At 62.6% G+C, this 57,671-nt stretch carries 47 protein-coding genes and 1 pseudogene (2 of these 48 only partly in view); 22 read left to right on the top strand and 26 right to left on the bottom strand.

Going from position 1 to position 57,671, the window contains the following annotated elements; translation table 11 throughout:
• On the bottom strand, positions 1–935 hold the 5' portion of the coding sequence (locus ACVNHC_RS03635) for an MFS transporter (protein WP_050472225.1). Its footprint begins 328 nt before the window's first position; 935 of the gene's 1,263 nt are visible here — the first part of the coding sequence; its start codon is at positions 933–935; the stop codon falls past the left edge of the window.
• A 255-nt stretch (positions 936–1,190) separates the two neighbouring features.
• Here ACVNHC_RS03635 and ACVNHC_RS03640 point away from each other — a divergent pair, with 255 nt between their 5' ends.
• From ACVNHC_RS03640 to ACVNHC_RS03670, 7 genes are all read left to right on the top strand, one after another.
• Positions 1,191–2,414 (top strand): DUF1688 family protein, encoded by a 1,224-nt coding sequence (locus ACVNHC_RS03640; protein ID WP_058898041.1) that lies wholly within the window; start codon positions 1,191–1,193, stop codon positions 2,412–2,414.
• A gap of 81 nt (positions 2,415–2,495) precedes the next feature.
• The gene (upp, locus tag ACVNHC_RS03645; RefSeq protein ID WP_050472227.1) at positions 2,496–3,125 is read left to right on the top strand and encodes a uracil phosphoribosyltransferase; all 630 of its coding nucleotides are present in this window, start codon (positions 2,496–2,498) and stop codon (positions 3,123–3,125) included.
• 27 nt (positions 3,126–3,152) lie between these two features.
• Positions 3,153–4,127, top strand: a complete 975-nt coding sequence (locus ACVNHC_RS03650) for a ribokinase (protein ID WP_058898042.1) — start codon at positions 3,153–3,155, stop codon at positions 4,125–4,127.
• Positions 4,128–4,494: 367 nt separating this feature from the next.
• Positions 4,495–4,992, top strand: coding sequence for a retropepsin-like aspartic protease family protein (locus tag ACVNHC_RS03655; RefSeq protein WP_208997438.1), 498 nt, complete (start codon positions 4,495–4,497; stop codon positions 4,990–4,992).
• Positions 4,993–5,059: 67 nt separating this feature from the next.
• Positions 5,060–6,559: a phosphomannomutase/phosphoglucomutase gene (locus tag ACVNHC_RS03660; RefSeq protein WP_050475493.1), complete on the top strand. Its 1,500-nt coding sequence runs from the start codon at positions 5,060–5,062 to the stop codon at positions 6,557–6,559.
• Positions 6,560–6,585: 26 nt separating this feature from the next.
• Entirely contained in the window at positions 6,586–7,590 is a 1,005-nt protein-coding gene (locus ACVNHC_RS03665) for an aldose epimerase family protein (protein WP_457166443.1), read from the top strand.
• A gap of 10 nt (positions 7,591–7,600) precedes the next feature.
• Positions 7,601–8,632, top strand: coding sequence for a histone deacetylase family protein (locus ACVNHC_RS03670; protein WP_457166444.1), 1,032 nt, complete (start codon positions 7,601–7,603; stop codon positions 8,630–8,632).
• A 486-nt stretch (positions 8,633–9,118) separates the two neighbouring features.
• Here the strand turns inward: ACVNHC_RS03670 and ACVNHC_RS03675 are convergent, their stop codons facing one another.
• The 3 genes from ACVNHC_RS03675 to putA all read right to left on the bottom strand — a co-directional run bounded on the left by ACVNHC_RS03675 (position 9,119) and on the right by putA (position 13,015).
• Positions 9,119–9,382: a type II toxin-antitoxin system ParD family antitoxin gene (locus ACVNHC_RS03675; protein WP_123193508.1), complete on the bottom strand. Its 264-nt coding sequence runs from the start codon at positions 9,380–9,382 to the stop codon at positions 9,119–9,121.
• A gap of 87 nt (positions 9,383–9,469) precedes the next feature.
• Entirely contained in the window at positions 9,470–9,733 is a 264-nt protein-coding gene (locus ACVNHC_RS03680; RefSeq protein WP_186392207.1) for a type II toxin-antitoxin system RelB/DinJ family antitoxin, read from the bottom strand.
• A gap of 150 nt (positions 9,734–9,883) precedes the next feature.
• On the bottom strand, positions 9,884–13,015 hold the full coding sequence (putA, locus tag ACVNHC_RS03685) for a bifunctional proline dehydrogenase/L-glutamate gamma-semialdehyde dehydrogenase PutA (protein ID WP_457166445.1): 3,132 nt from the start codon (positions 13,013–13,015) through the stop codon (positions 9,884–9,886).
• 123 nt (positions 13,016–13,138) lie between these two features.
• Between putA and ACVNHC_RS03690 the strand changes: the two genes are divergently transcribed.
• Complete coding sequence (locus ACVNHC_RS03690) at positions 13,139–13,609, top strand: Lrp/AsnC ligand binding domain-containing protein (RefSeq protein WP_019963446.1); 471 nt, start codon at positions 13,139–13,141, stop codon at positions 13,607–13,609.
• A gap of 180 nt (positions 13,610–13,789) precedes the next feature.
• Here ACVNHC_RS03690 and ACVNHC_RS03695 read toward each other — a convergent pair whose 3' ends face one another.
• The 13 genes from ACVNHC_RS03695 to ACVNHC_RS03755 all read right to left on the bottom strand — a co-directional run bounded on the left by ACVNHC_RS03695 (position 13,790) and on the right by ACVNHC_RS03755 (position 27,906).
• The gene (locus tag ACVNHC_RS03695; RefSeq protein WP_019963447.1) at positions 13,790–13,990 is read right to left on the bottom strand and encodes a cold-shock protein; all 201 of its coding nucleotides are present in this window, start codon (positions 13,988–13,990) and stop codon (positions 13,790–13,792) included.
• A 243-nt stretch (positions 13,991–14,233) separates the two neighbouring features.
• Positions 14,234–15,439, bottom strand: coding sequence for a putative bifunctional diguanylate cyclase/phosphodiesterase (locus ACVNHC_RS03700; RefSeq protein ID WP_457166446.1), 1,206 nt, complete (start codon positions 15,437–15,439; stop codon positions 14,234–14,236).
• A gap of 406 nt (positions 15,440–15,845) precedes the next feature.
• Positions 15,846–17,531, bottom strand: coding sequence for a methyl-accepting chemotaxis protein (locus tag ACVNHC_RS03705; RefSeq protein ID WP_457166447.1), 1,686 nt, complete (start codon positions 17,529–17,531; stop codon positions 15,846–15,848).
• A gap of 13 nt (positions 17,532–17,544) precedes the next feature.
• Positions 17,545–18,117, bottom strand: a complete 573-nt coding sequence (locus ACVNHC_RS03710) for a hypothetical protein (protein WP_457166448.1) — start codon at positions 18,115–18,117, stop codon at positions 17,545–17,547.
• Between the two features lie 230 nt (positions 18,118–18,347).
• A complete protein-coding gene (locus ACVNHC_RS03715; protein WP_457166449.1) occupies positions 18,348–19,202 on the bottom strand; it encodes an SDR family oxidoreductase in 855 nt (284 codons plus the stop codon).
• Positions 19,203–19,219: 17 nt separating this feature from the next.
• The gene (locus tag ACVNHC_RS03720; RefSeq protein ID WP_457166450.1) at positions 19,220–20,053 is read right to left on the bottom strand and encodes a TrmH family RNA methyltransferase; all 834 of its coding nucleotides are present in this window, start codon (positions 20,051–20,053) and stop codon (positions 19,220–19,222) included.
• A complete protein-coding gene (locus tag ACVNHC_RS03725) occupies positions 20,050–21,069 on the bottom strand; it encodes a class I SAM-dependent methyltransferase (RefSeq protein ID WP_457166451.1) in 1,020 nt (339 codons plus the stop codon). The genes ACVNHC_RS03720 and ACVNHC_RS03725 overlap by 4 nt, the downstream gene beginning before the upstream one ends.
• A gap of 349 nt (positions 21,070–21,418) precedes the next feature.
• Complete coding sequence (locus ACVNHC_RS03730; protein ID WP_457166452.1) at positions 21,419–22,156, bottom strand: copper homeostasis protein CutC; 738 nt, start codon at positions 22,154–22,156, stop codon at positions 21,419–21,421.
• A 260-nt stretch (positions 22,157–22,416) separates the two neighbouring features.
• Positions 22,417–23,859, bottom strand: coding sequence for a M81 family metallopeptidase (locus tag ACVNHC_RS03735; protein ID WP_457166453.1), 1,443 nt, complete (start codon positions 23,857–23,859; stop codon positions 22,417–22,419).
• A 12-nt stretch (positions 23,860–23,871) separates the two neighbouring features.
• Entirely contained in the window at positions 23,872–25,803 is a 1,932-nt protein-coding gene (locus ACVNHC_RS03740; protein ID WP_457166454.1) for a beta-N-acetylhexosaminidase, read from the bottom strand.
• Positions 25,804–25,828: 25 nt separating this feature from the next.
• Positions 25,829–26,605 (bottom strand): SDR family oxidoreductase, encoded by a 777-nt coding sequence (locus tag ACVNHC_RS03745; RefSeq protein ID WP_457166455.1) that lies wholly within the window; start codon positions 26,603–26,605, stop codon positions 25,829–25,831.
• A 31-nt stretch (positions 26,606–26,636) separates the two neighbouring features.
• Positions 26,637–27,503 carry a MurR/RpiR family transcriptional regulator gene (locus ACVNHC_RS03750; RefSeq protein WP_457166456.1) on the bottom strand — a complete coding sequence of 289 codons (867 nt, stop codon included), beginning with the start codon at positions 27,501–27,503 and terminating at the stop codon, positions 26,637–26,639.
• A 16-nt stretch (positions 27,504–27,519) separates the two neighbouring features.
• Positions 27,520–27,906 (bottom strand): RidA family protein, encoded by a 387-nt coding sequence (locus ACVNHC_RS03755; RefSeq protein ID WP_054147861.1) that lies wholly within the window; start codon positions 27,904–27,906, stop codon positions 27,520–27,522.
• A gap of 111 nt (positions 27,907–28,017) precedes the next feature.
• Here ACVNHC_RS03755 and ACVNHC_RS03760 point away from each other — a divergent pair, with 111 nt between their 5' ends.
• The 3 genes from ACVNHC_RS03760 to ACVNHC_RS03770 are packed head-to-tail and all read left to right on the top strand — an operon-like array spanning position 28,018 to position 31,114.
• The gene (locus ACVNHC_RS03760; protein WP_457166457.1) at positions 28,018–28,509 is read left to right on the top strand and encodes a hypothetical protein; all 492 of its coding nucleotides are present in this window, start codon (positions 28,018–28,020) and stop codon (positions 28,507–28,509) included.
• A 35-nt stretch (positions 28,510–28,544) separates the two neighbouring features.
• Positions 28,545–30,026, top strand: a complete 1,482-nt coding sequence (locus ACVNHC_RS03765) for a M81 family metallopeptidase (protein ID WP_457166458.1) — start codon at positions 28,545–28,547, stop codon at positions 30,024–30,026.
• Positions 30,023–31,114 (top strand): D-TA family PLP-dependent enzyme, encoded by a 1,092-nt coding sequence (locus ACVNHC_RS03770; protein ID WP_457166459.1) that lies wholly within the window; start codon positions 30,023–30,025, stop codon positions 31,112–31,114. Before ACVNHC_RS03765 ends, ACVNHC_RS03770 begins: the two co-directional genes overlap by 4 nt.
• A 128-nt stretch (positions 31,115–31,242) precedes the next feature.
• Here ACVNHC_RS03770 and ACVNHC_RS03775 read toward each other — a convergent pair whose 3' ends face one another.
• The 5 genes from ACVNHC_RS03775 to ACVNHC_RS03795 all read right to left on the bottom strand — a co-directional run bounded on the left by ACVNHC_RS03775 (position 31,243) and on the right by ACVNHC_RS03795 (position 36,695).
• A complete protein-coding gene (locus ACVNHC_RS03775; RefSeq protein WP_457166460.1) occupies positions 31,243–32,373 on the bottom strand; it encodes an ABC transporter ATP-binding protein in 1,131 nt (376 codons plus the stop codon).
• A gap of 99 nt (positions 32,374–32,472) precedes the next feature.
• Complete coding sequence (locus ACVNHC_RS03780; RefSeq protein ID WP_457166461.1) at positions 32,473–33,696, bottom strand: ABC transporter substrate-binding protein; 1,224 nt, start codon at positions 33,694–33,696, stop codon at positions 32,473–32,475.
• 62 nt (positions 33,697–33,758) lie between these two features.
• A complete protein-coding gene (locus ACVNHC_RS03785) occupies positions 33,759–34,619 on the bottom strand; it encodes a carbohydrate ABC transporter permease (RefSeq protein WP_457166462.1) in 861 nt (286 codons plus the stop codon).
• On the bottom strand, positions 34,616–35,500 hold the full coding sequence (locus ACVNHC_RS03790) for a carbohydrate ABC transporter permease (RefSeq protein ID WP_457166463.1): 885 nt from the start codon (positions 35,498–35,500) through the stop codon (positions 34,616–34,618). Before ACVNHC_RS03790 ends, ACVNHC_RS03785 begins: the two co-directional genes overlap by 4 nt.
• 10 nt (positions 35,501–35,510) lie before the next feature.
• Positions 35,511–36,695: a Gfo/Idh/MocA family protein gene (locus ACVNHC_RS03795; protein WP_457166464.1), complete on the bottom strand. Its 1,185-nt coding sequence runs from the start codon at positions 36,693–36,695 to the stop codon at positions 35,511–35,513.
• A gap of 474 nt (positions 36,696–37,169) precedes the next feature.
• Between ACVNHC_RS03795 and ACVNHC_RS03800 the strand changes: the two genes are divergently transcribed.
• The 9 genes and pseudogenes from ACVNHC_RS03800 (at position 37,170) to ACVNHC_RS03840 (ending at position 47,620) form a co-directional block, all read left to right on the top strand.
• A complete protein-coding gene (locus tag ACVNHC_RS03800) occupies positions 37,170–37,937 on the top strand; it encodes a GntR family transcriptional regulator (protein ID WP_457166465.1) in 768 nt (255 codons plus the stop codon).
• A 10-nt stretch (positions 37,938–37,947) separates the two neighbouring features.
• Positions 37,948–38,970: an SIS domain-containing protein gene (locus ACVNHC_RS03805; protein ID WP_457166466.1), complete on the top strand. Its 1,023-nt coding sequence runs from the start codon at positions 37,948–37,950 to the stop codon at positions 38,968–38,970.
• A complete protein-coding gene (gene nagA / locus ACVNHC_RS03810) occupies positions 38,967–40,151 on the top strand; it encodes an N-acetylglucosamine-6-phosphate deacetylase (RefSeq protein ID WP_457166467.1) in 1,185 nt (394 codons plus the stop codon). The genes ACVNHC_RS03805 and nagA overlap by 4 nt, the downstream gene beginning before the upstream one ends.
• A pseudogene (locus ACVNHC_RS03815) lies at positions 40,148–41,446 on the top strand (ROK family protein). The gene nagA and the pseudogene ACVNHC_RS03815 overlap by 4 nt, the downstream one beginning before the upstream one ends.
• 128 nt (positions 41,447–41,574) lie before the next feature.
• Entirely contained in the window at positions 41,575–42,543 is a 969-nt protein-coding gene (locus tag ACVNHC_RS03820; RefSeq protein ID WP_208977324.1) for a GAF domain-containing protein, read from the top strand.
• A gap of 373 nt (positions 42,544–42,916) precedes the next feature.
• Entirely contained in the window at positions 42,917–43,618 is a 702-nt protein-coding gene (locus tag ACVNHC_RS03825) for an SRPBCC family protein (RefSeq protein WP_058898053.1), read from the top strand.
• 67 nt (positions 43,619–43,685) lie between these two features.
• Entirely contained in the window at positions 43,686–44,174 is a 489-nt protein-coding gene (locus tag ACVNHC_RS03830) for a (2Fe-2S)-binding protein (protein ID WP_050474565.1), read from the top strand.
• A 198-nt stretch (positions 44,175–44,372) separates the two neighbouring features.
• Entirely contained in the window at positions 44,373–46,736 is a 2,364-nt protein-coding gene (locus ACVNHC_RS03835; RefSeq protein WP_457166468.1) for a xanthine dehydrogenase family protein molybdopterin-binding subunit, read from the top strand.
• A gap of 86 nt (positions 46,737–46,822) precedes the next feature.
• Entirely contained in the window at positions 46,823–47,620 is a 798-nt protein-coding gene (locus ACVNHC_RS03840; protein WP_457166469.1) for an FAD binding domain-containing protein, read from the top strand.
• A gap of 298 nt (positions 47,621–47,918) precedes the next feature.
• Here the strand turns inward: ACVNHC_RS03840 and ACVNHC_RS03845 are convergent, their stop codons facing one another.
• The 3 genes from ACVNHC_RS03845 to ACVNHC_RS03855 all read right to left on the bottom strand — a co-directional run bounded on the left by ACVNHC_RS03845 (position 47,919) and on the right by ACVNHC_RS03855 (position 52,555).
• On the bottom strand, positions 47,919–50,354 hold the full coding sequence (locus tag ACVNHC_RS03845) for a methyl-accepting chemotaxis protein (RefSeq protein ID WP_457166470.1): 2,436 nt from the start codon (positions 50,352–50,354) through the stop codon (positions 47,919–47,921).
• 427 nt (positions 50,355–50,781) lie between these two features.
• Entirely contained in the window at positions 50,782–51,867 is a 1,086-nt protein-coding gene (locus tag ACVNHC_RS03850) for an ATP-binding protein (RefSeq protein WP_457166471.1), read from the bottom strand.
• Positions 51,868–51,871: 4 nt separating this feature from the next.
• Complete coding sequence (locus ACVNHC_RS03855; RefSeq protein WP_050474560.1) at positions 51,872–52,555, bottom strand: response regulator; 684 nt, start codon at positions 52,553–52,555, stop codon at positions 51,872–51,874.
• A 167-nt stretch (positions 52,556–52,722) separates the two neighbouring features.
• Between ACVNHC_RS03855 and ACVNHC_RS03860 the strand changes: the two genes are divergently transcribed.
• Together ACVNHC_RS03860 and ACVNHC_RS03865 are read left to right on the top strand one after the other, a co-directional pair.
• On the top strand, positions 52,723–53,910 hold the full coding sequence (locus ACVNHC_RS03860) for an efflux RND transporter periplasmic adaptor subunit (RefSeq protein ID WP_457166472.1): 1,188 nt from the start codon (positions 52,723–52,725) through the stop codon (positions 53,908–53,910).
• 11 nt (positions 53,911–53,921) lie between these two features.
• On the top strand, positions 53,922–57,020 hold the full coding sequence (locus ACVNHC_RS03865) for a multidrug efflux RND transporter permease subunit (protein ID WP_457166473.1): 3,099 nt from the start codon (positions 53,922–53,924) through the stop codon (positions 57,018–57,020).
• A 57-nt stretch (positions 57,021–57,077) separates the two neighbouring features.
• Here the strand turns inward: ACVNHC_RS03865 and ACVNHC_RS03870 are convergent, their stop codons facing one another.
• Positions 57,078–57,671, bottom strand: the final stretch of a protein-coding gene (locus tag ACVNHC_RS03870; protein WP_457166474.1) for a methyl-accepting chemotaxis protein. The gene runs 1,122 nt beyond the window's last position; only the last 594 of its 1,716 coding nucleotides appear in the window; its start codon lies off the right edge, out of view; it ends in the stop codon at positions 57,078–57,080.

Raw genomic sequence — 57,671 nt, forward strand, 5'->3', positions numbered from 1 at the left:
GCATGGGCGACGATGACCGGATACATGGAATAGATCATGCCGCCGAAGAGCGAGACAAAGATGATCACCGTGGTGCTGCCGGGCGCGGAGAGCAGCGACAGGACAATTTCCACGACCATGGCGACCAGACCCATGCCAATCAGCACGAGGCGGCGGTCGATGCGGTCGGAAACCATGCCCACCGGCACCTGAATGAGGGCGCCGATCAGAAGCGACAGCGACATCATGATGGCGACATCGCCCACCTCAAGGCCAATGCGCCGCCCGTAGACCGCTCCCAGCGTGCCGAAGGCGCCGTTGGAAATGCCGGTCAGGACCACGGCGACCACGGCAACCGGCGAGTTTTTCCAGAGCTGGCGCGGGTCCAGCCTTGCCTGCGTCAGCGGCGTGGGGGTTGCGGCGGTGGAAAGGGCCGTGGGCAGCAGCGACAGGGAATAGATGATGGAGCCCACCACGAAGAAGACAAAGCCGGTGGGATCGCCCAGCGTCAGCAGCATCTGGCCGATCGTGGTCGAGCCCAGGTTGATCATGGTGTAGATGCCGAAGACCCGCCCGCGCGTCTTGTTGTTGGCGCGCTCGTTGAGCCAGCTTTCCACGATCATGGCGCCGCCTGCGAAGCAGAAGCCGGTGAGCGCGCGCAGTGGAATCCAGACTTCCGGCATCATGAACAACAGGTTCAGAAGCATGGAGATGGCGGCAATGGAAGCCATCACGCCAAAGGTGCGGATATGCCCGACGCGCTTCACGATCATCGGCACCAGCAGGCAGCCGGCGATATAGCCCGCCGCCCAGCCCGCGCCCAGCATGCCCAGAGACGTGTCGGAGAAGCCTTCGGCAAGACCGCGCACGGGCAGCAGCAGGCCGTGCAGCCCGCCCGCCATCAGCAAGAGGCCGGAACCGAGAAGGAGGGCGGCGATGGAGAACACGGTCGACATGAAGAAATCCGGACAGCAGCAGTGGTCTTTTTGTGGCCTCAGCAGCGCATTTGGCGTGAGGAGCGTGGCTCATGCTGCCCGAGACAGAGGTCAGACGACAAGACAAGCTTGTCCCGGATCGTGCATGAGGCTGGTTTATCAACCGTTCATGATTTCACGGCAGCAACATGGCAGCCCCCTCCCCTGTAATCTGGCATGACCTGAAGGCCCAACGTCTGTAAGACCAGAGCGTTCCATCGAAAGGACGCAAAGCCGATGACAACGCCCGCCGCCACCGAAACACCCTCCGAGGCCATAAGCCTGCTTACCGCGGAAGCCTTGCGCGAAGGTGCCGCCCGCCTGCTGGATCTCGCCAGGCAGACTGCGCTTGCCGGCATCCGTCTGGATGATTGCAAGCTGGAGCCACTGGCTCAGCAGGTGGCTTCGATCCTGCGCGCTGCGGCGCCGGAAGCCGGGCTGGCCCCGCACACCCTGTGGCGGCTGGCGGAGGCAGGCGGTGAAGACCGCTGGGGCATGATTGCCGGTGCGCGTGCCTTTCCCGATGTGCGGATGATGGGCCGCGCCGCCTTTGATGCGGCCATCACCGCGGTGCTGATGACCCCGCCTGCGGATCCGGGCTGGCGGTTCGATGACCCTTTCACCGGGGAGAGACTTGCAGGCGCCGAAGGCATGACGGCAGCCACCCTCTCCGCTTTCGCCAGCGGGTTTTTCTCCGCCGTGCCTGCCGATCCCATCCGCGCCGATGCGCATGCGCTGATCCGGGTGGAAACGGAAGAGCTCGCCCGGGCCCTGCTGGTGGATGAGGACCATGCGGCCACTCTCGCCGCCCGCCTGCACCGGCTGGGGGAACTTGCAGGCATGCGGCCTGATCTCTTTGCCCGCGATGACGAACCAAGGCCGGGCGGGCTGTTCGACGTACTGTTCGATGAAGGGCAGGAAGACGGCAGCCTGAGCCTTGCGCGGATTTTCGCGCTTGTGCTGGAAGGGCTGGTGCCGCTGTGGGAAGGCACGGAAAGCCTCAACGGGGTGCCGCTGGGCGATACCGTGCGCGTGCCGGCGCTCGAAGGCCGCATGGCTGGCGAGCCTCTGCTGCCACTGCATGAGCGGGCAAGGTTTCTGGCGCTCTCTCTCGTCGAGCCGCTGGCCTGGGCCGGCATTGCCCCGCTGGACCTTGATGCCCCCGGCGGGCCCACGGACACCGCGCATGTGCAGCTGATGCTGGCAAGCGGCGTTATTTCCTTCGCCCTGCAGGACGGCGATGCCCGGGTGCAGGCGGCCATGCTGCGCGGCCTTGCCGGAGCGCTGACCCTTGAGCTGGCAAACAAGGTCCGGGACATTCTGGAAACGGGAGCCGAAGAGCTGCCGCTGACCTGCATCGAGGAGGCGGGCACCTTGCCGCTTGCTGCCATGCTTTTGCGGGAAAACCCGGCAGCTGTTGAGGACTTCGGCAAAATTGCCGCCGCCGGGACTGTTTTTTGAGCGCTCTTCGGTGCATAGGAAAAGACAGAGACATCAGAAGACACACCGGCGGAAAGCCGCAAGAACAGGAGACAGGCAGACATGTCCGGAGCCATCGTAGTTGATCATCCGCTGGTCCAGCACAAGCTCACGATCATGCGCAACAAGGCCACCTCCACCCAGGGCTTCCGCCGCCTGCTGCGCGAAATCTCGACCCTGCTGTGCTATGAGGTGACCCGCGACCTGCCGCTGACGCAGATCACCATCGAAACCCCGATCTGCGAGATGCAGGCCCCGACGCTGGCAGGCAAGAAGCTCGTCTTTGCCTCGATCCTGCGCGCCGGCAACGGCCTGCTGGAAGGCATGCTGGATCTGGTGCCCTCCGCCCGCGTTGCCCATGTCGGCCTCTACCGCGACCCGGAAACCCTGACGCCGGTGGAATACTACTTCAAGGCCCCGGAAGATCTGGGCGAGCGCCTTGTGATCGTCGTCGACCCGATGCTGGCCACCGCCAATTCGGCCATTGCCGCCGTCGAGAAGCTGAAGGCCCGCGGCGCCAACAACATCCGCTTCCTCTGCCTGCTGGCAGCTCCGGAAGGCGTTGCCAAGTTCATCGCCGCCCATCCGGACGTGCCGGTCTACACCGCCTCCATCGATGCCAAGCTGAACGACCACGGCTACATCGTCCCCGGCCTTGGCGATGCGGGCGACCGCATGTACGGCACGAAGTAAGACAGACACCGGCAGGAGCAGCCCCGCATGATCACCGTCTTCGGGTCCATCAATCTTGATCTCGTGGCGGTGGTCGAGCGCCTGCCCCTGCCGGGTGAAACGGCAGCCGGGCCGGACCATCAGAACTTTCCCGGCGGCAAGGGCGCCAACCAGGCGCTGGCCGCCCGCCGCGCCGGAGCGGACGTGGCCATGACCGCAGCGGTGGGAACGGATGTTTTCGCCGCCCCGGCTCTTGCCAATCTGGAAGCCGCCGGTGTCGATCTGTCCGGCGTGCGCCGTCTCGATGGGGCGACCGGCATTGCCATGATCGGCGTCGAGGCCAGCGGCGAGAACCTCATCATCGTCGCCAGCGGCGTCAACGCTCGCGTGTCCGCCAGCTGGCTCAAGGGCAAGCTGCCTCAAGGCTCCCTCCTGCTGATGCAGATGGAAACACCTGCCGCTGAAATCCGCGCCGCCATCGCCGCCGCACGCGAGGCTGGCGCAACGGTGATCCTCAACACCGCCCCCGCCGGAGATCCGGCCGTCAGCGAGCTGGCCAGCCTCAGCGATATCGTCATCGCCAATGAGAGCGAGGCGATGGAAATCGCCGCAAAGCTCGGCCTGCCGGGCGAGCCGGAAGCCTTCGTGCGCACCGTCGCCGAAGGCCGGCTTGGCTCTGCGCGGCTCGCAGTGGTGACGCTGGGCGCCAAGGGCGTCATCGCCCACGACGGCACGGCGCTTTACAGCGTGCCCACGCCGAAGGTGCGTGTCGTGGATACAACAGGTGCGGGCGATGCCTTCTGCGGCGCATTTGCTGCGGCGCTTGACCGGGGCGATGAACTGGGGGCGGCGCTCGCCTTCGGCGTTGCTGCCGGAAGCCTTGCCTGCACGGCCAATGGCGCGCAGGGCAGCGCCCCCGATGCCGCCGCGATCCGCCAGCTCGCCGCAACGCTCCCCATCTCTCGCAGCCTACTGCATGCAAACACTGCACCTGAAGCCGAAAACAGCTTGGGAAAAGCCTGAAGTCCGGTCACTCTGGCACTGTCTTTCAGCCCCCCTCCCCCTCGTGGGGAGGGGTGAGGGGTGGGGGGAAAGGTCTTTCCATCTGGCAGAGTGTCCATTGATAACAGACAGCTGCTCCTCGTAAGGTCTTTTCAGGTATCTATCTGTCTTTCATATAGTTTTCGGCTCAGAGCCCCCCACCCCTTACCCCTCCCCACCAGGGGGAGGGGGGCGGCAGGCGTCCTCCCGAAATGCAAACGCCTCACTGCGGGCGATGTCCGGACCTGATGTGTGAATCCGGTAGCTCCCGCAGCTGATCCCGTTCACCGGATGCTAAGCCGGATGTGACAAGGATCACCCGTCCGTCCTCCGTGTGTCCGGCAAGGTCATGCTGCGTTATCTCGTCATCCTCGTTCTGCTTGCAGCTCTGGTGCCTTTCGTGCCGGGGCTGGTGGAGCGCTGGACGCAAGCGCAAGACCCCTCCCCCGCAGCAGGGCAAGCCGCTCAAGCCACAGGCGGCAGCCTGAAACTGCGGGCGGAGCCCAACGGGCATTTCATCGCGGGAACCCGCATCAACGGCCGAACGTTGAAGATGATGGTGGACACGGGCGCAACGCTCGTCGCCTTGCCCCAGTCTGACGCCCGCCGCGCCGGGATAAGACCGGAGGACAAGGACTTCACCGCCCGGGTCAACACCGCCAACGGCATCATCGCCGCTGCGCCGGTGAAGATCGAAACCCTGGAGCTGGGCCCTCTTTATCTTCGGGATGTGGATGCAGTGGTCATTCCCGATGCCTCATTGTCGACACCACTGCTTGGCATGTCAGCGCTGCGCCGGTTCAAACGATTTGACATTTCTGGTGACACGATGCTTCTGGTTCAATAATGTCCAGCCGCTCGGACATCCCTCATTTCGTTAGTCTTTTCCGGCACAAGCTTTTGCGAGGTTCATCATGTTTCCCAAACCCGAAGCATTTCTGAAGTCGAATACCTACGCCTACGAATCCAAGCCGATGGTCAAGCCCACCGGCTTCCGCGAATACGACGCGCGCTGGCTGTTCGAGAAAGAAATCAACCTGATGGGCATGCAGGCCCTCGGCATGGGGATCGGCACCCTGATGCATGAGCGCGGCATCCGTCCGGATATCGTCGTCGGCCATGACTTCCGCGGCTATTCCGCTTCCATCAAGATGGCGGTCATCAACGGCCTGATGGCTGTGGGCATCAACGTGCACGACATCGGCCTTGCCCTGTCGCCGATGGCCTATTTCGCCCAGTTCGCGCTGGACGTGCCGGCCGTTGCCATGATCACCGCCTCGCACAATGACAATGGCTGGACCGGCGTGAAGATGGGCGTCAACCGTCCGCTGACCTTCGGCCCGGAAGAAATGGGCCGCCTGAAGGACATCGTGCTGAACTCCGCCTTTGTCGCCAAGGGCTCCGGCTCCTACCGCTATGTCGACAATTTCGCGGACGTCTACATCAAGGACCTGACGGACCGCGCCAAGCTGAAGCGCCCGATCAAGGTCGTGGCGGCCTGCGGCAACGGCACGGCTGGTGCCTTCGCCCCGCGTGTTCTGGAAATGCTGGGCGCGGAAGTCATTCCGCTGGACGCCGAACTCGACCACACCTTCCCGAACTACAATCCGAACCCGGAGGACATGAAGATGCTTCATGCCCTGCGCGACAAGGTTCTGGAAACTGGTGCGGACGTTGGCCTCGGCTTTGACGGCGACGGCGACCGCTGCGGCGTGGTGGACAACGAGGGTGAAGAGATCTTCGCCGACAAGGTGGGCGTGATGCTCGCCCGCGACATTTCCTCGCTCTACCCGAACTCCAAGTTCGTGGTGGACGTGAAGTCCACCGGCCTGTTCCACACCGACCCGGTGCTGAAGGCCAATGGCGCGGTGACCGACTACTTCAAGACCGGCCATTCCTACATCAAGCGCCGCGTGACGGAACTGGGGGCCATCGTCGGCTTTGAAAAGTCTGGCCACTACTTCTTCAACGCGCCGATCGGCCGCGGCTATGACGACGGCCTCGTCTCGGCCATCGCCATCCTCGACATGATGGACCGCAACCCGGACAAGTCCATGGCCGACCTGCGCCGCGCCCTGCCGAAGACCTGGGGCTCGCCCACCATGGCGCCGCATTGCGAAGACGAGATCAAGTACGGCATCGTCGACAAGGTGGTTGCCCGCTTCCAGGCCATGCAGGCCGCCGGTGAGAAGGTGGCCGGACAGGCGATCACCGATCTCATCACCGTCAACGGCGTGCGCGTCGTCACGGAAGATGGCACCTGGGGCCTCGTCCGCGCCTCCTCCAACAAGCCCGAGCTTGTCGTGGTGGTTGAAAGCCCGGCCTCCGAAGCCCGCCTGCACGAGATGTTCAAGGCCGTGGATGCGGTGCTGCGCGAGAACCCGGAAGTAGGCGCCTACAACCAGACCCTCTGATCCTGATCTGAACGGACGGCAACAACATGATCCGGCCCTTTGGCACCCTTCCCGGCGGTGAAACCGTCAATGAAGTCACGCTGAGGGCCGGTTCCCTCGAAGCCGCCGTTCTGACCTATGGCGCAACCCTCCGGGATCTGCGCCTCCATGGCCGCCCGCTGGTCCTCGGGCTCAACACGCTTGAGGACTATCAGGCCCACGGCGCCTATTTCGGCGGCACCTGCGGGCGTTATGCCAACCGCATCGCCGCTGGCCGCTTCACGCTGGATGGGGTGTCCCATCAGGTCACCTGCAACGAGAAAGGCCGCAATCATCTGCATGGCGGCCAGTGCGGCTATGACAAGAAGCTGTGGCAGATTGCGGAACTCTCCGCCTCCAGCCTGCTTCTGACGCTGACCTCACCCGATGGCGAGGAAGGCTATCCGGGCAACGTGGACCTGCGCTGCCGCTACACGCTGCTGGAAACCGGCACGCTGCGCCTTGAGATGAGCGCGGTGACCGACCAGCCGACGCTGGTCAACCTCGCCCATCACAGCTATTTCAATCTCGACAGTTCCGGCGATATCAGCGGCCACCGGCTGCAGATCCTTGCCGACCGCTATCTGCCGGTCGATGCAGACTGCATCCCCACCGGCGGGATCCTGCCCGTCGCAGGCACCGTCTTTGACTTCCGCACCAAGCGGCCGATCCGCCAGACCGGCGCGGACCATGCGCGGGTGCTCTACGACCACAATTTCTGCGTGGCGGACATACCCTCGGAAACCTTGCGCCTTGCTGCCGTGCTGGAAGGCGAGACCTCGGGCGTTTCCATGGAACTCTGGACCACCGAACCGGGCGTCCAGTTCTATGATGCCTCCGGCCTTGGCCTGCCTTACGAGGGGCTGGAGGGGCGGCGCTATGGCCAGCATGCCGGGCTGTGCCTCGAGCCGCAGCGCTGGCCGGACAGCCCTAACCATACGGAGTTTGCGGGGGCTGTGCTGCGGCCCGGAACAACCTATAGTCAGGTGACCGAGTTCCGCTTCCAGCCGTGAGCCGCACCGCATGAAGACCGTATTTTCGCCCGTCCAGCTGACCCATGACCCGAAGATGGAAGTCTCGGACGGGAAGCTGAAACCCGCCGTGGAAATTCCCAGCCGGGCGGAGATGGTGCGCAGCGAAATCCTTGCCCGCAAGATCGGCCCCCTGTGGACGCCGCAGGACTTTGGCCGCGCCCCGCTGGAACGGGTGCACACAGGCGAATATCTCGACTTCCTTGAAAGCTTCTGGAGCCGCTGGACCGGTGCCGGGCGGCAGGGCGAGGCCTTCCCCTTCGTCTGGCCCGTGCGCCAGCTGCGCGCCGCCCCCACGCCCGCCCACATCGACGGGCTGCTCGGCCGCTTCTCCTTTGATGCGGGCACGCCGCTGGGCGAGCACACATGGGCAGCGGCCACGGCCAGCGCCAATTCGGCGCTGACCGCCGCCCGCTTCCTGCGCGAAGGCGACCGCTCCGCCTTCGCCCTCTGCCGCCCGCCGGGGCACCACGCGGCAGCCGATTACTTCGGCGGCTATTGTTTCCTCAACAATGCCGCCATCGCCGCCCAGTGGCTGCGCGATCAGGGCACCGCGCGCGTTGCGATCCTTGACGTGGACTATCACCACGGCAACGGCACGCAGGCGATTTTCTACGAGCGCGCCGATGTGATGTTCCTGTCTATCCACGCCGACCCCAAGGAAGAATACCCCTATTTCCTCGGCCATGCGGACGAGACGGGCGAAAAGGCCGGCAAGGGCTTCACCCACAACTGGCCGCTGCCGCCCGGCACGGATTGGACCCGTTACTCGGAAGCTCTGGAAGAAGCCTGCCGCTGGCTGACGGTCTATTCCCCGGACGTGCTGATCGTCTCGCTGGGTCTCGACACCTACGAGAAGGACCCGATCTCCCAGTTCCGCTTCGTGCCGGAAGACTTCCTGCGCCTCGGCGCCAGGCTCGCCCGCCTCGGCAAGCCCACCCTCTTCGTCATGGAAGGCGGCTACGCCGTCGACGCCCTCGGCTCCAACTGCGTCAACGTGCTGGAAGGGTTTCTCGGGGGGTGAGGGGGGGTATTCCCGGCGTACCGAAGCGCCGCTCTCGCCCTTGGTGGGCTACTACATGCACACATGCGCTTGAAGCCGGTGACTGTTTGGGGAAGCCGCAGTCTGATCACTTTGGCACGGCCTGTCAGCCCCCCTCCCCCTCGTGGGGAGGGGTTAGGGGTGGGGGGGAAAGCCCTTCCGTCTGGTAGAGCGTCCACTGGTTTCCAACAGCCGTTTCTCTCGATATCTCCTCAGGAAAATATCCATTTTTCAGATAGTTGCAGGCTCAGAGCCCCCCACCCCTTCCCCCTCCCCACCAGGGGGAGGGGGGCGGAGAGGTCCTGCCAGAAAGCAAATGCATTACTGTGGGTGATGTCCGGACCTGATCTGTGAACCCGGAAACTCAAGAGAGGAGAAGATGCAGGCCCCCTAGTTTCACGGAGATGAACAATGCTCCTGTGGAACAGAAATTTCTTGAGCCGGCAGGATGATCAGCCGCGCCATGGATCAGGGCTTCACCGCATATCTTGCACGGAGTTCTGCGAACACCTGATCCGCCGGGAGGCCCGGCCCGCTGTCCAGCCCTGCCTTGATCGCCTCCCGCAAGGCCTCCAGTTCCTGCCGCTCCGTGTCCCGGCTCCGGGTCCAGGCACGAAGAGCCTCCCGGACCACTTCGCTGGCCGAGGCATATTCTCCCGACGCTACCGTCTGGCGCAATGTCTCGGCCATCTCAGTCGGCACGGTGATTGTCATTCGTTCGACAGCGCCCATGACGGAACCTCCTGCAGCATAATCATACTTCATCATACTTATGATGCAGATTGGCGCAATGCCAGAGGGGATGCAGGCCGCAATCACTCAATCATCCGCATGCAGGTCCGCCATCAGATCCTCCACGCTGGCGAACTTCTTGCCCTTGCCGCTTTCAATCTCGGCTATGGCTATACGGGTCTCGGCATTTGGAATCTTAACGGCAAATGGGAGCCGCTGTTCATCAGCGATCCGGATCATCAGCAGCCGGATCGCATCCGAAACAGAAAGCCCCATTGCTTCCAGAGCAGCGGTTGCCCGTTCCTTTGTGTCCCTGTCGATGCGAGCACGTACGACCGAATCTGAGTGCATGTCTCCCCCCCCTTCATGTAGCTCCAATGTAGCTACATTTTCTTCTCCTTTCCAGTCTGATGTCCAGCGTGCTTTTGAACGCTGTCCTATCAACGAAAGAGAGAAACTGGTGTCTGACTGACAGTCCGGAAGAAATACAGCCCCTCCCCCCTACTCCCCTGAGTGGGCCAGCAGGCTGGCGTTGCCGCCGGAGGCGGCGGTGTTGAGGGAGATGACCTGTTCGAGGGCGAAGCGCTGCAGATAGGCCGGGCCGCCGGCCTTGGGGCCAGTGCCGGAGAGGCCCGCGCCGCCGAAGGGTTGGGTGCCGACGACGGCACCGATGATGTTGCGGTTGACGTAGACATTGCCCACCGGCAGCCGGTCCACCACCTGCTTCACCGTGGCGTCGATGCGGGAATGGACGCCGAGCGTCAGGCCGTAGCCGGAGGCGGCGATCTTTTCCAGCATGGCGCCGAAGTCCTTCGCCTTGTAGCGCACCACATGCAGCACCGGGCCGAAGACTTCCCGCGTCAGATCCTCGGGCCGTTCCAGCTCGATGATCTGCGGGGCCACATAGGTGCCGCCCGCGAGGGTCACGTCCGGCTCCTTGCTGGAAAATTTCAGCCGCCCGGCCGATTCCATCACCCGCACATGGGTGAGGATGTTGTCCCGCGCTTCACGGTCGATCACCGGGCCGATATCGGTTTCAGCAAGGCGCGGGTCGCCGAGGGTGAGCTCGCGCGCCGAGCCTTCGATCATCTCCAGCAGGTGGTCCGCCACATCCTCCTGCAGGAACAAGAGCCGCAGGGCCGAGCAGCGCTGCCCGGCGGAGCGGAAGGCGGAGGTGACCACATCATCGCAGACCTGTTCCGGCAGGGCGGTGGCATCCACCAGCATGGCATTGATGCCGCCGGTTTCCGCAATCAGCGGCACGATGGGCCCGCGCCGGGCGGCAAGGGCACTGTTGATGGCCCAGGCCGTTTCCGTTGAGCCCGTGAAGGCAACGCCTGCCACCTGCGGATGGGACGTCAGCGCTGCGCCCACTGCGCCGTCGCCCGGCACATAGAGCAGCGCGGTTTCCGGCACACCGGCGGCATGGAACAGGCGCACCGCCTCATGGGCGATCAGCGGCGTCTGCTCGGCGGGCTTGGCCACCACCGCATTGCCGGCGACAAGCGCGGCGGCCACCTGCCCGAGGAAGATCGCGAGCGGGAAATTCCAGGGCGAAATGCAGACGAAGACGCCGCGCCCGCGCAGGCGGTAGCGGTTTTCCTCGCCCGTCGGGCCGGGCATCAGGCGGCCTTCGCCGAAGAGCCCGCGCGCTTCAGTGGCATAGTAGCGGCAGAAGTCCACCGCCTCGCGGATTTCGGCAATGCCATCCGTCAGCGTCTTGCCGGCTTCGGCGGCCAGCAGCGCCATCAGCCGGTCGCGATTTTCTTCCATCAGATCCGCCATCCGGTCGAGGGCAGCGGCGCGGTCTTCCACCGGCGTGCGGGACCAGCTCTCAAAGCCCTTGGCCGCAACCTCCATGGCCGCTGCTGCCAGCTTGGCATCCGCCTCGGCAACTTCACCGGCCACAAGGCTGCCGTCGATGGGCGACAGCAGGGCACGCGGGCGCGAAGCCACCTCATGGCCCGGCACCAGCGGACGGGCGGTGACGGCCGGGAAGCTCTGGCGCGCCATGCCGGACAGCAGCGCATTGCGCTCGGCTTCGACGCCCAGTTCCAGCCCGGCGGCATTGCGGCGGGTGGGGGCATAGAGATCGGCGGGCAGCGCGATGGAGCGGTTGCGGGCGCGCTCGCCCCCTTCGAGCAACTCTGCAGGGCGCTTCAGCAGCTCTGCTGCGGGAATGCTGGCGTCACCGACGATGGAGACGAAGGAGGAATTGGCGCCGTTTTCCAGCAGGCGGCGCACCAGATAGGCCAGGAGGTCCTTGTGACCACCGACGGGCGCATAGATGCGGCAGGGATAGCCATCGCGCTCAACCACGGCCTTGTAGAGGCTTTCGCCCATGCCATGCAGGCGCTGGAACTCGAAGCCTTCCGGCTTGCCCGCAATCTCCTGGATCTGGGCGACAGTGAGCGCATTGTGGGTGGCGAACTGCGGATAGATGACATCGCGCGCGGCCAGCAGACGGCGGGCGCAGGCGAGATAGGACAGGTCCGTCGCGGCCTTGCGGCTGAAGACGGGATAGTCTGCGAGCCCCCGCTCCTGCGCCCGCTTGATCTCCGTATCCCAATAGGCGCCCTTGACGAGCCGCACCATCAGGCGCCGGTTGTGAAGGCGCGCCAGATCAATAAGCCAGCTAATGACCTCCTGTCCGCGCTTCTGATAGGCCTGCACCGCAAGGCCGAAACCATTCCAGCCCTCCAGCACCGGATCGGCCACGATCCGGGCGATGAGGTCCAGCGACAGTTCCAGCCGGTCGGCCTCTTCCGCGTCGATGGTGAAGTTGAGATCATGGGCGCGGGCCATGCGGGCAAGGTCCAGCACGCGGGGCAGCAGTTCGGCCATCACCCGCTCTTCCTTCACCGCCTCATAGCGCGGATGCAGTGCCGACAGCTTGACGGAAATGCCCGGCCGGTCCGGCAGGGGACGGGACCCGGCGGCCTTGCCGATGGCCTCGATGGCGGCGGCATAGGAGCGGAAATAGCGTTCCGCATCAGCCTGCGTGCGCGCACCCTCGCCCAGCATGTCATAGGAGAAGCGGTAGCCCTTCGGCTCCAGAACCTTGGCCCGCTTCAGCGCGTCCTCAATGGTTTCGCCCAGCACGAACTGGTGGCCGAGAAGGCGCATGGCCTGCCGCGTCGCCGTGCGCACGGCCGGCATGCCGATGCGGCGCACAAGGCTGGTGAGGATGCTGTCCGGCGTGTCGCCCGGATGCAGCAGCCGCGAGGTCACGCCGAGCGCCCAGGAGGAAGCGGACACAAGCCAGGTGTCGGACTTGCGCCCTTCCCCCTCGCCGAATTTGGCGGCGGCCAGCTTGTCCTCGATCAGTTTGTCGGCGGTGGCCGCATCCGGCACGCGCAGCAGCGCCTCGGCCAGCACCATCATGGCAAGGCCCTCGCGGGTGGTCAGGCCGAACTCCCGCATGAAGTCTTCGACGCCGCCAAGGCCCGAACGGGCGCCGCGCATGTCTTCGATATAGGCTGTGGCCTTCGCATCGATCCGCGCTTCCGCATCAGCGGCAAGGCGGGTTTCCGCCAGCATGCGGCGCACCAGTGCGCCATCATCGGGGGCGAATTCCGCGCGGAAAGGGGAAGCGGTGAGAGCGGGGGCAAGCGGGGCAGACGCAGGCTTCAAGATCGGATCTCCGGCAGGCGCAGGGCGCAACAGGGCTTTCCGCCAGATTACCCGCAATCTTGCTTTGGTTTTCGCCAAAGACAGGCTATGAAACCTGATATTTTCTGGAAATGAGGCCTCTTGATGGAGAATATTCCGGACCTTGACCGGATCGACCGCAAAATCCTGGGTGCACTGCAGGAGGATGGGCGGATCACCAACACGGATCTGGCCGAGAAGATCGGCCTGTCCGCCACCGCCACGTCCGAGCGGATGAAACGGCTGATCCGCGAAGGCTACATCCTGCGCTTCACCGCAGAGCTGAACCCGCAGAAGCTCAATCTCGGGCTGCTGGTGTTCGTGGAGGTGAAGCTGGACAAGACGACGGCGGACGTCTTCGACGCCTTTGCGTCAGCGGTGGCCCGCTCGGCCGAAGTGCTGGAATGCCACATGGTCGCAGGCGGCTTTGATTATCTCATCAAAAGCCGCGTGCGCGACATGACCCACTACCGGCAGTTTCTGGCAGAGGTGATCCTGAACCTGCCGGGCGTGCGCGAAACGCACACCTACGCGGTGATGGAGGATGTCAAGGACACCCACGTTCTGCCGATTTGAGAGGGAGAGGTTTGGCGGCGGCCGGTGAGACCGCCGGGAGAGCCTTGCGCGTTTCTGATGGTAATCCTGCAGGCATTTCCGGGCGAACGTTGCATCAGTCCGTCTTCCAGAAACGTCATCCATCCACAGGCAGAAACGCGAGGGCAAGGAACAAGTTGCAAGCCGCAGGAATGCGGCGGCTTACAGCACTTTCACATGTTCGGCCATGCTGCGGCCGGCGCGGAAGGCCATGTCGAAGGCAACAAGCTGTCCTTCATGCAGGCTGCCGATGCCGGAACGGCGCAGGCTCGCCAGATCAACGAGGACATCGTCCCCTTCCTGAGGTTCGATCGCACCAATTCCCCGGTGCATGTCAAACCACTTTACATTTCCGTGGTCCATTTTTTCTTCTTTCTTTACGTCACATCATAGGTCATCGGCCAGCTCTATAGCTGGCTTTTTCGACGGCTCGATGACAGTTGTCATTGGAGGATCGCCACCTCTTGTCAGGAATGACTGGTGGCTGCCTTGTGTCAGCTTCACACTTGCGTGGTTAACAGAAGCCTAACGGCCTCTTCTCCGCATCCTCTAGCAGGCTGCGGCATTGCTGCACGGCTACACAGATGGGCCCTGGGAAGAGCAATGTCAAGTGGTGGCGAGTTCAGCCGCGCGCATAGGTGCAAAATCCGGCGCGGTTGCGCGCAGACCCACCGGGCCTTGCTCAATGAAATCCGCAAGACTGGCTGCGGAAACCGGGCGGCTGAACAGATAGCCCTGGAAACTGGAGCAGCCTGCCGCCTGCAACTGGTCAAACTGCGCCTGCGTTTCCACGCCTTCGGCGATGATCTCCAGCCCCAGGCTTTGGCCAAGCTGAAGGATGGTGCTGACAATCGCCAGGTTGCGGTCATCGTTCAGGAGATCACGGACGAAGGACTGGTCGATCTTCAGCTGGTCAAACGGCAGCTGTTTCAGGGAGCTGAGCGAGGAGTAGCCGGTGCCGAAGTCATCCAGCGACCAGCTGATGCCCTGCTCCTTGAGGGCCTGCATCTTGCTGCCGACAATTTCCGCATCCTCGGCAAGGGCGCTTTCTGTCAGTTCCAGCTTCAAAAGCTCCGGGCGTGCGCCGCTCAGCCGCACGATGCTGCGCACCTGCTCGACGAAATCCGGCTGGCGGAACTGGGATGCGCTGACATTGACGGACACGGTCAGTTGCGCCGTCAGCGGCGAAGCAGCCCAGGCGGCGAGCTGGGCGCAGGCCGTGCGCAGCACCCATTCCCCAATGGGAATGATCAGCCCGGTTTCCTCGGCCAGCGGAATGAAGGCTCCGGGTGAGATATTTCCCTTTTTGCCGTGCTTCCAGCGCAGCAGCGCCTCGGCGCCGAGTGTCCGGCCACTTGCGTCCACCTGAGGCTGATACTGGAGATAGAACTCCCCCCTGGCGATTGCCTTGCGGATCTCGCCTTCCATGGCGTGGCGGGCGCTCACACTGGTCTGCAATGCGATGACGACAATGCATAGTCCCACAATGCCGGTGATGGTGTGCAGCCCGATGACAACAGGCAGACCTGCGACCGGACTGACGAATTCGTGCGGGGGCAGCGGCGCCAGACCCAGCGAGACGATCAGAAACGACAACACGCCGAAGAGCGGCAGCAGCACCCGCAGATAGACCCCCTCATGGCTGAAAACCAGAAAGGTGGCTGCGACAATGGGAAACAGATTGAAATGTACAGCCCGGCCCAGCCCTTCCGGCGGCACATCAAAGAAGCATCCAATCAGGGTGGTCAGCAGCCCCGCATGCGAGAGGACGATAGCTGCCTCCCTGAGCCGGTAACGCCATGCCAGGAACATCGTGACCGCGCCTGACAAGGCGGCTAAAAAAGTCCAGAACGAGTGGAACAGAACTCCGTAACCGGCATAAAAAGCCGACCACGCGGCGCTGATGGCAAGAGTGATCGCCCCTCCATATAAAATCAGCGCCCGGACACGCAGATTATAACGGCCGGAGGATGTCCACCCCGAAACATCCGCCTGGGAAAGACCCATTTCTCGACTAGATTTGTTTAGAATTTTACTCAATTTTATGGATCGTCACGGCTAATCACAAGGTGAACCTGTCAATTTTACGCGCATAGATATTACAATTTTCAATTAAAAGGCAATCAACATTGATTGCCCTGCACCAAGTGAAAAACTCCGGTGCCCAAATGAAAGGACCGGGCCTCCCGGCCCGGTCCTGATCCGCTTCATCCTGGCCTCAGGCAACGCGCACCTGGTTGAGGAAGTCCGTCATCGCCTGCCGCATGCGGGCAGAGCGGTCATGCAACTCCTCGATAGCCCGGCGCATGTCCTCGCTGATAACCCCGGTCTGCTGCGCCGAATTGCTCACAGTGCCGATGGAGTCCGTCACGCCATGGGTGCTGCTGGCCGCCTGAGACACGTTGCGGGCGATCTCATTGGTCGCCGCATTCTGCTGCTCGGTCGCCGCTGCCATGGCGGTGGTGCGTTCGGAAATCAGCTTCACCATTTCAGCCACGGCGGCCGTCGCTTCAATGGACTCGGATGCCGCCACGCGCATTTCGGAAATCTGGCTGTCGATTTCTTCCGTCGCCTTGGCGGTCTGCTCCGCCAGCGCCTTCACTTCGCTGGCGACGACGGCAAATCCGCGGCCTGCCTCACCCGCACGGGCTGCCTCGATGGTGGCGTTCAGCGCCAGCAGGTTGGTCTGGTTGGCGATGTCATTGATGAGGCGTGTCACGTCACCGATGCGCACCACCACATCCTGCAGCTTGCCCACCGCCTGATTGGACCGGTCCACCTCGGTCTCGGCCTTGGCGGCCACCTTCGAGGCGGAGTGGACCTGCTCGTTGATCTCGGCGATGGAGGCGGAAAGTTCCTCCGTGGCGCTGGCAACCGTGTTGACGTTGTTCGTCGTGTGCTGGGACGCCTCGGCGACGGAAGAAGCCTGGCGGTTGGTCTCGCTGGCGATGGTCGCCAGAGAGGAGGCCGTGCCCTTGAGGTTCGTCAGCCCGCCGATCATCTCGTCGGAGATGGTGAGGACGGCCGTCTCGAATGAACTGGCGACTTCATCCATGCCACGCTTGCGCGCTGCTTCAGCCTCGGTACGCTGACGCTCGCCAGCCGCTTCGAGCTCACGGGTCCGCAGCATGTTCTCGCGGAAAACTTCCATGGCACTGGCCATGTCGCCAATCTCGTCGCGCCGGCCGCCCAGGTTCGCCTGTGCGTTCAGATCACCACTGGCAAGACGCCCAAGCACGCCGGACAGGGTCTTCAACGGCTGCGAAACCAGCCGGAAGTTCAGGAACCCGAAAAGCATGGCAAAGAGCAGCATCAGGCCCGCGCTGCCCAGTGCGATTGTGCGGGCATCGGACAGGGCTTCCTTCTCGACTTCCGCCAGCTGCTCGATCTTCGTGTCGATTGCATCTTCCAGCGCACGGATGGCCTCAGTGGCCTTGGCCTGAAGACCGTTGCCTTCACCCGACAGTTCCATCGCCCGGGCAAGATCCACTGTCTCGGGCGTACGCATGTTCTGGATCTGCGCATCGACAAACTGCACCTGCCAGGCATTCAGCGTCGTTGCAATTTCTGACACCAGACCGGCATCGGATGGGGAGACATCCGCCACACTGCTGCCAAGCGTGGCGAGCAGCCCCTTGACCTCCTCTCCCATCGCCTGGGCCCGGGCAAGCGCGTCACGGTCTCCCGTCAGCAGGAAGACTTTCAGCTCAAGGTTCTCCTGAATCACGGAAACCTCAAGATCGTCGATCTGCGTGGCAACCAGATAGTGCCGTGACATGGCAGTCACCGCGTCGGCGGCAGCGACGGTCTTGTAATAGGTGGTCAGACCCGCCGCGACGCTGATCAGCGACAACCCGGCAAAGGCGGCAATGCCCTTCTGGGCAACAGACAAATTCTTGAGCATCTTTGGCCTCCCGTCAGCTTCCGGCGCCTGAACGGCGCTCAAGCTCGGTCAGGTTGATTTCGATGGTGGCAGCACCGATGGGCTTTTTGCTTTCGGGATCGGCGATCGTGATGTTCAGCTGGGAGAGCCAGACCTTCAGGTCTTCATCCCATTCGGCCTTGTCGATGAAGACGGCATCGGCGCCGAAGGGGAATGTCTTCTGAAACTTGGCCTCATCACCCTGCCAGTAGTCGCTGGTGATGCTGCTCTGGCCGACATTCAGCCCATTGGCATCCATCACGAAAATCTCGGCATAGAGGCCCAGGCTTCCGGCCTGCATGCGCAGCAGATAGGTGGACAGCGGCGCCGACAGTGTGGCCGCGATCAGGGGCTTGTCGCTCGCCTTGCGTTCATCCACCCACTGTTTGTCCAGCGCATCGATCTCCGCTTGCGAGATCGTGCCGCGCTTCTGGTTCTGGGCCTTGATCGACAGCGGCACAATGGGATTGTCCAGTTCCGCGCGTATGCTCTCAATCACGGCCGGGGTGATCAGGGACGCAGGATCGGGAGCGGATGGCTGGGCCAGAGCAGCAGAGTGCAACCCCATTGCAAGCAAACCAAGAATCGAAGCGGCGCAGACATTCTTCATGATGAGCCTCGTGCTTTTTACATGCACAAGGCTGAAATAAGCCAGTTAAGAATGAATGAAACTGCGCAATTAAAGGTCACATCGACCAAATTAAGAGCATATCCGGTCAAGAATATTCAATCTGAAGTCAATCCGCCGGAAATTCTTTGCAATCTTTGAGGGTTGTATATTGACAGATATAACAGTGCTTAATTCTCCATCAATTGGTCCAGCGACTCCCGGTAGTTTGCGTATGAAAATTCAAATCCCATTTCTTTTTTGATCCGCGCATTTGAGACGCGCTTGTTCTCGCCGTAAAAGGAGCGTGCCATCGGCGAAAGTTCCGCTGTTTCAAAATCTTGTTCCGGAGGCGGTTGCATCCCCAAAATCCGGGCGGCATAGGTCACGACATCCTGCGGCGGTGCAGGCTCATCATCGGTTACATTGTAAATCCGGGTTTTCGGCTCTGCGAGGGACGCTTCCAACGCGCCGGCAATATCCTCGACCCGGATGCGGTTGAACACCTGACCCGGCTTGACCAGGCGCCGCGCCGTGCCATTGCGCAGGTTGACGAGCGCATTGCGGCCTGGTCCATAGATGCCGGACAGACGGAAGATCTGCACCGGCAGACCCTCCTTCGCGGCAAACTCCAGCCAGGCGGTTTCAGCCTCCACCCGCTGCACCGAGCGGCGCGACACCGGGCGGCAGGGCGTGTCCTCGTCCACCCAGGCGCCATCATGGTCGCCATAGACGCCGACGGTGGAGAGATAGCCAATCCACTGCGGGCGCCCTGCGGCAACATCCGCGCCGTGATGCATCAGCACCGGATCGCCTGCCTCATCGGGCGCGATGGACTGGAGCACGTGGGTCGCGCTGGCCAGAGCTTCAAGAATGCCCTTGCCCGGCTGCGTGCCGTCAAAGAGGAAAGGCTCGACGCCCAGCGCCTTCAGTTGCTCCGCCTTGGCCTGCGAGCGCGTGGTGCCGCCGATCCAGCTGCAGCGGTGCCGGATGCGCTCCACGAAAGCCTTCGAGGAATAGCCAACTCCGAAGATGAACAGGCGCATGGGCTTCTCCCTGGGGTTCAGAGGCTCAACTGCTTGCGGCGGATTTCGTAAAGCGTGATGCCGGTGGCAACCGCCAGATTGAGGCTGTCCGCCTGCCCGGCCTGCGGAATGCGCACCAGCGTCTTGCAGGCGGCAGCCAGATCATCGGACAGGCCCTGCTGCTCGTTGCCCATCACGAGCAGCGCCGGCTCGCGGTAGTCCACCGTGCGGTAATCGACGGAACCGGCAAGGTGAGTGCCTGCTACCGTGCCCGGCCACTTCGCCATCACCGCCTTGAAGGCGTCCGCTGAGGTCTTGACCAGCGGCACATGGAACAGCGAGCCCATGGTGGCGCGCACAGCTTCCACCGCGAAGGGGTCGGTGCAGTCGCCGATGAGGATGACGCCGGAAGCTCCAACTGCGTCCGCCGTGCGGATGATCGTGCCCAGATTGCCCGGATCGCGCACCCGGTCGAGGGCGATCCAGACGGTGGACTGGGCCGGGTCGATGCGGTCCAGCGGTGTCAGCTGCTGCTCGTAGACGCCAACCACCATCTGCGGGTTTTCCTTGCGGGTGATCGCCTCCAGAATGGGTGTGTTCACCTCAAGGATCAGCGCGCCGCGCGACTTGGCCGTGGCGGCTGCCTTCTGGGCGATCGGATTGTCCCGCGCTTCCGGCCCCAGCGCCAGATAACGCACTGTCCAGCCCGCATCGAGCGCATCCGTCGCCAGCTTCAGCCCTTCCGCCACGAAGAGGCCGGACTGCGTGCGGTGCTTGCGCAGCGCGACGAGGCCCTTGATCTCCTTGATGATCGGGTTGGAATGGCTGGTGATCTGCTTCACCGCCCCCATGCGGGGTCTTTGCTCGCTCATGCGCCGCTCCAGCGGGAAAAGAGGGATGTGGACAGGCATCGGTCGCCCTTCTCCTCACGGATGACAAGCTCGCCGGATTCCAGCAGGCCGCCCTGCTTCGACAGGGTTTCGGCCATCAGTTCATGCACCGACAGGAATGAGGCGCGGATGGCATAGGCCGTCAGGATCATGAAGAGCGCGTTGGGAGACAGCAGCTGGCGCAGCATGTCCAGCATTTCCGGCAGGTTGACGAAAAGGTCCCACACCTCGCCCTTCGGGCCGCGGCCATATTTCGGCGGATCGAGGATGATGCCGTCATAGGTGCTGCCGCGCCGCACTTCGCGGGCGACGAACTTGCTGGCATCTTCCAGGATCCAGCGGATGGGGAGATCGCCGAGGCCGGACAGGTCCTGATTTTCGCGGGCGTAGGCGATCGCCTTCTTGGAGGCGTCCACATGGGTAACATGGGCGCCAGCGGCAGCGGGCAGCAGCGAGGCAAGGCCGGTGTAGCCGAAGAGGTTCAGCACCTTGACCTGACGGCTGGGATCGGCGGCGCGCGCCTCGCGCACCTTGTTCATCACCCAGTCCCAATGCGGAGCCTGCTCGGGGAACACGCCCACATGGCGGAAGGACATGAAGCGGCCGAGATAGCGCGCCGGGCCATAGGCCATTTCCCAGGTCTCGGGCACACTGCCGGCGAATTTCCAGCGGCCAGGGCCTTCCTCGTCCACATCACCGGTGAAGACCGCATCGGCCCGGTCCCAGACCGACTGCTTCAGCTGCGGCAGGCCCATGGCCTGCGGTTCGGGCCGGACAACGGTGAAGCGGCCATAGCGCTCCAGCTTCTGCCCGCGCCCCATGTCCAGCAGGGCATAATCCTTCCACCCGGCGGTTTCCAGGATCACCGGCCAGCGGGCCGCAGGCGGCAGGCCCGGACGGGTGGCAGCAGAAGCGGCCGCTCCGCGCTCGGGCAGGGAGGCATGGCCGGTTTCAGCGGCGGCGGCGGGCTTTTGCGGGATCTGAGGGGCCTGGGCCACGGGCAAAACTTTCCGGAAGTCTCGATAACACGGTGTTGTCTCAGCCATTAGGGCGGAGCGGGCCTGCGGTCAATCGGCTAACCGGTTTTATGCTCCCTTGCCAAAACTGCCCCAAGGGGAACAGCGGCAATGTCCAGAACTTTTCGCACATTTGGTTTCAGGCGACGGCTCCATGAGTTTGGTTCTCGTCCACGTAGCGCGGCGCCATGCTCATGTACCTGCGGGCAGACCATTTGCCGTAATAGGTCAGCATCTCGCCGATGCAGACCTATTACGGCTCCACTCAATCAATATAGAAGGAGCTATCAATGCTCAAAGTGCGAAAAACCGTACGTTATCCCCCGCCCCTTCACCCCCGAATCTCCGGCCGCAAATGCATCATTTCCCGGCGTAGCCGGTAAACCGTATTGGCATCTGTTCGCCTCGGCTTTTGCGTCTCAAAGCCGAATTCGGCCAACCTCTGGCACCCAGCGGCAGGTTCGCTGCAAGACGCATGCAGTTCCGAGATGCCGGAAATGGAGAAGAACCTGGCCGCATTTTCCGGTCGAATACCTCCGCCCGGCATGATCGATATGCGGCCCTGAGCTCTTGCGGCGAGGCGTTTCAACGCATCCAGACCGGCTTCCGCGTGGCGTGCCCCGCCGGAGGTAAGGATACGGGAGAAGCCGAGGGAGACTGCAAGCTCCAGTGCTTCGTCGAGATCGGGCACCAGATCGAAGGCACGATGCAGCGTCAGGTCCATGCCATACGCGGCCTCGACGAGCTTTTCGAGCACGGTCCGATCAAGCCTGCCATCCGGCTGGGACACGCCGATCACCACGCCTGCAAGTCCGGCATTTCGGGCAGCCGTGATATCTTCCTTCAGGATATCGATCTCAGCGGGGCTGTAGATGAAATCACCTGCACGTGGCCGTATCAACGCATTGACCGGCAAACCTTTGGAGCCGGCTAGCCGCATCAGACCGAAGGACGGTGTCAACCCTCCGCTGTCAAGCGCGGCGCACAGTTCTATACGATCAGCACCGCCCGCAATCGCTGCCTCAAGACCTCCCGCATCGTCGACACAGATTTCCAGCACGTTGATCATCCTCCAGTCTCCATTACCTTCATCTGCGCATCCTCGGTAAGCGTCGAGGGTCGTCAAGGAACCAAAGCAGACCCACACAACTGAACCCCGTGAGGGCATCTATGATTGCCGTGCCAGAGTAATCTCTGACGGCTGTACCAGTAGCAAACAGAATAGAACTCAAGCCACCACTCAGAAAGATATTGACTGTGATCAGGGAACTGCCAAGCAAGTTTTCTTCGCGCTAAAGGCGCGACTTCCACGTAGATCCGGCCTTGCCTTCATGAGGAAAATCGTTTGGAAAAGCTTATCTTCGGCGTGTAAGAGAAGTCTTTGACGAAGGGATAAATAGGCTGTTTCCGGCGATGGCTGGGCAGGTTCTCGATATCCTGGTTGATCACGCCGTCCGTCAGCGCCATCAGGTTCGGATTGGCGATCGGCGCAAGTTCCGGCGAGAGATAACCTGATTTGACGACGAGCAGCCGCACCTTGGCCGGATCGAGACCGAGCCGGGTGAAATCCGCGATGTTGTGATAGGGCCGCCGCCGGGCCGCTAACACCAGCGTGATGCCGCCGATGTTGACGACCGCCTGTTGTTCGGCAGCCGAGCCGGGATCGTCGAGAAACACGACATCCGCCTCCTCCTCGACGGAGGGGCTTGCCGGATCCAGCGAACCGCCGACCTTCAGTGAAACACGCGCGCCGGCACCGGCTGCGAAACAACGTTCGACGGCTGGGCGATCGGTAATGCCGGCAATCAACACGTCGTCGATCGACCGCGCCAGGAGGGCTTTGAGCACATCCGCCCGGTCACCAACGCCACCCCCGGTCGGGTTGTCGCCGGAATCGGCGAGGATAATCGGCCGTGTCTCGGTGCTTTCAGCGATGTCGAGCATCTCCTCAAGCGGACCGGTGACAGGACCAAAGCGGAAGTCTTCACGCGCGTCCCAATAGGACTGCGCGATGGCAGCCGTGGTCTTCTCCGCCGCAGCCTTGTCGACAGCCGTGACGACGGCGCAGGCCGTGCCGCGCGGCTCGTCGGCCCAGACATAGCCCACCAGCAGGTTGGCATCCCAGATACCGGGCACGGCATCATGCTCCGGAAGCTTCAGATAAAGGCTCTTTGCCGGCTCGTCCTCGGTGGACGTCCGCTCGCCGGGCAGAAGAACCGGCACCGGCGCCCAGGCAACGCCTGGCTTCTCCCCGGTCCTGAGCGCACGAACCAGCATCGACCAGGCCCGCACCATGGTCTCGCGCACATCGATATGCGGTGCGGTGCGATAACCGGCAAAGATATCCAGCTGATCGATAATCTTCTGCGTGACATTGCCATGCAGGTCATAGCTTGCTGCGACCGGTACATCCCGTCCGACGACTGCACGTGCCGCCGAAATCCAGTCGCCCTCGGCATCGTCCATGCCCTCGACATTCATCGCGCCATGCATTGCGAGATAGAGCCCATCGATCGGCAGTGCTGCCTTCAGGCGCTCGAGGAACTCCGCCTTGAACCCCTCATAGGTGGCGCGCGCCAAGGGCCCACCGGGAACCGCACGGGCATGCAATAACGGAAGGTGTTCGACCCCTTCCGCTTCAAGAAAGTCGAAATATTCATGCGCCAGCAGGTCCTGCCCGCGCAGCACGCGAAAATCTTCGGGCTGCATCAAGACGGGAGACGAGGTCGAGCACTCGGTATGGATACCGCCAACGGCGATGCGGAAAGTCATTGGCTCAGATCCTCAGTAGCGAGGGCTCAGGCGGACGATGGCGGCAAAGCGCAGCCAGTCCTTGTTCTCTTTAGGTGTCCAGGCGGCCTCGGCGATGGCCGGAAGACGCGGGAAGACGAGGTGGTTGAAGTAGTCGCGGGTGAGGAAATGTTCGCACCAGATACAGGCCTGCACACCGCGCATGCGGGCCGCGAGTTCCGCCGGAAACTCAGCGACCGCCTCGTAAGTGTAGGTGTGATGTGGTGGCACGGTGCCGGCCCAGCTGGCACCCGGCTCCTGGAAGGCCTCATCCTGCACCATGTCGAGATAATAGGCCTGACCCGGCGTCATGACGACATCGTAGCCCTGTTTGGCAAGCTCCAGCCCGACCTCCGGCTTCTGCCAGGCCATCAGCAATGTGCCCTCGGGATGGACACCGCCGCCATGGCTGACCTCGTCCCAGCCAGCGAGCTTGCGGCCGCGCTCGGCAAGCATCTTCTGGATCCGCTTCATGAAATAGCTCTGCAGCCCGAAGGTCCCTTCTATGCCTTCCTTTTCCATGAGATGCTTGGCAAGCGGCGAAGCCATCCATGTATTGGCCGCCACTTCGTCACCGCCGATATGGATGAGCTTCGACGGGAAGAGCTCGACCATCTCGTCGAAGACCTTGCCCAGCACCTCGTAGGTGTATTCGATCGCCGGGTTGAGCGCATTGTTCGGATAGCCCTGGACCGAGCGATAGCTGTCCGGCGCTTCCTGCCCGTCGACCAGTTCCGGCAGCGCCACAAGCATGGCCGTGCTGTGGCCGGGCACATCGATCTCCGGCACCACTTCGACCTGCAGGGCGGCCGCATGGGCAACGATATCCCGGACCTCGTCCTGAGCGTAGAAACCACCGACCGGTTCGGCGCCATTGCCGAGCTGCGGCAAAAGCGCTTCGTCGGGTCCACGCAAGACGCCAAGAGTCGTGAGCTGCGGGAAGGCCTTGATCTCAAGGCGCCAGGCTTCGTCGTCGGACAGATGCCAGTGGAAGGTGTTCATCCGGAACCAGGCGAGGATATCGATCAACCGCTTGACGTCTGCCACGGGGAAAAACTGGCGGGCGACATCGAGATGGCAACCGCGCCAGTCATAGCGTGGCTTATCGGCGATGGTGCCTGATGCGGGGAAGCGGAACGTCTCCGGCTGGGTGCGCGCACCGTGCAGCATCTGGGCAAGCAGGGTCAGTGCATATTGCAGGCCCGCGACATCGCCATAGGCGAGCGTGATGGCGTCAGCGGCAAAGTCCAGCCGATAGGCGGAGGCACCAAGCGCATGGTCGGACTTGAGCGAGATCGCCCGCCCCTGATGCACCGGCGCCAGCGACAGCGGCGCATGGCCGACCGCGAAGAGCCGGCAAAAGAGGCGCAGCACGTTCTCGACCGCGCGCAACTCGACGAGCGAGGCGCCGTCAACCGGATAAAGCGCGACGGGGAAACCTTCGCCGGCCACAAGCTCGGCCGAGGCTGGCCAGGGGAGCATGGCGAAAGGCTGAGCAACCTTGCCCTCAGGCAGGAGCGCTGGAGGCGGTGCGCTATGACCACCGCCGAGCATCAGGTCCGCCACCGCGACGGCCGCATGCAGGCCGGTGGAGAGCGTAACATAGGCCGATTTTGCCCCATCCGTCCGGTGTTTCGCCGGCCGCCAGAGGCCACCGACCCGGAAGGTCCAGGAAGCACCCGGCTGCAGCACGAAGCCGGCCGGCGGCGCGAACTGATGGAAATTGGCGTTGCGCTTCAGGAAGACGGCATTCTCAAGGATCGGCTCCTCCGTATCCTTGACGCGGGTGAGAGACGTATAGGCGAGCTTGAAATCGGCAAGCGCGACATCTGAGAGATTGATCAGCGTGAAAACGAAGGCGCCGCAATCGTCGCCCTCCACCGGATGCCACGCGTTTTCGAGGCGAAACTGTACGGCTGGCGCCATGGGGAATGCTCCTGGCTTCTTGATATCAATAATTGCCGGATTGTGAGAAGGTGCGCGCGAGCTCGGCCTGACCGGCCGTCAGCCCGCAATCGACAGGAAGGCACACACCGGTGATGGCAGCAGCTTGGTCGCTGGCGAGGAAGAAAACGGCATTGGCGATGTCCTCGGCCGTGGCAATCCGCTGCAAAGCGTACCAGCGCTTGGCCTCTTCGAAGACTTGTGGATTGGCGGCAGCCCGCGCCTCCCAGGCCTGGGTGCGCACGGTGCCGGGGGCCACCGCATTGGCGCGGATGCCGAATTTTCCGTATTCGACGGCAATCAGCCTGGTGAGGTGGATGAGCCCGGCCTTTGCCGCGCTATAGGCCGGGTGACCGAAGACGGCCATGCCATTGACTGAGGAAATGTTGACGAGCGCGCCCCTGGACGCCTTCAGCGCCGCCTCAAAAGCGCGGAAGCAGAGGAAGGGCGCTTCGAGATTGAGCGCATTGTCCTTGCGCCAGATCTCGCTATCAGTATCGCCGAGGCTGACGGCCCGCGCCGCACCGGCATTGTTGACCAGCGTATGCACCAGCCCATGGCCGGCAATGCGAGCGGCGGTTTCGGCAAGGGACGTCTCATCTGTGACGTCGCAGGTGAGCGGCAGGAAGCGCGGGTCGCTTCCGAGCTCCACAATTGCCCGATCCAATGCCGCAGAATCCAGATCAAGCAACACGACGACGTCATGACTGTCGGCAAGGCGTTTTGCGATTGCCCGCCCGATATCTCCGGCAGCACCGGTCACCACGGCAACCTTACGCGTCACGGCAGTTCTCCGATATCGATACGGGCATGGCTCAGTCTCCGAGAAGTTGCCGGTCGTCTCCGCCATCGCGGTGTTCGACCAGCTGTTGTTTGATATGCCGCAGCGTCACCTGCGACTGCTTGCGGTTGCGATAGGCAACGAGGCTCGCGATCACGTCGACGACGGCGAGATAGGCAAACCGCGTCGAGGTCGGACGGAAGATGTTTTCACCCTCCGGCAGATCGATGCCGATGACGAGTTCGGAGGCATCCGCCACCAGACTATTGCTCTGGGTGAGCGCGATCGTGGTAATGCCGCTCTCGCGGGCGAGCTTGAAGCACTTGACCAGTTCGGCATTGCGCCCCGAAAACGACGAGCCGATCAAAACGTCGTTGGAGCGTGCGGCAGCCGTCAGCATCAGCTGCATGTTGTGGTCGGCAGAAGCCGTAACCCGCGAGCCCAAGCGGAAGAGACGGTTCTGGATCTCGCCGGAGATCATCGAGGAATTACCGCCCGAGCCAAAGGCATAGACCATCTCCGCCCGCGCCAGCCGGTCCGCAACCTTGTCCAGCACGTCAGGATCGAGCGCCCGATGCACCATGAACATGGCGTTCTGCGCCTTGGTGATCACATCGGTTGCGACATCGGCCGGCTCCGTGCTCTGGGCCTCCGGGTTCAGATAACGCACGCCGACATAGGCCGTGCGGGCGAGATTGACCTTGAAGTCGGCAAAGCTGTTGCAACCGAGACGCCGGCAGAAGCGCGTCACCGTCGGCGGCGAGACCTCTGCCTTCTCTGCCAATTCGATGATCGAGGCATTGACCGCGAAGTCGAAAGAATTGAGCAGAATATCCGCGATGCGTTGCTCCGAGGCCGAAAACTGCCCTGCCTCTTCCTGAATGCGCGCGAAGATATCCAAAGCCCGGCCCTCTCTCTTATTTCGAAGGCTTGAAGGCTACGCAGTCGATCTCGACCTTGCAATCGACCATCATCGAGGCCTGAACGCAGGCCCGCGCCGGCGGGTGCTCGCCGAAATACTGCTGGTAGATCTTGTTGAAGGTCCAGAAATCGCGGGGGTCATCCAGCCACACGCCGCAGCGCACGACATGCTCGAGGCCGTACCCTGCCTCTTCCAGAATCGCGATGACATTGGCGATCGTCTTGTGGGTCTGCTCGATGATGCCGCCCGGAATGATCTCCCCGTCTTCCATGGCCACTTGGCCGGAAACATAGAGCCAGCCATCGGCCTCGACAGCGCGGGCAAACGGCAGCCGCTGGCCACCCGCACCCGCCTTCTCGGCCCCGTAACGCTTGATCGTCATGGACACCTCTCATGCAAATTATTTTCTTCGATCGTTGACAAGCGACCACAAAAAACGGATTTTGACCAGATAAAATCGACATTCATGAAAAGAATTTAAAACGGGGAAGAAATGCGCGATCCATTCCAGAATCCGTTTCCGGCAACGGACGAAGCCCGCCACGCCATTTGGGAGATGCTCGTTCCCCGCGATATCGATGCCTTCCTCGCCGCCGACTGGAGCATGGTCGCCCATGACTTCGTCGAGGACGGCTTCATCGGCATCAGCGGCAATCGCGAGGCAGATCCCGACAAGTGGACGCTGGCCTTCCCCAATCTCGCAGCTTACCGCGACGAGTGGCTGAAGCAGGCACATGACTTCGCCGCCCAGACCTATGGCGAGGACCCGCGCAGTGCGATCTTCACCACAACGACGCTGGAAGAGATCGAGATCTCAGGCGAGACCGCGCTCGTGCGCAAGAAATTCGACGGCGGCATCAAGAAGACAGACGGCACACTCGACGTCATGCGCTGGCAGACGCTCTATTATTGCCGCCTGCATGAAGGCAGCTGGAAAATCTCCGGTTTCACCGGTTATCTGCCCAGTCCCATGGGCAAGCGCTGAACCCGCCCTCAACCATCAAACCCGGAGGTCGGCCCTTGCGCATTTTCACCGCCGCGCTTGCAACGGAAACCAACACCTTCTCCCCGATCTGCATCGACCGGCGCGCGTTCGAGGAGTCGCTCTATGCACCTCCGGGGCAACACCCGGCGACGCCGACACTCTGCACCGCGCCGATCACGGTCGGCCGTAAGGTCTGCGCAGAAAAAGGCTGGACGCTGATCGAGGGCACCGCGACCTGGGCGGACCCGGCGGGTCTCGTCAACCGACAGACCTTTGAGAGCCTGCGCGACGAGATCCTGGATCAGTTGCGCGCAGCCATGCCCGTCGATGCCGTCGTGCTCGGCCTGCATGGCGCCATGGTTGCCGACGGCTACATCGACCCGGAAGGCGATCTGCTCACCCGCATCCGCGAGATCATCGGCCCCGACATTCTTCTCTGCGCAGAGCTCGATCCGCATAGTCACCTGACGGCAAAGCGCGTCGCAGCCGCTGATTTCTTCGTCGTCTTCAAGGAATTCCCGCATACCGATTTCGTCGATCGCGCCGAAGATCTCTGGCGGATCGCGGTCGACACGCTGGAAGGCCGGGTCGATCCCGTCATGTCTGTCTTCGACTGCCGGATGATCGATATCTTCCCGACCTCACGCGAACCCATGCGCAGCTTTGTTGACAGGCTTATGGCCATCGAGAAGACGGATTCGGAAGTTCTATCGCTCTCCGTCATCCATGGTTTCATGGCCGGTGACGTGCCAGAGATGGGCACCAAGACAATCGCGGTGACCAACGGCAATGCCGACAAGGGCGCGATGCTCGCCCGTGACCTCGGCATGGAGCTTTTCGCCAAGCGCGGTACATTCATGATGCCGCAGATCGACGAGAAGGCGGCCCTTGATCAGGCACTCGCCTACACGAAGGGCCCTGTCGTCATCGCCGACATGTGGGACAATCCGGGCGGCGGCACGGCGGGAGACGCGACCGTGATCCTCGCGGAAATGCTGGCGCGTGGCGTGACCAACGCAGCCGTCGGCATGATCTGGGATCCGATCGCGGTACAGATCTGCATAGCAGCCGGCGAAGGCGCCGAGATACCGCTGCGGTTCGGCGCGAAATCGGCTCCCGGAACCGGCCATCCAGTCGACGGACTGGTCAAGGTGGTGAAGGTCGTACCTTCTGCCGAAATGCGTTTCGGCGACAGCATCGCCCCTTTTGGTGACGCTGCCCATATCCGGCTCGAAGGCATCGACATCATCCTAAGTTCGGTCCGGGTCCAGAGCTACGACCCCTCGCTCTTCACCGCACTCGGGATCGACCCGACAGCCAAGCATCTCCTCGTGATCAAGTCGACCAACCACTTCTATGCGGCCTTCTCGCAGATCGCCTCGGAAATCCTCTACTGCGCCGCGGGCACGCCCTATCCCAACAATCCGGCCAAGACCGCTTATCGCCATGTGCGCCGCGACATCTGGCCGATCATGGCAAACGCGCATGACACGCCCGAAGGCAGCGAGGCCGCATGATGGAACTCCCCCGCCCAACGCCCGGCCAGCCGATTGCCGAACTCTCCACGCCGCTACCGCTGATCGACGAGAACAAACTCGCCGCGAACATCGCCCGTGTGCAGGCCTATATGGACGGCCACGGCATCGCCTTCCGTCCGCATATCAAGACCCACAAGATCCCGGCGATCGCCTCCGAACAGGTGAAGGCGGGTGCCAAGGGCATCAACTGCCAGAAGATTACCGAAGCCGAAGTCTTCGCCGATGCTGGCTTCGAGGACCTGCTGATCACCTTCAACATCCTGGGTTCGGAGAAACACAAACGGCTCGTGGATCTGAACACTCGCATTTCCGGCCTGAAGGTCGTCGCGGACAGTGAGACCACCGTGCGCGGTCTCTCCTGCGCTTTCTCCCAGACGCGCCCACTGACTGTGCTCGTCGAATGTGACACAGGCGGCGGACGCTGCGGCGTTCAAAGCCCGGAAGCGGCCGTAGCACTTGCCGCGACGATCACTGCTGCCCCCGGCCTCACCTTCGGCGGCATCCTGACCTATCCCAAGGCCGACACTGAGGAAGCGGTCGAGACCTTCTTCGCTGCGACACTCGCCGGCCTCGCCGCCCGAGGCATCCCCTGCCCCATCGTCTCCAATGGCGGCACGCCCAGCCTCTTATCCGCCCACAAAGTAACCTCGGCGACCGAGCACCGGGCCGGCACCTATGTCTACAACGACCGCGCCATGGCAAGATCGGGCCACTGCAGCCTCGATGACTGCGCCATGTTTATTCTGGCCACCGTCGTCTCCCGCCCGACCGAGGATCGCGCCATTCTCGACGCCGGCTCCAAGGCCCTCACCTCCGACCTTCTCGGCTTCCCGGATTATGGCGTGATCGTCGAGTATCCAGATGCGGTGATTTCAAACCTGTCCGAAGAGCATGGCACAGTGGACCTATCGAAGGTTCAGCAACGGCTCCCCGTGATCGGCGAGAAGGTGAGGATCATCCCGAACCACGCCTGCGTCGTTTCCAACCTGTTTGACTCCATGACCTTCCACCTCAACGGGATCGTCACCCGAGTGGAAGAGGTCGCCGCCCGCGGGCTCGTCTGGTAGAAAGAGACTTGCGGATGCTGGCCTCCCGTGCCTAAACACCTAAAGAAGAGCATCCCGCATATCCCCAAACGAGAAAGATCCGCCCGAAGGCGGACCTGAGACTGGCCTTGGGCATGGCTGGGTGGAGTTCATCCGGCCGCCGTGACGGACGCCGGGAGATCAAGGGTGCGCCAGTCGATGCGCCGTTCGAGGGCCTGTCCATCTGGATCGAACAGGTGACAATCGGCGACCATGGCGCCGGTCGTCACCGGCTGTGCCACCGTAACCGGCGCAGAGCCCGGCAGCAGTGCGCAATAGGCTTCTCCATCCGGTAATGCCGCATAGGCAATGGTGTTGATACCGAGCCGCTCGATGACGCCAGGGACGACCATGATGTTGATGTCGCCTGGTGTCAAGCGGGTATGCTCGGGGCGAATGCCAAGCGTCAGCACCTGTCCGGTCAGGTCTGCACGGGGCTCGACAGGAATAGTCGCTGTCTGATCGCCATATCGGATGTTTACGCCTTCAGCGCCCATGCCGACACAGCTCACCGGCACGAAATTCATCTTGGGATTGCCGATGAAACCGGCGACGAAGGTGTTTTGCGGCTTGTGATAGAGTTCGAGCGGCGCTCCCACCTGGGCAATGTTTCCGGCATTCAAGACCACGATCCGATCGGCCATGGTCATGGCTTCAATCTGATCATGAGTGACGTAAATCATGGTGGCTTCGAGATCGCGGTGCAGCTTGGTGAGCTCGATACGCATGTCAGCGCGCAGTGCAGCATCCAGGTTTGACAGTGGCTCGTCGAAAAGGAAGATCTTCGGCTCCCGCACGATAGCGCGGCCGATCGCGACACGCTGGCGCTGACCGCCCGAGAGCTGGCCTGGACGCTGTTGCAGACGCTGATCAAGCTGCAGAATTTTTGAAACGGCCCCGACTTTTTCGCGGATTTGCTGCTCGGGGAGTTTTTCCACGCGCAATGGGAAGGCGATGTTCTCGAAGACCGACATATGCGGATAGAGTGCGTAAGACTGGAACACCATGGCAATGCCGCGTTCGACCGGCGGCTTGTCGTTGACGCGCTCGCCGTCGATGACGATGTCACCGCCGGTCGTATCGTCGAGGCCCGCAATCATCCGCAGCAGCGTGGATTTGCCACAGCCCGAAGGGCCGACAAAGACGACGAACTCGCCGTCGTGAACCTCAAGGTCGACCCCCTTGATGACCTCGAAATGTCCGTAGGACTTGCGGACCTTGTTGAGTATTAGCTGACCCACGGGCTTGCGTCTCCAGTGCCGGTCCGTCGACCGGGTAAAATGTCTTTCGTCTGTCAACCGCGGGCCGAAACCGGCCCGCGGAAGCGGATGAGATATCGCTTATTTGTACTGTTCCAGATCAGCCGCGGCTTTCTTCAAGGCGACCTCCGGCTCGGCCTTGCTGGTCACAACCGACTGAACGAGCTCGATCATGACGTTCTGGAAGCCCTTGTAGTCGGTGAAGAGGGGCTCCGGACCGCCATAGGCGATGCCATCAATGAACGGCTTCCAGAAGGGCTCGTTGGCGACGAACTGGTCGACAACGGCGCCCGGACGCAGCGGGGTGAGGCCGGCGCCGCCCTGCAACTCGTATTCGTGCTGGATGTCGGTCGAGGTAATGTATTTCGCAAATTCGATCGCCTTCTCCTCGACGCCGGAGCCAGAGAAGATCGCCAGACTGTCGGTGATCAAGAGGGTGCCTTCACCTTGTGCGGCGGGTCCGAGCGGAAGAGGCGCGACACCCCATTCGATCTGGGTGTCCTTCAGGCGATAGGCAGCCCCGGAGCCGGCCTGGATCATGCCGACCTTGCCATCGAGAAAGATGGCGCGGATTTCGTTCTGCTCATACGCGGTCGCACCTTCAACGGAGTATGGCGTGATATCCTTATAGGCCTGAAGGGCAGCCAGCACTTCCGGGCTGTCGATGACAATATTGCCTTCGGCATCAATGACCTTGCCGTTGTTGGTGTACACCCAGTGCATGAACTGATGCATGGTGTTGTCGAACGTCTTGGCGGGCAGACCGTAACCGGCAATACCGGTCTTTTCCTTGATCTGCTTGGCAAAGGCGATCTCTTCTTCCCAGGTCTTCGGCGGTGTCTCCGGGTCCAGACCGGCCTCCCTGAACAAGGCCTTGTTCCAATAGAGAGCCTTGGTGGAGAAGGCGATCGGCACGCCCCATTGCGTTCCGTCAAACGTCACGGTGTCGACAATATTCGGATAATAGGATGCCTTTTCCTCGTCCGTCATCGGGACGGGAACAATCAATTCGTTTTCAGCGAATTCCTTCAGAGTCCGCGAGCCGACATAGGCCATGGCGACCGGTGTGCCGGCGACCGCGAGCGTCGTTGCCTTGTCCTGGCACTGTTCCCAGCCAACGACTTCCGGCTTGACCTTCCAGCCCTCGTTCTGGCTTTCCCACTCGGCGATATACTTCTGATGAATCGCGTCGATCGTATCGCCGCAATAGATCCAGCTGATTTCCTGGCCGGCGGCCAGCGTGGTCAGTGCCGAACTCGCCAGCAGGGCAAAAGAGCCTGCGAGCATGGTGAGTGACTTGGTCATGGATAGTTCCCCTTTGTTGACAGGTTGACGTGTCCGGTTGTCCCGAATTCTATTGGCAACGCTCATTTGACGGCCCCGGCGGTAAGCCCACTGACGAGGTAGCGTTGCAGGAAAAAGATCACGATCATCGCAGGCGCAATGCCGACGAAGCTTGCCGCCATCAGCTCGTTCCAGATCACTTCCTGGCGACCGAAATAGGCAAACAGCCCGATCGGCAGCGGCATGTATTCTGTCTTTGAGTTGAAGGTGAGCGCGAAGATGAACTGCTGGGCATAGGCGCCGATGAAGGTCATGATGGCGACGACGGCGATGCCGGGTGTGGCGAGCGGCAGGATCACCCTACGGAAGGTGTAGAAATAGCCTGCCCCATCGACATAGGCTGCCTCTTCCAACTCCCTGGGGATACGCGCCATGTAAGTGCGCAGGAGCCAGATGGCCGAGGGAATGAGGAAGGCGACACCCGGCACGATCATGGCGAAATAGGTGTTCAGCACGCCCAGCGTCCGCATCAGACGGAAGAGCGGGATGAGGAGCACCGCGCCCGAGAACATGTTGACCGCGAGGAAGGCTGCAAGCAATTGCCCCCTGCCCCGGAAGCTGAAGCGCGCAAAGGCATAGGATGCCGGTACCACTAGCAGCAGCACCACGACGGTCGCGACGGTCGAAATGAAGAAGGAGTTGAAGATGTAACGGGCAAAGCCCGGAACACTTACCCACATCGTCCGATAGGCCTCGAAGGAGCCGTTTTCCGGCCAGAAGCGATAGGGCGAAGAGAACAACTGGCTGAGCGGCTTCAATGAAACCAGAAACCCCTCGACGAAAGGCGCCAGGATGAAGGTCAGGAAGACGCCGATACCAGCATAGATCCCGATGAGTTCGTACCACTTGTAGCGATTGATGAGGGCGGTCTTGTCGTAGCTCATCGGACATGCTCCTGCGAGAGACGGCTGGTCACGCGGAAATAGGCGGCACAGAAGATCGACAGGAAGATGCAGATCAGCACCGCGCGGGCAGCCCCCTCGCCGTATTTCTTCGAGCCGATGGCCGTGTGGTAGGTGTCGATGATCATTGTCGTGGTCTCGCCACTTGGGCCGCCGCGGGTCAGGATCCAGATGATGTCGAAGGAATTGAAGGTGAAAATCAGCGACAGCATCGACATGCTGATGATCGCTGGCATGATCAGCGGCAGCGTGATGCGGCGAAAGCGATAGAAGCGGCCTGCTCCGTCTGTCCAGGCCGCCTCGTAGAGATCCTGCGGGACAGCCTGCATGGCGGCCAGCATGTAGAGTGTGACCATTGGCACGCCGATCCACACATCGGTGATGATCGTCGCCCAGAAGGCTGTCGAGCCATAGGCAAGGAATGCGATAGGGCCGTCGACCACGCCGACGCGCTGGAGCACGCCGGAAATCATGCCGAACTGGCCATTATACATCCAGCCCCACATGAAGATTCCGATTGCCATCGGCACGATCCATGGCGGCATGGTCAAGATGCGAAACAGCGTACGCCCTGGCACGGCGGCGTTCAGCATGGCTGCACCAAAGATTCCGATCACCATTTTCAGGGCGACAGAAAAGAAGGTCCAGATGAAGGTGCGGACGATGACCGTTGCAAAGGTCTCGTTGAAGATCTTTTCGTAATTGGTCCAGCCAACCCAATTGGTGGTCCGGCGCAGGGAAGCGTCGGTGAAGGACAGGATGAAGGTGTCTACCAAGGGATAGGCGACGATCACCGTGATGTAGAGGACCGCTGGCGCAACGAGCAGCCAGGCGAAGATTATTGCGCTGCTACGAGCTTGCATCGCGTCCTCCTCAAGCCCGCTGGACGCGCGCTGCAGCGACCTGGCCGCCCTGCAAGCAGGCATCAAACCGCTGCCAGACTGGAGCGAGGTCGACGACCTTGCGGCCCAGCCGCGCCTCGTCCATGGAAAGTGCGAGGATGCCGGCCTCCAGCGCATCTATGGCCGAGACAGGCTGCTTGGCCCCTGTCTTGACGAAGGCGATGACATCTTCCGCCATCTGCTCATCGGCACCATAATGCTGAGACAGGGCCGAGGGCGCCTTGTAGGTATTAGAGATGAGCTTCTCATTGGTCCGGGCATTATGAACATCCATGAAACCGCGGACGAAATCGCCTTCGGCCATGCCCTTGGAACCGATCACGCAGAAGCGCCGAAACTCGTCCGGCACGTTGAGATTGGTGTGGAATGTCATCGACACGCCGTTTTCATATTCAACGATCGCGGTCTGGTAATCGATGATGTCGCCATCGCTGTCGAACACCTTGTCGGCACCCTCCCAGCCGGAGGGCTTGCGATGATAGACATGGAGATCGTTGATGCCGTCGTTTTGCGGCGCATTGTCCGGCGTGAAGCTCTTGCGCCCACCGAAGCTTGCTACATAACGCGGACGAGCACCCACGACGCCATTGTAAAGGTCGAGGTCGTGGCAGCACTTTTCCAGCATGAAGCCGCCAGCATAGCGGCCATAGCGGCGCCAGTCGCGCATGAAGAAGGCGCCGTGATAGGGCTGAATGTGTTCCGACGCCTCGATCGACACCACATTGCCGAGCAGACCCTCTTCCTGCGCCTTGCGTAGGTCGCGATAAAGCGGCGAGTAGCGCAGGACCAGACCGACCAGGAGCCGGTCATGGCCATAGGTGTGGAGCAGTGACGCGAGCGCATAGCTTTCTTCAACACTTGTCACGATCGGTTTCTCAGTGAAAACGGTAAGACCCCCTTCCAGCCCGATGCGAATATGCTCAAGATGCAGGTGGTTCGGCGAGCCGATCATCAGCAGATCAAAGGCTTCCGCAGCAATCAGCTCCTTTGGGGTAGCATAGGCCCTACCGGCATCGATGCCGTTTTCCTGCAGGGTCGGCAAACCCGCAGGTGCCGGATCTACATAGCCGACGATCTGAAAGTCCGGATCAAGGTTTCTGAACACCCGCCCGAGATAACCGAGACGGAATCCGAGCCCGATAATGGCGACCTTCATCTACATTCCCCTGTATGCGTAATTATTTTTCTCAGACTGCGTCAGAATGGTGACATCGTCAACACGAAAGGCTAAATATCGCCAAACCATGAAAATGGTTTTCATAAACGCGCGCCTGCGGTTGCTACCAAACCTCCCCGCTCAAGCCACAGACCCAAGAGACTTAAAAGCCCTCAGACCTGCGCGAGCAAAAATGGCGACATGCCCAATTTGTTAATGGACGATACCAAACAAATGCCAATTGTAAAGTCAAAATCGTAGAAATTTTGAAGGCACTGTGCCAATTTATTGGATTCATGGAGAAATTTCTTAATATTTGGATTGGATGGCGCGCCGCATTAAAACCATTTGCAAATTAATCTAGTATTGGTATTTTTTGCAGACTCCTCCTCCGCAAGGACGGGCACTGTCGTTGCGCAGGGCTTTGGTATGAGCCGACTTGCAGGACGTAACGACATCGGGCAGAGGCAAGGCATGAGCACACAACTCCCTCTCGACAGGCTCCAGTCCGCCGGCGGTGGTCCGCTTTATCTCCGTTTGCGCTCGATGATCGAGGAAGCGGTCGCCTCCGGCCAGATCCGCAATGGTGACGCCTTGCCAGCGGAGCGCGATATAGCCGACGCCGCCGGCATCAGCCGTGTCACGGTGCGCAAAGCGATCGACGATCTGGTTTCGGATGGCCTTCTGGTGCGGCGGCGCGGGTCTGGCACCTTTGTCGTCAAGCCGGTAACGCGCATGCAGCAGCCGCTCAGCCAGTTGACCTCGTTCACGGAAGACATGCGCCGGCGCGGCATGGTCGCTGGGTCCAGGTGGCTCAGCCGTGGGCTCTTCTATCCGAATGCCGAAGAAACAATGATGCTCGGCCTCGTCGGGGGCGCCCGCGTGGCCCGCATCGATCGTGTGCGCACCGCAGACGACATGCCGATCGCCCTCGAGCGCACGAGCCTGCCCGACGATATTCTTTCCGATCCGGAATCAATCGACGATTCCCTTTATCTCTGCCTGCTCAAGAACGGCATCCGCCCGGCACGCGCCAATCAGCGGATCTCCGCCGTGCTCCTGACGGACGATGAAACGAAACTGCTGGGCGTGCCGCTCGGTTCGGCGGCGCTGTCGGTTCAGCGGATCGCCTATCTTGAAAGCGGGCGTGTGATGGAAATGTCGCGCGCGCTTTATCGCAGCGATGTCTACGACCTGGTGGCCGAACTCGGCGTCGGCTCGCCCATGAAGCCCGACAATTGAAGGTGCATCCATGATCACGAAAATGCGCGAGGAGATCAGCGAGATCCCGGTCGCCGCTGCCCGATTGCTCGAATGCCGTAGCGACGAGATCAGTCGCTGCGCAGCGGCACTGAAAGCCGCAGATCCAAGGATCGCGGTCACCGTTGCGCGTGGCTCTTCCGATCACGCAGCCTATTTCCTAAAATACGCGATCGAACTCCAGCTTGGCATTCCGGTTGCCTCACTAGGGCCGTCACTCGCTTCGATCTACGAGGCCCCCATGAAGCTCGATCGCGCTGTGGCTATCGCAGTTTCCCAGTCCGGCGCCAGTCCCGACATTGTTGCAATGGCAAAAGGGGCAAGGACAGGTGGGGCAACCACAGTCAGTCTGGTCAATACGATCTCGTCCCCCCTCGCCGACGCGAGTGACTTCGCAATCGACATCATGGCCGGACCGGAGATCGCCGTTGCAGCCACCAAGTCCTTCGTGAATTCCATTGTTGCCGGCCTCGCCCTGCTGGCCGAATGGAGCGACGATCCCGCGTTGAAGCAGGCAGTCGCCAGGCTGCCGGAGCATCTTGGTCAGGCGCTCGACCTCGACTGGTCACCGCTTCTTCCTGTCTTGCAGGAGACGGACTCCCTCTACATGCTTGGGCGCGGCCCCGCGCTTGCCATTGCTGCCGAAGCGGCCCTGAAATGCAAGGAAACCTGCGAACTGCATGCGGAAGCCTATTCCTCGGCCGAGGTTCTGCATGGGCCCGTTTCGATCGTGGGGCGTGACTTTCCGGTCATTGCCTTCACCGCCCGCGACAAGGCCGAACAGTCGGTGGCGCAGACCGTCTCAAAGCTTTCGGCCAGCAATGCGGCATGTTTCATCACCTCGGATCAGGCGAATGGCGCAACGACCCTGCCTTTCGTCAGGACAGGACATCCAATCACGGATGCACTCGCCCTCATCGTTCCCTATTATGGCTTCATCGAATCCCTGTCGCGCGCCCGCGGCTTCAACCCGGACAAGCCGGCCGCGTTGAAAAAAGTGACCGAAACACGATGAGCGAGCGCTACATCCTCACCGCCGACCGGATTTTCGACGGCGAGACCATGCATCGGGATGCAGGCTTGGTGGTTGAGGCGGGACGGATCGCCGCAATAGGTCAACGCGGCACACTGCCAAAAGGGATTGGCCGGCACGATCTTGGTGCGTCACTGGTCGCGCCGGGTTATGTGGATCTGCAGGTGAACGGCGGGGGCGGCGTCTTGTTCAACAATGAGCCAAGCGTCTCCGGCATCGACACGATCTGCCGCGCCCATGCCCGTTATGGCACGACGGCATTGATGATCACGCTGATCACCGATCGACCGGATATCGGCCGGAAGGCGATAGACGCCGGAAGGCAGGCGCAAGAGCTGAAACTGCCCGGCTATATCGGCCTCCATCTCGAAGGCCCGCATCTTTCGGTCGGTCGCAAGGGAACCCATGATCCGGCCCTCATTCGCCCGATGACGGAGCCGGATCTTGCCCTGCTGATCGAGGCGGCAGGACCATTCGGCGTGGCGATGATTACCGTTGCGCCGGAAAGCGTCTCTCCAGAACAGGTCGCTCAACTCGTCGCCGCGGGCTACCACGTCAGTCTGGGGCACACCGATGTTCCATGTGCCGATGTCGCAGCATATGAAGCCGCCGGGGCGAGCCTGGTGACACATCTTTTCAACGCCATGAGCCAGCTCGGTAATCGGGAACCGGGACTCGTCGGTGCCGCCCTCGCATCGCCCCTTCTTCATTGCGGCCTGATCACCGACGGCTTTCATGTCGATCCGGTCACCATGCGCATCGCCCTGGCAGCCAAGCAGGGACCGGCCCGGATCTTTCTGGTCACCGACGCCATGTCGACGATCGGAACGGATGCCTCCGGCTTCGACCTCAACGGCCGGTCTGTCTATCGCCGCGATGGCCGGCTGACCCTGGCGGACGGAACGCTGGCTGGCGCCGACGTCGACATGCACTCCTGCATGCGCTTCGTCCATGAACGGCTCGGCCAGCCACTGGAGGAAGCTCTGCGCATGGCTTCGCTTTATCCAGCGGATGCTCTGGCCCTCTCCACAAAAGGCCGGCTGACAGCCGGTAGTGACGCCGATTTCATCGTGATCGAAAATGATCTCAGCCTCGCCTCGACCTGGATTGGCGGTGACTGTGTCCATGGCACCCCGGTCAGCATGGACAGGGTCTCCGCATGATCGTCTGTTTCGATATTGGCGGTACCGCCATCAAGGGCGCGGTCGCCCACACCCTCAATGACATCCGGCCCTTTCCCCGCAGGCCAACGCCGGTCAACGATTTTGACGCCTTTGTTGCAGCCCTGTCCGAGATCATCACACAAGCCGGGGAAAAGCCTGACTGCATCGCGATTTCGATTGCCGGCGTCATCGATCCGGACACGGCACGCGCGGTGGTCGCGAATATTCCCTGCATTCATGACCGTCTGCTTCAGGCCGATCTGCAGGCGAGACTAGGTCTGCCGGTGATCATCGCCAATGACGCTGACTGTTTCGTGCTGGCCGAGGCAGGTATCGGATCCGCGCGTGGCCATCGGATCGTCTTCGGCGTGATCCTTGGAACAGGTGTCGGGGGCGGGCTGGTGATCGACGGAAAGCTGATCAACAGCAATGGCGGCTTTGCCGGAGAATGGGGCCATGGCCCGGTACAAGCGACCGAAGCGGGCACCCCGCCCGTCCGGATTGCGCGTTTCCGATGCGGCTGCGGTCAAAGCGGCTGCATCGACGCTGTCTGCAGCGCGCGGGGCCTCGAAAAGCTGCATGAAGAACTGCATGGGGTGAGAAATAGCAGTGAGGAGATCATCGCCGCATGGCAGGGAGCCGATCCCCGGGCAACGCGAACGCTCGATGTCTATGTCGACATTCTCGCCGGACCGCTGGCGCTGGTGATCAATGTGACAGGAGCGTCGATCGTCCCGGTCGGCGGCGGACTTTCAAATGTCTCCGCATTGATCAGTGTGATCGATGACGCTGTGCGCGCACGAATTCTGCGAAAATTCGACCGATCGCTGGTCGTTCCAGCCACCTGCCGCGTGGAACCGGGACTGATCGGCGCAGCCGTGCTGGGGCTAGGCGCGATAGCACACCGCACGGCCTCGAGCCTCGCTGAGAAAAAGGGGAGCGTGGACGCCAGATAGGTCGAACAAACGGCGGCATGAACACCAGGGTGCACGCCGTAGCCGATGCGAAGGGGTGCCGATCCTGTTTTACATGCAGGCCGGGCATGTAAAACAGGAACGGCGGCGTTGCTGGACAGCCTGCCGAAGGCGGATTGGATGCTGGCAGACCGTGGTTATGACGCCGATTGGTTCAGAGAAGCGTTGCACGACAAGCGGCGCTACAGACGACGCAGTCGCATCGCGATCATGTTCGGCCGCCTCAAGGACTGGCGGCGCGTGGCCACGCAATATCACCGGCACCTGGAAACCTTCTTCTCCGAGGTCATACTCGCCGCAACCGTCGTGTTCTGGCTATGATAGAGAACGAGTCCTGAGCCTCGACTTGCAATTGAAATTTCTACAGAAATTACTTTGACAAGCTGGTGCGAATTTGGTCGGCTGTACCCGTACAGGGTGAGTGATGCATCATGTATTGGGGGAATTAGATGCTGCCAGGTTCTCATGATGCGACGCGCAAGCACGCAGACCGGGTGCGGGAGACCGTCGAGAACAACGGCTGCGCAGCTCATTCTCTGGTGGCGGCCTCCTGGCGCCGTTCGATGCTGTATCATGGCCTTGATCCCAATCTGGACCGGCCTGCGGTGCGGGTGGAAGAACATGCCCTTGCACAAGCGCGCGACCGGATGGGGTCCCTGCTCGAAATCGCTGTTCCTGCCCTCGACAGGCTGAATGCAACGCTTGCCCCAAGCGGCTGCAGCATCCTGCTGAGTGACAAGGATGGCCTTGTGCTGGAAACCCGCGAGGCGGCGGGAGATCAGAGCGAGTTTGCCCGCTGGGGCCTGACGGCGGGCGGCGTGTGGAGCGAGGCGCAGCAGGGCACCAACGGCATCGGCACCTGCGCCATCGAGAAACGCCCGGTGATCGTGCATCAGGATCAGCATTTCCGGGTCATCAACACGGAAATAAGCTGCATTGCCGCCCCGATCTTCGATCACACGGGGCAACTGGCGGCGGTGCTGGACATTTCGAGCTGCCGCCGGGATTTCTCCCTCGCATTTGCCCAGGTGCTGGCCATGGTGGTGAACGAAAGTGCGCGTGCGGTGGAAAGCGACCTTTTTCGCGCCGCTTTTCCGGAGTGCCGCATCGTCGTTGCCAAGGGGCATGGACAGGGCGGCGTGTCTCTTCTGGCGCTGGCCCCGGATGATGTGATCGCCGGCGCGACGCGCCATGCCCGCAAGATGCTGGGCCTGACCGACGCCATCATTGCCTCTGCCCCCGGCGCAGCCACCCATCTCGGCACGGCAGCGGAGGAAGATCCACGCGCGGCAGAAAAAGCCGCCCTGCGTCGCGCCCTTGCCAGGGCAAAAGGCAATGTCTCGGCCGCCGCCCGGGACCTCGGCATCAGCCGGGCCACCATGTACCGCAAGATGAGCCAGTTCGGCCTCGACGGCTGATCCCCCTACCTGTCTCAAATCTGCGACAGATCAGGCCAGCTTTATTGCCGCACAGGTCTTTTCCCTTACGCAGGAGCAGCGCACACTCCAGATCCTTGCCGGGCAGGACGCAGCCCGGCAGCTCTGGGAGGGGCGCAAGGCGCCGATGGGTGGACAAGGCGCGCGACGGTGACATCTGCCAGGCTCTGGCTGCAATCTTTCTTCTTTTTCTCCATGGGCTTGCCAGCTGCCTTCCAGTCCGGCACCTTTGGGAGGACGCAAGACAAGAGCCATATGGGACGGGCAGGCTGCGGACGGCAAGCGGACGGTGAGCCGCCACAGGCACCAGAGCCGCAGCAAACCTGCACCCGAGGAGAGAGAGGCACGAAACGCAATGGACATGACAGGGGAGTACCGCATTCCGGCACCGCGAACCGATGTCTGGAATGCCCTGAACGATCCGGACGTGCTGAAAGCATGCATTCCCGGCTGCGAGAGCCTGGAGATGACCTCGCCGACGGAAATGACGGCCGCCGTCACCGCCAAGATCGGCCCCGTGAAGGCAAAATTCCAGGGCGCGGTCACGCTTGAAAATCTCAACCCGCCGGAAAGCTACACCATCGCCGGAGAAGGCAAGGGTGGCGTTGCGGGTTTTGCAAAGGGTTCCGCCGATGTGCACCTTGCCGAAGACGGCGGGGACACCATTCTCACCTACACCGTGAAGGCACAGGTGGGCGGCAAGCTGGCCCAGCTGGGCAGCCGGCTGATCGACAGCACCGCCCGCAAGATGGCCGACGAGTTCTTCGGCAATTTCTCGCAGATGGTTGCCGGAAACGCGGCTGCCACCGGAACGGCCGAAGACGGCGAGCCTGACGCAGGCACGCTGGAAGAAGCCCGCTCGATTGCGATGGAACAGGCGGGCGACGCCGTTGTCCATGCGGTTGAGGACGTGGAGAAAACGATCGGACACGCCGTGCATGAGGCTGAGGAGACAGTCGAAGCTGCGGCGGTGAAGGGAAGTTTTGGCGGGCCGGTGGTCTGGGGTCTCGCCGCACTGGCGGCGATCATCGTCATCCTCGCCATCATGAGCAGGTAAGGAGCAGAACATCTTTTAGCCCGCTGGTGACGCGACCAGAGAGCGGGACCAATTGAGGGAGGTATGAATGGCAAAAGTGTCAATGACCGTGAACGGCAAGAAGGTCTCGGCCGCTGTCGAGGACCGGACCCTGCTCGTTCACTACCTGCGCGAGGCGCAGGGCCTGACCGGCACCCATGTGGGCTGCGACACGTCTCAGTGCGGGGCCTGCGTGGTGCATGTGAACGGCAAGGCCGTGAAGTCCTGCACCATGCTGGCCGCACAGGCGGAAGGGGCCACGGTGACCACCATCGAAGGCCTTGCCAATGGTGCGGAGCTGCATCCCGTGCAGGCGGCCTTCCGCGAGCATCACGGCCTGCAGTGCGGTTTCTGCACCCCCGGCATGATCATGGCCGCCGTGGACATGATCGAGCGGCATGGCGCAAATCTGGATGAGGCCACCATCCGCCACGAGCTGGAAGGCAACATCTGCCGCTGCACCGGCTATCACAACATCGTCAAGGCCATCAAGGCGGCCGCCGACCAGATGGCCGGCCTGCGGGCCGCCGCAGAATAGATCCAGGCCCGCGCGGCGCTTGAGCCTTTCAAGGCGCCGCAGAGCATCCCCATCCGTGCGGACGCGAAACCTGCACGGCACATGACAAGCCGCAAGGCCGGACAAGATGCCGTGAGGAGGCGGCGTCCGGCACTGCGGAACAAGGAAACGGCCTGCGGGCAAAGGCCTTGCAGGAAACCTGTCTGAGGGAGTTATGCCATGGGAGTTCAAGGCATTGGCGCACGTGCGCTGCGCAAGGAAGACAAGCGTTTCATCACCGGCAAGGGCCGGTACACCGATGACCTGACCGCGCCGCGCATGACCTATGCGGCCTTCGTGCGGTCGCCCCACGCCCACGCCCGCATCACCGGCATCGACTCCAGCGCCGCGCTGGAGATGGAAGGTGTCGAGGCGGTTCTGACCGGCGAGCAGCTGGTGGGGGATGGCGTCGGCAATCTGATCTGCGGCTGGATGATCCACTCGCGCGACGGCAGCCCCATGAAGATGGGCGCCTGGCGGGCGCTGGAGCCGGAGACCGTGCGCTATGCCGGTCAGGCGGTGGCCGTTGTCATCGCCGAAACGCTGGGCCAGGCCCGCGATGCGGCCGAGGCTGTTCTCGTGTCCTATGAGGAACTGCCGGTGGTGATCGATCCGGTCGCCGCCCTTGAACCGGGCGCCCCGCAGCTGCATCCGGAAGCGCCGGACAACCTGATCTATGACTGGGTGATCGGCGATGAAGCGGCCACCAATGCCGCCTTCGAGAAGGCTGCTCATGTGACGCGGATGGACATCACCAACAACCGGCTGGTGCCCAACCCGATGGAGCCGCGCGCCGCGCTCGCCGACTATGACACAGCCGAAGAGCATTTCACCCTGCACACCACCTCGCAGAACCCGCATGTGGCGCGTCTGGTGCTCTCCGCCTTCTACAACATCGCACCCGAGCACAAGCTGCGCGTGATCGCACCGGATGTGGGCGGCGGCTTCGGCTCGAAGATCTACATCTACCCGGAAGAGATGGTCTGCCTGTGGGCCTCCAAGCGCACCGGCCGTCCGGTGAAGTGGGTCTGCGACCGCACGGAAGCTTTCCTCACCGACGCCCATGGCCGCGACCACCGCTCCCATGCGGAACTGGCGCTTGATGCCAATCACAAGGTCATCGGCCTCAGGGTCAGCACGGTGGCGAACCTCGGCGCCTACATGTCGCTGTTCTCCTCCTCCGTGCCGACCTATCTCTACGCGACGCTGCTCTCCGGCCAGTATGACATCCCGGCCATCCACTGCAACGTGAAGGCCGTCTATACCAACACCACGCCGGTCGATGCCTATCGTGGTGCCGGCCGTCCGGAGGCCACCTATCTGATCGAGCGCATGATGGAGACGGCAGCCCGCGAGGTCGGGCTCGACCCGGCCGAGTTCCGCCGCCGCAACTTCATCCGCAGCTTCCCGCATCAGACGCCCGTCATCATGTGCTACGACGCGGGCGACTATGACGCGACGCTGGATGCCGCGCTCAAGGCCATCGACCATGCCGGCTTCCCGGCCCGCAAGGCGGAAGCGGCCCGCAAGGGCAAGCTGCGCGGCATCGGCCTGTCCTGCTACATCGAGGCCTGCGGCATTGCCCCGTCAGCGGCCGTCGGCTCGCTGGGCGCAGGCGTCGGCCTGTGGGAATCAGCGGAAGTGCGGGTCAATCCGGTCGGCACCATCGAGGTGCTCACCGGCTCGCATAGCCATGGTCAGGGCCACGAGACGACCTTTGCCCAGCTCGTCGCCGAGCGCTTCGGCGTTGATACGGACACCGTGTCCATCGTCCATGGCGACACAGACAAGGTGCAGTTCGGCATGGGCACCTATGGCTCGCGCTCCGGCGCGGTCGGCATGTCGGCCATCGTCAAGGCGCTGGACAAGGTGGAGGCCAAGGCCAAGAAGATCGCCGCCCATCTGATGGAAGCGGCAGAAGGTGACGTGGTGTTTGAAGGCGGCGAGCTGAAGGTGGCGGGCACGGACAAGTCCCTGCCGTTCTTCCAGGTGGCGCTGGCGGCCTATACCGCCCACAATCTGCCGGCCGGCATGGAACCGGGGCTGAAGGAAGGGGCGTTCTACGATCCCACCAACTTCACCTTCCCGGCCGGCACCTATGTCTGCGAGGTGGAGATCGATCCGGAAACCGGCAAGACCGCCATCATCAACTTCGTGGCAGCCGATGACTTCGGCAAGATCATCAATCCGATGATCGTGGAAGGCCAGGTGCATGGCGGGTTGACGCAGGGCATCGGCCAGGCACTGCTGGAAAATGCCGCCTATGACGAGGGCGGCCAGCTTCTGACCGGCTCCTTCATGGACTATGCCATGCCGCGTGCCGACGACGTGCCGTCCTACACGCTGCTGACGACCGAGACCATCTGCCCGGGCAACCCGCTCGGCATGAAGGGCTGCGGCGAGGCCGGTGCCATCGGCTCGCCCCCGGCCGTCATCAACGCCATCACGGATGCACTCGGCATCCGCGACCTTGCCATGCCCGCCACGCCCCAGCGGGTGTGGGAGGCGATCCGCAACGCCAGCCAGCCTCTGGCGGCTGAGTGACCTGACACAAGCGGGACCGGGCGCGCCCCATGGCTGCACCCGGCCCTGCCCTCTGCTGACGCTTTCCTTTGAGGAGAACGAACACGATGTATGAGACAAGCTATCACCGGGCCGCTTCGGTCGCAGATGCCGCCAGCCTGATCGCCAAGGCGGATGACGGCAAGCTGCTGGCCGGTGGCCAGACCCTGATCCCCACCATGAAGCAGCGCCTTGCCGCGCCCAGCGATCTGGTGGATATCGGCCAGATTGCGGAGCTGCACGGCATCACCGAAAGCGGCGGCACGCTGCGCATCGGCGCGGCCACCAGACATGCGGATGTGGCCGGTTCTGATCTCGTCCGCCGCCTGATCCCCGGCCTTGCCAGCCTTGCGGGCGGCATTGGCGATCCGCATGTGCGCCACATGGGCACGATTGGCGGCTCCGTCGCCAACAACGACCCGGCAGCGGACTATCCCTCCGCCGTGCTGGCGCTGGATGCCACCGTCCACACGGACAAGCGGGACATTGCCGCCGCAGACTTCTTCGTGGGCATGTTTGAGACGGCGCTGGAGGACGGCGAGATCATCACCGCCATCAGCTTCAAGGTTCCGGAAAAGTCGGCCTACGCCAAGTATCCGAACCCGGCCTCCCGCTATGCCATGGCCGGTGTTTTCGTCGCCCGCCACAAGGATGGCTCGGTGCGCGTTGCCGTCACCGGCGCCGGTCAGGGCGGCGTGTTCCGGGCCGATGCCATGGAAGCAGCGCTGGCTGCCAAGTGGTCGGCGGATGCGGTGGCCGGCATTGCCCTTGAGGCGGACGGCATGCTCTCCGACATCCACGGCTCTGCCGAATACCGCGCAAACCTCGTCACCGTCATGGCCAAACGCGCCATCGCTGCGGCTTGAGGCAAGACCGAAGCGGGGCTCCGCCCCGCTTCACATTCGTACGGAAGAGAAACGGACAGCAAGGCACACGAGGCGTCACCCCGGGCCGCACGCAGTGAGGACCCGGGGCCTACTCATTTCCAGAGCGTTGCCCGGATCTGCTGAGACTGCCTGCCTGATGGGCGGATTGCCCTGAAGCCTTGCCGCGCCGTTCGACTTAGATTTCACCGCTCTGCAAGCGAGTGGACCCCGGCTCGCGCTCCGCTTGGCCGGGGCGACCTCGGAGAGTGAGGAGGCGAAGGTGGACCCTCCCCCTCTTTCACGCCGCCGCCACTTCGGCGAGGAAGCGGTCGACTTCTTCCTTGAGCATGCGCGTCTTGCTGTTCAGCTCGTCGGAGGCGTCGAGCAGAACATCGGCGGAGCTGCTGGTTTCCGCAACAGCATTGGACAGTTCCTGGATGTTGCCGGCCACCGCCGACGAGCTGTCCGCCACTTGGCGCACGCTGCGGGAGATGTGCGAGGTGGCCGAGTTCTGCTGGGTCATGGCCGATGCGATGGCGCCGGTGTAACTGTCCACCTGCCCCATGGTCTCACTGATGCCGGTGATGGCAGCCACCGAGTCGCTGGTGGCATGCTGGATGGCATTGACCTGTGCGGCGATCTCTTCGGTTGCCTTTGAGGTCTGGTTGGCGAGTTCCTTCACCTCGGAAGCCACAACGGCAAAGCCCTTGCCGGCCTCCCCTGCCCGCGCCGCTTCGATGGTGGCGTTGAGGGCAAGCAGGTTGGTCTGGGCGGCGATGGCCTGAATGAGGGTGATCACCTCGCCGATCTTGGCCGCCGCTGCCGCAAGCCCGTCCACCTTGGCGCTGGTTTCCTGCGTGGCATGCGTTGCACGGCTGACCACCTGGGTGGTGCGGGAGACCTGATTGCCGATTTCCTGCACGGACATGGACAGCTCTTCCGCTGCCGCAGCCGCGCTGTCCATACCGGCCAGCGCCGCTTCCGAGGCATCGGCCGTCTGGCTGGCGCGTTCCGAGCTTTCGCGGGCGATGACGGCAAGGCGCTGTGCCGTCCTGTCCAGATTGCCGGCCGTGCTGCCGACAGATGCGATCAGGTTTTGTGCGGTTGCGCGGAAGCCGGAGATCAGCGCATCCACCTTCTGCTGGCGGGCCATGCTGACCGCCTGGCCGGCGGCCTGCTCCTGCTCGAGGCGCAGGCGCTCCAGCGCGTTGTCCTTGAACACCTGCACCGCCTGGGCCATGCCGCCGATCTCGTCGCCACGGCCGAGGCCGGGCACGTCCGCGGATGTGTCACCATCGGCCAGACGGCGCATGAAGCTGGTCATGGCCCGGATCGGGCGGGTGATCAGACGGTTGAGCCCGAAGGCGAGACCGAAGCCGAGCGCGATGGCGGCAATGACCGCCATAGCAATGGTGGTGACCGCGCGCTGCCCTGCGGCGCGATTGGCCGCAGACTGGGCCCGGGCGAGGTCGGTTGCTGTGGTCTGCAGCATGACGCTCAGCCGGTCCAGTTCCGCCCGGTTGGCCTCGAGACTGGATCTCGCCTCCCGGATGGCCGTGAAAGCGCTGGCATAATCTTCAAGTGCCTGCGGCATGGCAGAGATGGCCGTGGAAGCGGCAGGCACATAGGCCGAGGCCCCGTCCAGCTGCATGGCATACATGCTCAGCATGTCGATTTCCGCTTCCACCGCGTTGGGGTCCGTATCGCCCATATCCGCAACGAAGCTGGTGGTGTCCGTCTTGACGCTGGAGATCGAGCCGGAGATTTCGAGCGCCTGCTGACCGATCCGGGTCAGGGCGGCCAGTTTCTGCTGCAGGCCGTTGGCATCATCCAGTGCCCGGTCCAGCGCGCCATAGATGGCAAAGCGGGCTTCCATGATCTGAGTGGTCAGGACGCCGATCCGGTCCGCCACTTCCTTCTTCTGGCCCATGCGGTTGAAGAGGTTGGTTTCGTCCAGCATCACCGGCAGAACTGCGTGCAGGGCGGTGGCTTGCTCAAGCAGCCCCGTCTGCACGACCTTGAACCGGGAGCCTTCAAGCTTTTCAGCCTGGCTCTTGATCGTATCGAGCGTTTCGCCAATCTGGGCCCGCAGTTCCGGCGTGACTTCGCTCAGCTTGAAATCAGCCCCCATGCCGAACATCGGCTGCAGGAAGGCCACGCGATCCTGCATGTCGCGGGCAAGATGGCCGAGCTGGCGCAGATCTTCCTGAGAAGAGGTGCTCAAGGTGGCCGCGTCCGCCGCATCGCGCTGCTGGCGCTGCAATTCGTTGGCGATGGTGCGGGTCAGGCTGTCGAGCTGCGCCGTTGCGCGCTCAATCACTTCCAGCTTGTCCTTCAGCGACTGGGTGTCCCGCTCGACAGATGAGAATGTCGCGCCAAATCCGGAGACCATGCCACGGGCAGCGGCGACATTCTGCAGAGGCTGAGGATTGCTGACGAGCGATCTGGCAAGGCCCTCCAGCGTCGCATCCAGAGACCTCAGCGCCGCCGTCACCTGAACCGCACCATCTGCATCCGGCTGCCGCAGGAAGGCCTCGCGTGCGGCCGAGAGCGCCTTCAACTCGGTGATCGTGGCCAGCGCTTCATCAGCGATCTCGCTGCGCTGCGAAAGACCCGTCAGCGTAACAATCCCGAGACCGCCGACAAGCGCAGTCAGAACCAGAATCGCACCAAACCCGCCCCAGACCTTGTACAGGAACGAGAGGTTGGTGAAGGAAAGGGATAGTCTGCCCATGATATCCGTTTGCTCCGAAGAATTTCATCTCCCGGCGCACTGGATCACATCATTGAATGAACCGGATCTTAATCCGGGGCCCGAATATCATGAAATTTATATGACATTCAAATCGTGATATACGTATTTTCATTTGAAAATACGTAGATAAAACTTAAAATTCAGATATATATCCAGAATTAGACTCAAGACTCTGAAAATTCCTCAGATCAATACAGAAAATCAGCGCCAAAACCCCAATAAAATACGCTGCGGTTTGAAACAGCGAAGCCAGACTGCACCTGCGTCAGGGACGGAACCGGTCTGGCATCAACTTAATTGATAAAAATGACAGGGCATCATTTTCAAGGCATTGGCCGCCAGATACTGCACTGCAACGTGGACCGGACCGCTGCCTCTCCGCGACGGCATCCACAACTTTGCGGCCTCACAGACCGTCTGTCGCCGCCGAAGGCTCCATCCTCACAAGAACCATCTCGAACAGCGCCCCGCCTGCGGGTGTCGTCCGGTAGCTGAGACGCCCGCCGTGCGCCTCCACAATGGCCCGCACCACGGATAGCCCCAGGCCGCTGCCGCCAAGCTCGCGCGAGCGGACCGGATCGCCCCGGACGAAAGGCACGAAGCCACGGGAGACAATATCAGGCGGCAGTCCCGGTCCCTCGTCGGCGACGGACAAAACGATCCGGTCCTCCACCCTGGCGAGACTGACCGTGATGCGGCCGCGCACAGCATAGCGCCGCGCATTGGTGAGAAGCGCCAGCAGCGCCTGCCGGATCCGCGTTGCATCAACGGCAACCACCAGGTCCTCCAGAGCGAGTTCCAGCCGGAAACCGGCTGCCCGGAAGTCATGCGCGACAAGATTGGCCACGCCGGCGATTTCCCGCGCGAGGTGAACCGGCTCGATCTGCAGATCCAGATGACCGCTGCCGGCCAATGTCACCGTCCGCAGGTCTTCCACCAGACGGGCAAGCCCGTCCACCTGCTGGATCAGCCCCTGCAGCGACTTTTCATCCGGCTCGAAGACGCCATCGATCATGCCCTGCAGGCGGCCCTTCAGGATGGTCAGCGGCGTGCGCAGCTCATGGGCGATGGTGGCGTTCCACAGGGCCATTTCGGCCGCCATGTCCTGAAGGCGCTGTGCCATCGTGTTGAAGTCACCAATCAGCGCGGCCGTTTCTCCGAGTGCCTTGTTTCCGGCTGAAGCGCGTGAGGAGAGGTCACCGGCCGTGATCTCACGCGCGCTGCGGGCCAGCGATTCAAGGGGGGCGAGAATCCGGCGCGACAGGCGCAGGGAAACAAAGGCTGCAATCGCAAGCGCGGGAAGAATAACACAGCCGAGGATGACCAGATCGGTGACCGTAAGCCAGCTGTCCAGATCCTCAGGCGCCGGGTAAAGGGCAATGATGACGCTGTAGGTGAGATAGGATCCGAAGAACACCAGCAAGCCGGCCATCACCGTAATGGCTGACATGGCGATGAGGATCTGGCGGCTCAATCCGGTTCTCGGTCTCATGGCATCACGCCGACAACCGGTAGCCGATGCCGCGCACCCCGGGCAGCAGGCCGGTGGCGCCAGCCTGTTCCAGCTTCTTGCGCAGCTTGCTGAGGTGGCTGTCCACCGTGCGGTCCAGCGCGTCGGACCCGGGCAGGCAGGCATCCACCAGCTCGCTTCTGGTGAAGACGCGGGCGGGACTGCGGGCCATATGCGCGAGGATGCGGAACTCCGTCAGTGTCAGAGACAGCCGCACAGGCCCGGCTCCATCATCAAAGCTTGCCTCGTAGGCATCAAGATCGATGGCGAGATTACCGGCACGCAGAACACCCGCGGCCGAGGCCACGCCCGCGCGGCGAAGAACGGCCTTGGCGCGGGCGACGACCTCAATCGGGTTGAAGGGCTTGACGACATAATCGTCTGCCCCGATGCGCAGGCCCTGCAGCCGGTCGATATCCTTGTCGAGCGCAGTGATCATGATGGCCGGAGTAGTGCCCCTGCGCCGCAGCTCCGCCAGCACCTCCCATCCGTCTAGCCGGGGCATGGTGACGTCGAGAAGCACGAGATCGGGCTTCAGCGCCAGATGCAGATCAAGCGCCGTCCGGCCATCGCGCGCCTGAACGGTGCGGAAGCCCTCGCGCACGAGATAGGCATCCAGAATTGCGGAAATCTCGTCGTCGTCTTCGGCAATCAGAACAAGGGCTGTCATGGCATTCTCCTTCCGCCATTGATGCCATCAGGCATCGCTGGCGTCGAGCGCGCAGCGCCCCTCTCCATGAAACCGCAACATAATCTCCACACAGCGCCAACCCGGCGGACCGATAGAAGCGGCCACGCCGCCTGAAACAGGCAGCCGTATAGAGGATGACCGCGACCATGCGCCTTCGCCACAAGCTGACCTACGCATTCATCGCCGCAACAGCACTCTGCCTTGCCGCTTGCTCGGACGATACCGATGGCCAGAAAGCGGGCAGCGCCGCAGCGCAGACACCCGCTGGAGCCGCTGCCGCCGCCGTCCGCATTGCCGTACAGACGGTGCAGCCCGCCCGCGTGGTGGTTTACGACGAGCTTCCCGGCCGGGTATCGGCGGTGCGCACGGCTGAAATCCGGCCTCAAGTGACCGGGATCGTGCAGAAGGTGTTCTTCACCCAAGGCTCCGATGTTGTGGCCGGTCAGCCGCTGTTTCAGATCGACCCTGCACCGTTCTCTGCCGATGTGGAAGCCGTCTTGGCCGTGCTGGACCGTGCGGAAGCTGACCTCGTCAATGCGCTTTCCAAGTATGACCGGATAACCGCATTGGCGGCGACACACACGGCCAGCACCGCAGCGCTGGGGGATGCAACAACTGAATTGGCGCGGGCGCGGGCCAATGCGGCTGAGGCCAAAGCCAACCTGAGGCGCCGCAAACTCGAACTGGCCAATGCGACCGTTCGCAGCCCCATCGCGGGGCGGATAGGTCAGGCCCTGATCACCGAAGGCGGCCTTGCGTCCAGCGGCACGGCAACAGCGCTGGCGACAGTCCAGCAGATCGACAGCGTCTATCTGGATGTCCGCCAGCCATCCATGCGCCGGGAACAGCTGGAAGAGATGGACGAAAACAGGAGAGGCGAAACAGCGGACAGCCTTCCCGTCGACATTCTGACCCTGACGGGCAAGCCCTATGGCTTCAAGGGCAGGCTGCTGTTTTCTGACAGCACGGTGGATCAGGGGACAGGCAACATTGCCATGCGCCTGGAAGTGCCCAACCCGGACCGCCAGCTGCTGCCGGGCATGTATCTTCGTGCCCGTGTGCCCAGCGCCATCTATCCGCAGGCTCTGACCGTGCCGCAGGAGGCCGTTCTACGGGATCCATCGGGAGAGGCACGCCTCATCGTGCTGGAAGCCGGCAACACAGCCAGCAGCCGCCCGGTCGAACTGGGGGCGCTGACCGGAGGCCGCTACGTGATCCTGTCGGGCCTGAAAGCGGGCGAGACGGTCGTGGTGCGGGGACAGGACCGCGCCGGGTCCGGCGCGCCGCTGGACCCCGTCCCCTACCAGCCATCGGCCCCCGAACCCCACATCTGAGAAGACCGTTCATGCCGCAGTTTTTCATCGAGCGCCCGGTCTTTGCCTGGGTCATCGCCATCTTCATCGTGCTTGCCGGTCTCGCTGCGATCCCGCAGCTGCCGGTTTCCCGCTTTCCGGTCATCGCACCGCCGAGCATCAGCATCACCGCCACCTACACGGGCGCAAGTCCGCGGACCATCAACGACAGCATCACGGCCCCCATCGAGCGTGAGCTGACGGCGGTGAAGAACCTGCTTTACTTCGATTCCTCGTCGGACTCTTCCGGTACGGCCACCATCACCGTCACCTTCAAGCCGGGGACGGACCCGGAACTGGCGCAGATCGACGTCCAGAACCGCCTGAAGGCCATCGAGCCGCGCCTGCCGGAACCTGTCCGCCGGGCGGGTCTGTCCGTAGAAGCTGCCACATCCGGCTTCCTGATGATTGTGTCCCTGCGCTCTGAAGGGGGAAAGACAGATCCGCTGGCGCTGGATGACTATCTCGTGCGCCAGCTGGCGCTGGAACTGAAGCAGGTGCCCGGCGTTGGCCGCGTGCAGTCCTTCGGCTCGCAAGCCGCCATGCGCGTTTGGCTTGATCCCTCCCTGCTTGCTGCCTACTCGGTCTCCATGGCCGAGATCACGCAGGCCATCCAGACGCAGAATGTCCAGGTTTCTCCCGGACGGCTGGGCGAAGCGCCCGCCCTTCCCGGTCAGGCGGTCAGCGTTCCGCTCAGCCTCGACGGGCAGCTGAAGACACCTGAGGAATTCGCTGCCATCGTGCTGCGCTCCAATCCCGATGGCTCGAAACTGACCCTGGGCGATATCGCAAGGATCGAAGTCGGTGCGCAGACCATGGGGTTCTCGATCTTCGACGGGGGAAAGCCGGCGACGGCCGCCGCCATTCAGCTCGCCCCCGGTGCCAACGTCATCAGCACTTCGGAAGGCGTGCGGGCGCGGCTTGCCGCGCTTGCGCCCTCGATGCCGGAAGGCGTTGCATACGCTGTCTCCTACGACACGGCGCCTTTCGTGAAGCTCTCGATCACCAAGGTCGTGCAGACGCTGGCCGAAGCGATGGGGCTGGTGTTCCTCATCATGCTGCTGTTTCTTCAGAACATCCGTTACACGCTGATCCCGGCCATCGTCGCGCCCATCGCGCTGCTGGGCACCTTTGCCGTGATGTGGGCGATTGGCTATTCGATCAACGTGCTGACCATGTTCGGCATGGTGCTGGCGATCGGCATCATCGTGGATGACGCCATCGTCGTCGTCGAAAATGTCGAGCGGCTCATGGCCAGCGAAGGGCTCAGCCCGCACGAGGCAACCCGCCGCGCCATGCGGGAAATCACCGGCGCGGTCATCGGCATCACCCTGGTGCTGACGGCCGTGTTCCTGCCCATGGGCCTTGCCAGCGGTTCTGTCGGAGCGATCTACCGGCAGTTCACGGTGTCGCTGGCGGTCTCGATCCTGTTTTCGGCCTTCCTTGCACTCAGCCTGACGCCTGCCCTCTGCGCAACGATCCTGAAGCCGGTCGCACCGCATCACGAGCGCAAGGGCTTCTTTGCCGGGTTCAACCGGGGCTTCGACCGGCTGACGGCGCGCTACACGGTCTGGACGGGCTGGCTTGTGAACCGCACGGCCCGCGTCATGCTGATCTATGGCGCCCTCACCGGCGCTCTGGCCCTGGGATACGGCGCATTGCCGACCGCCTTTGTTCCGGAAGAGGATCAGGGAACATTCATGACCTCCTTCACGCTGCCGGCGGATGCAACGTCCGAGCGGACGCGGGAGCTCGTCCAGCTCTTCGATGCACACGCGGCAACACGTCCTGACATTGACAACAACCTGTCCATCATGGGCTTCGGCTTTTCCGGCTCGGGTGCGAACGCGGCGATGGCCTTCACCACGCTGCGCGACTGGGACACGCGAAGCGGCAGCACCGCCGCCGAAATGGCCGCCGCCGAACAGGCGATGCAGGAGGCGGTGGAAGGCGAGGTTCTCATCATGAAACCGCCTGCCATCGAGGAACTGGGCACAACCTCGGGCGTCACCCTGCGCCTCGCCGACCGGGGCGGACGCGGCGCAGCCGCGCTGCAGGCGGCGGCGGATCAGCTTATCGGCCTCTCTGGCCAGAGCAAGCTCCTGAGGAATGTCCGCGTTGATGGCCTGCCAAGCGGGCCCAGCGTGAACCTGCGCATCGACCGGCAAAAGGCCGGCGCCCTCGGCGTTCCCTTTTCCGCCATCAGCGACCTGCTCGCCGCGACCATGAGCTCGACCTATGTCAACGACTTCCCGCGCGCCGGATATCTGCAGCAGGTCGTCCTGCAGGCACAGGCCAGGGACCGCATGCAGGTCGAAGACATTCTGAAACTCCACGTCCGCAACGACCGGGGCGGCATGGTGCCGCTCTCCGAAATGGTGACGCCGGAATGGTCGGTCAGCCCGCTCCAGCTCAACCGATTCAACGGCTACCCCTCGCTCAGCATCTCCGCAGAGGCCGCTAGCGGCGTATCGAGCGGTGCGGCGATGCAGGAGCTCGAGCGCCTTGCGGCACAGCTTCCGTCCGGTTTTTCCGTGGAGTGGACCGGCCAGTCCTTTCAGGAGCGCCAGTCAGGCGCACAAGCGCCGCTGCTGGTCGCCCTCTCCTTCCTTGTCGTGTTCCTGGTTCTTGCAGCCCTTTACGAAAGCTGGACCATTCCGCTCTCGGTGATGCTGGTCGTGCCGCTCGGCGTGCTGGGTGCCGTGATTGCGGTGCATTTGCGGGGGTTCGACAACGACGTGTTCTTCAAGGTCGGCCTGATCACACTGATCGGCCTTTCTGCCAAGAATGCCGTGCTGATCGTGGAGTTCGCCCGCAAGCTGCGCGGCGAAGGGGCAAGCCTGCATGAAGCAGCTGTCGAGGCGGCACGCCTGCGGCTGCGGCCCATCGTCATGACCTCGCTTGCCTTCACCCTGGGCATCCTGCCTCTGGTGATCGCCAAGGGGCCAAGCTCCGAAACCCAGAACGCACTGGGCACCGGCCTTTTCGGCGGCATGATATCGGGCACCGTCCTGGCGGTCCTCTTCGTGCCCGTGTTCTTCGTCGTCATCATGCGTCTGGCCGGACGCAAGGCGCAAGGGGAGGCCGAATAAGAAATGCCGCCTTCCCGGACAGCTGCCATGCATGTCCGGGAAGGCGGCGGTTCAGGATCAGGCGGCGGCGACCTTCGTCAGGAAGCCTTCGATTTCCCTGCGGAGCAGGTCGGTATGGCCCGCCAGATCGGCAGAGGCGCCGAGCACGTGATCGGCGGATTCGGCCGTGTGATCGACCGTCCGGGCCAGTTCGTTCATGTTGCCCGCAACCGACTGGGTGCCTGCGGAAGCCCTCTGCACATTGCGGGAGATTTCCGAGGTCGCAGACCCCTGCTGCTCGACGGCAGCGGCAATGGCGGAGGTGTAGCTGTTGACCTCTTCCATGGTACGGGTGATCGCGCCAATGGCATCAACCGCCTCTTCGGTGGCCGACTGAATGGCGGCAATCTGCGCGGCGATCTCTTCCGTTGCCTTGGAGGTCTGGTTGGCCAGTCCCTTCACTTCAGCCGCCACGACGGCAAAGCCCTTGCCTGCCTCGCCGGCACGGGCGGCCTCGATCGTGGCATTTAGTGCCAGCAGGTTTGTCTGCTCGGCAATGGCCTGGATGAGTGTCACCACTTCACCGATTTTGGCCGCAGATGCCGCAAGGCTTTCAACCTTCTGGTTGGTCACCCGGGTGCCCTCGGTCGCCTTGCCGACCACGCCTGTGGT

Source organism: Pannonibacter sp. Q-1 (genome assembly GCF_054073275.1).

Bases quoted from the DNA above. Each gene is read 5' to 3' on its own strand.
- upp (WP_050472227.1), top strand. From the start codon at position 2,496: ATGTCCGGAGCCATCGTAGTTGATCATCCGCTGGTCCAGCACAAGCTC.
- ACVNHC_RS03680 (WP_186392207.1), bottom strand. From the start codon at position 9,733: ATGCACTCAGATTCGGTCGTACGTGCTCGCATCGACAGGGACACAAAG.
- ACVNHC_RS03655 (WP_208997438.1), top strand. From the start codon at position 4,495: ATGCTGCGTTATCTCGTCATCCTCGTTCTGCTTGCAGCTCTGGTGCCT.
- ACVNHC_RS03820 (WP_208977324.1), top strand. From the start codon at position 41,575: ATGCTGCCAGGTTCTCATGATGCGACGCGCAAGCACGCAGACCGGGTG.
- ACVNHC_RS03845 (WP_457166470.1), bottom strand. From the start codon at position 50,354: ATGGGCAGACTATCCCTTTCCTTCACCAACCTCTCGTTCCTGTACAAG.
- ACVNHC_RS03695 (WP_019963447.1), bottom strand. From the start codon at position 13,990: ATGGACCACGGAAATGTAAAGTGGTTTGACATGCACCGGGGAATTGGT.
- ACVNHC_RS03825 (WP_058898053.1), top strand. From the start codon at position 42,917: ATGGACATGACAGGGGAGTACCGCATTCCGGCACCGCGAACCGATGTC.
- ACVNHC_RS03780 (WP_457166461.1), bottom strand. From the start codon at position 33,696: ATGACCAAGTCACTCACCATGCTCGCAGGCTCTTTTGCCCTGCTGGCG.
- ACVNHC_RS03795 (WP_457166464.1), bottom strand. From the start codon at position 36,695: ATGAAGGTCGCCATTATCGGGCTCGGATTCCGTCTCGGTTATCTCGGG.
- ACVNHC_RS03640 (WP_058898041.1), top strand. From the start codon at position 1,191: ATGACAACGCCCGCCGCCACCGAAACACCCTCCGAGGCCATAAGCCTG.
- ACVNHC_RS03800 (WP_457166465.1), top strand. From the start codon at position 37,170: ATGAGCACACAACTCCCTCTCGACAGGCTCCAGTCCGCCGGCGGTGGT.
- ACVNHC_RS03755 (WP_054147861.1), bottom strand. From the start codon at position 27,906: ATGACGATCAAGCGTTACGGGGCCGAGAAGGCGGGTGCGGGTGGCCAG.
- ACVNHC_RS03670 (WP_457166444.1), top strand. From the start codon at position 7,601: ATGAAGACCGTATTTTCGCCCGTCCAGCTGACCCATGACCCGAAGATG.
- ACVNHC_RS03710 (WP_457166448.1), bottom strand. From the start codon at position 18,117: ATGGGGTTGCACTCTGCTGCTCTGGCCCAGCCATCCGCTCCCGATCCT.
- nagA (WP_457166467.1), top strand. From the start codon at position 38,967: ATGAGCGAGCGCTACATCCTCACCGCCGACCGGATTTTCGACGGCGAG.
- ACVNHC_RS03705 (WP_457166447.1), bottom strand. From the start codon at position 17,531: ATGCTCAAGAATTTGTCTGTTGCCCAGAAGGGCATTGCCGCCTTTGCC.
- ACVNHC_RS03805 (WP_457166466.1), top strand. From the start codon at position 37,948: ATGATCACGAAAATGCGCGAGGAGATCAGCGAGATCCCGGTCGCCGCT.
- ACVNHC_RS03830 (WP_050474565.1), top strand. From the start codon at position 43,686: ATGGCAAAAGTGTCAATGACCGTGAACGGCAAGAAGGTCTCGGCCGCT.
- ACVNHC_RS03855 (WP_050474560.1), bottom strand. From the start codon at position 52,555: ATGACAGCCCTTGTTCTGATTGCCGAAGACGACGACGAGATTTCCGCA.
- ACVNHC_RS03865 (WP_457166473.1), top strand. From the start codon at position 53,922: ATGCCGCAGTTTTTCATCGAGCGCCCGGTCTTTGCCTGGGTCATCGCC.
- ACVNHC_RS03735 (WP_457166453.1), bottom strand. From the start codon at position 23,859: ATGACTTTCCGCATCGCCGTTGGCGGTATCCATACCGAGTGCTCGACC.
- ACVNHC_RS03660 (WP_050475493.1), top strand. From the start codon at position 5,060: ATGTTTCCCAAACCCGAAGCATTTCTGAAGTCGAATACCTACGCCTAC.
- ACVNHC_RS03690 (WP_019963446.1), top strand. From the start codon at position 13,139: ATGGAGAATATTCCGGACCTTGACCGGATCGACCGCAAAATCCTGGGT.
- ACVNHC_RS03770 (WP_457166459.1), top strand. From the start codon at position 30,023: ATGATGGAACTCCCCCGCCCAACGCCCGGCCAGCCGATTGCCGAACTC.
- ACVNHC_RS03790 (WP_457166463.1), bottom strand. From the start codon at position 35,500: ATGCAAGCTCGTAGCAGCGCAATAATCTTCGCCTGGCTGCTCGTTGCG.
- ACVNHC_RS03850 (WP_457166471.1), bottom strand. From the start codon at position 51,867: ATGAGACCGAGAACCGGATTGAGCCGCCAGATCCTCATCGCCATGTCA.
- ACVNHC_RS03740 (WP_457166454.1), bottom strand. From the start codon at position 25,803: ATGGCGCCAGCCGTACAGTTTCGCCTCGAAAACGCGTGGCATCCGGTG.
- ACVNHC_RS03715 (WP_457166449.1), bottom strand. From the start codon at position 19,202: ATGCGCCTGTTCATCTTCGGAGTTGGCTATTCCTCGAAGGCTTTCGTG.
- ACVNHC_RS03675 (WP_123193508.1), bottom strand. From the start codon at position 9,382: ATGGGCGCTGTCGAACGAATGACAATCACCGTGCCGACTGAGATGGCC.
- ACVNHC_RS03840 (WP_457166469.1), top strand. From the start codon at position 46,823: ATGTATGAGACAAGCTATCACCGGGCCGCTTCGGTCGCAGATGCCGCC.
- ACVNHC_RS03720 (WP_457166450.1), bottom strand. From the start codon at position 20,053: ATGAGCGAGCAAAGACCCCGCATGGGGGCGGTGAAGCAGATCACCAGC.
- ACVNHC_RS03760 (WP_457166457.1), top strand. From the start codon at position 28,018: ATGCGCGATCCATTCCAGAATCCGTTTCCGGCAACGGACGAAGCCCGC.
- ACVNHC_RS03650 (WP_058898042.1), top strand. From the start codon at position 3,153: ATGATCACCGTCTTCGGGTCCATCAATCTTGATCTCGTGGCGGTGGTC.
- ACVNHC_RS03860 (WP_457166472.1), top strand. From the start codon at position 52,723: ATGCGCCTTCGCCACAAGCTGACCTACGCATTCATCGCCGCAACAGCA.
- ACVNHC_RS03835 (WP_457166468.1), top strand. From the start codon at position 44,373: ATGGGAGTTCAAGGCATTGGCGCACGTGCGCTGCGCAAGGAAGACAAG.
- ACVNHC_RS03665 (WP_457166443.1), top strand. From the start codon at position 6,586: ATGATCCGGCCCTTTGGCACCCTTCCCGGCGGTGAAACCGTCAATGAA.
- ACVNHC_RS03785 (WP_457166462.1), bottom strand. From the start codon at position 34,619: ATGAGCTACGACAAGACCGCCCTCATCAATCGCTACAAGTGGTACGAA.
- ACVNHC_RS03700 (WP_457166446.1), bottom strand. From the start codon at position 15,439: ATGTTCCTGGCATGGCGTTACCGGCTCAGGGAGGCAGCTATCGTCCTC.
- ACVNHC_RS03730 (WP_457166452.1), bottom strand. From the start codon at position 22,156: ATGATCAACGTGCTGGAAATCTGTGTCGACGATGCGGGAGGTCTTGAG.